This is a genomic window from Helicobacter sp. (assembly GCF_014799995.1).
Classification (GTDB): Bacteria; Campylobacterota; Campylobacteria; order Campylobacterales; family Helicobacteraceae; genus Helicobacter_D.
Genome location: NZ_JAAVGY010000062.1, coordinates 57,672 through 105,416, shown reverse-complemented (window position 1 = coordinate 105,416; position 47,745 = coordinate 57,672). Strand labels below are relative to the sequence as shown.

The window sequence follows — 47,745 nt, the reverse complement described above, 5'->3', positions numbered from 1 at the left end:
TTCTAGTTTAATATTTAAACTAGAATCTAAGAGAGAATAATTTAAAAGAGTAAGAGTAGAAGCATTTAAAAAGATAAGGAGTGTGCCTAGATTATTTTCTTCATCTTTAGGGGAGAAGTAATAGATAGGGAGAGATTCATCTAATCCTATGCTGGATTTAGAATCTAATTCTCCAAAGAAGTATGCAGAGAGAGGATTAGAAGATTCTGTGCCTCCTGTGAGTTCTATGCCCATAAAATATAATTTAGAGTTTAGAGTGTCTATGTTTTTGGATGCTAATTCCTCTATATCAATTATTTGATTATCATAAGCAAAGATTGTTTCTTTTGTTTTGGTTGTGTTATTTGTTTCAGACATTTTCTATCTCCTCATATACTACTTGAGACTTTCTTAATTTATGTAAAGCTTTGCTCCAATATGCCAAGTTATCATTATCACTCAAGATTCCTAAATAGCTCTGATTAATAGCCTCTATATAAGAATCGCTAATTTTTCCATAATCGTATTTATGATATAGAATCCTTGAAATTGTTTTGTCTTTGGGGATAAGAATATAAGGCGAGAGCTGATTAAGACTCCAATTATTAGCAGGAATATTTGGGTCTAATTCGTTTTCATCATAAGGTTCATAGTTGCTTTGTTTATTGCTTAGTTGTATTTTCTTTGTTTCCTTGTTGTAGCTTATAAAAGTAAAGCTTCCTTGCAAATCATTTGCCTTTTTTATTTGAGAGCTAAGAATCCTATCAAGCATTGTATAGACATATCTTAATTGCTTTCTTTTGTGTTGTAAGTTTTCTTTCCATTTTTTCAATATAGCGATGAAATCCTCTTCTTGGCTAGAACACTTGATGTCATATTTAGATAAACGATTATAATTTGGCTCTAAGACACACACAAAGCGATTATTTATCATTCCTCTAGCCCACTCCCTAAAAGCTTTTGCCCCTTTAATGGATTCTAAATCCTCATCAACACTTTGGAATTTATTAAGGACAAGATGATAATACGCTAAATCTTGCAAGGAATCTTTAAGGGTATCAATAAGATTAAATTCTATATCAAATGCTTGTTTTAAAAAGTATTTGCTTATTTGATAGGCGGGATTTGAATTAGGCACTATATCGGGTATCCATTCTTTTAAGTCTATTACTTCTATGCCAATAGAATCTAGTTTGTGCAAAACCCAAGTGGTGCAGTTGTTGCTTGTAAGGTCATATTTTAATTCTTGAGTAACTGGAACATCGGAATTTTTATTAATATACAAAGTGCTTAAGACATCTTGCTTAATTAGCTCTAATAATGTTTCATACTGCTCTTTTGAGATTTCAAATACGCAACGATTATTACTTTGAAAGGTAGATGAACTGCGTATGTCTGTCTTTTTGTATGAATTATCGTTAAGCTGCTCAATATTTTCGTATGGTTCGTGATTATATTGATTATTCTCAAAAACTTTACCTGACTTCCATACCTTAGATTCTGGTCCAAATCCCCAAAAGCCCTCCCCCTGAAAGTCATCACTTAAGATACTAGGATAGATATTTTCATACCATTCTCCTTTAGTTTTAACCAAAAATTGTCCCCCAATTAAATAGTCGTCTTTATATTTTTGTATTTCTATTTCTTGCTTACCTAACTTATTAGGATTCTCTTTTGTTAATCCCAAAAAAGTATGTGGAACTAATGATGGTACTTGCATAGTTTTGATATAAATCGTTGCGTAGTATTTCATTTATGCCAACTCCCATAAGTCAATATATTAACACCAAATGTAATAAAATTAATCAAAATTGCATTCCAAACAAAGATATTTAAGGGAATTTTTTCAAAAACCAACAAAATACTAGGAAGTATTATTAAAACCCAACCAAACCATACTAAAAACCAACCCCACTCAAAACCAAAATCCAAAAATGGAGAAAGATAGCCATAAATTAAAATGAAAATGAGCCATAAAAATAAGGATAAACTAGCTCTCAAAAAATTTACACCTAAAAATAAAACACAGACAAAAATACATAAGGCAGTTAAACATATGCTTGTAGAAACTTCAAAGAAATTGCTACACAAAGGAAATAAATTTACAACAATATGATTTTTAATCATAAAAAACAACCAAATAATACCAACACTAAACGCAATGCTTACGAAATTCATTATAATGATATAAGAAATTTTATCAGATGTTTGAGTGAGTAAATTATAATTGAATATTTCTTTTTTCCTCATCATATTTCCTCTAGCACATATTGATTATTTTCAAACACTTTACCCCAATGGCTAACATCAGATTCCACAGGAGCAAAGCCATAAAAGCCATCATTAAATTCATTGGTTTCTAAACTTTCATACCACTTTTTATCAAAATCTTTCCAATCTTTATTTTTAAGTTTTTCGTCTCTTAATTCTTTATCTATCTCATCTAATTTATCGGGAGTTTTTTCTTTAGTAAGTCCTAAAAAGGCGTGAGGGATTGAAACAGGTATTTTATCTAATTTTGGTTTCATAGGTTCTATGTATAGGGTTATGAAGTATGGCATAAAAACTCCTATCTTCCGTGACTAAAAAAATAACACGCAAATATACCATAGTATATCACAAAAACCAACGATAACAATAAACTCAACTTGTGTATTTTATAAAAGTAATTAATTATAGAAAGTGCAATTGCACTTTCTAAAGCAAACCAAAAAATAATCTGCGGTTCAATCCAATATATATCAAAAAACCATTGTATAGGATATAAGCCAAAAAACCATTGTATAGGATATGAATTAACAATCCATTGTATAGGATATAAGCCAAAAAACCATTGTATAGGATAAAAAAACACAAATGGAGATATTATTAAAATTACAAAACACAACAAACAATCTAAAATAAACTTACCCCATTTGAATTTTTCTTGCAATTCATTCTCCGTGTTCTTATGATATAAAATGCGCAAAGGTTCGCTAAATCCTAACCGCGATTCCTTGTGCCTTTAAATAATGCTTCAAATCCATAATGTTAATTTCTTGATAATGAAAAATTGAGGCGGCAAGTGCGGCGTCTGCCCCATTTAAAAAAGCCTCTAAAATGTGCTGCATATTTCCCGCTCCCCCGCTTGCGATGAGTGGAATCCCTACACTATGCGCAATCAAGTTGAGCTGTTTTAAGTCATAGCCTGCCTTTGTGCCATCGCAATCCATACTTGTAAGTAGAATCTCGCCCGCTCCGCGATTGTAGGCTTCTTTAGCCCATTGTAACAAGTCTATATTCGTGTTATGACGTCCGCCGTGTGTATAAACTTCCCAGCCCTCACGATTAGGGCGTTCTTTGGCGTCTATGGCGACAACGATACATTGTGAGCCAAAACGTTTGGCACTCTGTGTAATCAAATCAGGATTCTTGATTGCGGAGGAATTGAGGCTGACTTTATCACAACCTGCGTTGAGTAAATCATAAATGTGTTCTAGGCTATTAATCCCTCCTCCGACGGTGAGGGGGATAAAGACTTCTTTCGCCACAGCGCGTACCATTTCAATCGTGGTATTGCGCGCCTCAATCGTAGCGGTAATATCCAAAAAGGTAATTTCATCTGCGCCCTCATCGTTGTAACGTCTTGCGACTTCTATGGGATTCCCTGCATCTTGAAGCCCTACGAAATTCACTCCCTTAACCACGCGTCCGTTTTTAATATCCAAACACGGAATGATTCTCTTTGCCAATGTGTCTTTGCTCATTTTGTTTCCTTTTGTTTGCAAAATCTTAGCAAATTTTATTTTAAGTCTAAGTTTTGGCTATAATTGCGGCTTGATTTAAACTTGTTAAGGATTCTTATGCAAAAGTCGCGCGTGTTTTCTGGCATTCAACCCACAGGCAATATTCATTTGGGCAATTATTTGGGTGCGGTGAAAAATTGGGTAGAAAATCAAGAAAAATATGAAAATATCTTTTGTGTCGTCAATTCTCACGCTATTACGATTCCGCAAGAACCAAGTGTTTTGCGTCAAAAAACCTATGATTTGTGTGCAATGCTACTTGCTTGTGGGATTAATCCTAGCCAATCTATACTCTTTATCCAATCGCAAATCCAAGAACACACTTCTTTGGCTTGGTTGCTCACTTGTATTACGCCAATGGGTGATTTAAGTCGTATGACGCAATTTAAAGACAAGAGTCAAAAGAATCCCAAAAATATTTTTGCCGGGCTTTTTAATTATCCCAATCTAATGAGTGCGGATATTTTACTCTACAAAAGCAACTTTGTCCCCGTAGGAGAAGACCAAAAGCAGCATATTGAGTTAGCAAGGGATACGGCGATACGATTCAATCGTGATTTTGGCGAAACATTTGTCGTGCCCGAACCTCTGATTCTTAAAAGTGGCGCACGCATTATGGGCTTAGATGACCCGACAAAGAAAATGAGCAAAAGCTCGGGCGACAAGCCTAATCATTTGATTGCCTTGATTGACACGCCAGAGGCGATTGTCAAAAAATTCAAAAAGGCAACGACAGATAGCGAGGGAATCATCGCATTTGATAAGAATCGCGCAGGAGTTTATAATTTGCTCACGATTTATCAATGTTTTACGAAGCAAACACAAGCCCAAATTGAAGCAGAGTTTGCGGGGCAAGGCTATGGAGTGTTAAAGACAAGGGTGGCTGAAGTCGTGATTGAATCCTTGCGCCCGATTCGTGAATCCTACGAAAAGCTTATCAATGAAAAGGATTATTTGCATTCTATTTTGCAAGAGGGAGAATCCCGAGCGCGCCAAATTGCAACCGCAACTTATAAAGAAGCCAAAGAAAAAATGGGGCTCGTGTGATTCTTAGCTATTGCGAAAATCTTTGTATTCCATTGGAATCAGGCAATCCTCAACCTCTAAGATTTGTGAGTAAATCTTAGAATCATAGCCGATTTTAAAGAGCGCGTTAATCGCCTCTAGTTGTTTTAGGCTAAGGCTTACAGAATCCTCATTAGCATAGAGATTGAGATAAGTTTCTAATTGTTGCGCATTGACACGAATGAGATTCCTCTCTTGAAGCATTTGCGAAAGTAATGGCTTGTTTTGCAATGCGACTTTGACGGCTTTTGTCAGCATTTCCTCACAAGTAATTGCAACACTTAAAGGCAAGGAGCGGCGCAAACACATTCCGCCTAGCGGCAGGGGAAGATTGGCTTGATTTAATTCGCACCAAATGTCCCAAATCTCGCGTTCTACTTCTAGTTTTTCATCAAATTGCAAAATGGATTCGTGGATTAGCACTCCCGCATCTACTTCCCCGCTAAGCACGGCATTTTCAATTTCAAGGAAGTTTTTATAAACGATTCTCGCTTCTGGATAGGAGATTCTAAAGAGCATTGCATTAGTCGTGTGTGCCCCACTCAAGGCGACTTTGAAATTTTTTCTAAGCTTCTTAGCTTTGGGTTTGATGAGTTTAGGTCCATAACCCGCGCCAAAGCTCACGCCTGTTCTTAGCAAACATTGCTCAAGGGCTAGAAGCGGATAAACGCCAAAAGAAATTGCAGAAATATCCAACTCGCCCTTTAAGGCTTTGACATTGAGTGTTTCAATATCTAGCGCGCAGGATTCAAAGCAAATTTCAGGATTGCTAACCCAACCAAAGTGGATAGCATAATACATAAACAAATCGTCCGCATCTGGCGAATGCCCTAGGGTTAAAGTTCTCATTGTGGCTCACTTATGAATTTTGGGGTGGATTTTATTTCAACTTCGCTTATAATGGATTGAATCTTGGAGAGGACGAGGTTGGGCGTGAGATGACGCATACAAGCGTGAAAGGTTGCAGAATCCTTAGGAAGCGGGCAAGTGCGTTGCATACAAGGCGCACACGCAAGAGGTTTCCCCAAAGTCTCAAGCGAAATGATATGCGAATTTTTGGCATTAAAGGGGCAAGTTTCTTTAGCATTAGTAGGACCAAAGAGGGCGAGAGTTGGAATCTCAAATGCACTTGCAATGTGCATAGGACCGCTGTCATTGGTGAGCAGAAAATGCAGTTTAGCAAAATACGCCATTAGGCTTTCAATCGTGGTTTTTCCGCTCAAATTGAGGACATTTTCTCGCAAATCTTTCCAATGGGGCATTGCGTGCAAATGCTCTAAAATCTTGTTGTTAATTGCGTTCTCACTCGCAACGCCAAAGAGGATAATCTTGTAATTTTGTTGTAGTAAGGATTCTATCACTTGCGCAAAATAGGATTCCTCCCAACGTTTAGCCGCTCCAAATGCTGCGCCCGCATTGATTCCGATAATCTTAGAATCTTTGAAGTGTTGAGGTAAAGCCACTTCTAAGGCGGGTTGCTTAAGGTAGAGCTTGGGGGCTGGCGGGGGATTTTGATTAGGATTTTGTACTTGTAGGTCCTGAAGTTGTGGCAAATGAAGCGCAGATTCTACAAGGGTAGAGAAACGCAAAGCCTCGTGAATGTTTTTGGGCTTTTTAGGGCGGAATGTGAGCAAAAGAGCGCGCATTTCCGTGTTAAATCCTGCACGAAATTTTGCGCCATTAAGAAATAGCAAAAGCGCAGAGAGGAGGTTGTTTTGAAAGGTAAAGCCCAAATCGCAAGGCGGGATAGATTTCGCAAGATAGTAGAGATTTAAGATTCTAAATTTTGCCTTTTTGCTTTTATCCTCTATAATGCTCACTTGAGGATAATGTGCAAAAAGTGCTATACTTGCGGCACTTCCAATCAAATAAAAATGTGCCTTAGGGAAACGTGAAAACAGAATCTCTAGTGCGTAAGTCGCCATTACAGCGTCTCCTAGCCAATTTGGGATTCTAATAAGAATGTTCATCGAATCTCATTTAGGATTTGTAGGGTTTGTTGTAGATTATTCTCCACATTCAAAGAACTAACGGCTGCTGCACAATTTTTTTGCGTTTCTCTTAGAAATTCGGGACTTTCTAATAGCTTCATTAGAATTTCACTACCTTGTGTAATAGCCTGTGGAGTATCCAATAAAAACATTGGATTGAATAATTCTCCCGCACCATTTTGTTTGGTTGTAATGATTGCATTTTCAAAGCTTGCAGCTTCTAGTGTGGCATTAGAGCAGGGTTCATAAATCGTTGGGAATAAGAAAATATCACTTGCAGCATAAAAATGCGAAACTTCGGTTTGAGCTCCTAAAAAGAGTGTATTGTCAAGAATATTGAATCTTTTTGCAAGTTGTTCATAATGTTTTTGTTTTTTTTCCTTTCCAATAATCAAAAAATGCCAATTTTTATGTGGAATCTTGGAGAGCATAAGAAGTGCTTCTTGTAGTCCCTTGCGCGCATAGCCACTACCAACAAAAAGTAGAAGTATTTTATCTTTAAGAAATGAAAAATCTTTGTAAAGCCTGTTTTTAGCAGAGGTTTTGTCAAAAGATTCGGGTAGAGGAATGCCATTATAGACAACACGAATTTTTTCAGGAGGGACTTTAAATTTTTCTATTAAAGAGGTTTGGATCATTTTTGAGTTAGCAATGATAATTTTGGCGTTCAAAAATAAATGCGATTCTATAAAAGTATAAATCCAATTCATAGGGTTAAAATAACTCTTGATTTTAAGCCAAAGGTTGTTTCTAGTTTTTATCGCAAGCCATTCTTTGTGGATTCCATCACCTGCGCGATAAATATCGCAATCAAAAACACGTTCTAGGCTGAAATAAATCGCGTTGCGGTGTTGCTTGTGGTATTTATCATAAGCAAAAAGAAAATAAAGAAATTTTAAAAACGAGGGTAATAATGTTGGCAAAGCAATGTGCATTTCCGCAGATTGCCCATAGTCTCCACTAGAAAATACTTCAATTTTGGAGTAGATTTGTCCTGAATCTTGAGTTGTGTTTCGTGATATTAAAGATTCTTTTAACCGCCTAAGGTATTTTTCTGCTCCACCAACTTGAGAACTTTTAAATCGGACAAAAATTAGATTCATAATCTATCTAAAACCTCACGTGTAATCGTCTCAATGCTCTGATTGGCATTAATCACATAATGCGCGCAAGAGCGGTAGGATTGAAGCCGCTCTTGATAGAGTTTGAAAGCAGAATCGCGATTCTCAAACAAAGGGCGTTTGCTCCGTTCCTCTGCATCAAGACGCGCTAAAATGGCTTCAAATTCTAAATGCAAGAAAAAAACCTTTCCCATAGATTGGACATCGCAAAACAAAGGCATTCCGCCCCCTGTGGAAATAATGGCATTCTGGACATTATGCGCGACAAATTGGCAGAATTTACGTTCTAAATCTCGGAAATATGCTTCGCCATAGGTTGCGAAGATTGCTTTGATACTCAAACCTTCATTGGCTTCAATGAGAGAATCGCTATCCAAAATCCAAGCTTGCTTGGCTTTATGTAGAGCCTTAGCGATTGTGCTTTTACCACTACCCATAAAGCCAATAAGGACGCAATTAGTGGAGTTCAATTTCATAATTTCCTGTTGTTTTTTGCACAAGAGTGTATTTGTATTGCCCATCAAGAGTGAAAGTAATGCGATAAAAGTCTAGGTGGGTGCTCAAAGAAACTTTTGGAATCGTAGGAATCTGTGTGTCAAAGATTTCTTGAAGTGGTGTTTTATTGGGCACTTTGAAGTCCAAAATTAAACGCGTAGGAGAGGCAAGCGTAAAATCACGCAATAGCCGAAGCGGGGCTTTGAGTTGAATCTTTTGTCTTGAGATTTCAAAATCAAATAAATTACCCAAAACGAAATTTTGTTTGTCCAATACATTGGGGGCTTTGGGCTGCACTTCTTGGCTTAAAATAAGCGGAAAGTGCCAATCAATGTCGCCCTCAAGATTCTGTTCAAGGCTAGTAATAGAACCATTAAGGTTTTGATATTCTAAAATAATTTTTTTGATTTTTCTAGCAGTGGAGGGCAAAATCAGCTCTGTTTTGGTGAATAAATCTAGTTGTGGAGCATTGGTGATTTGCCCACTTTCTTTGGGTGTAATGATGGGCGTAAAAGGGTCTCGGCTTCTCTTAGTGGAATTATTGTCCTCTTGATTTTCGCTTAAAAAGGGCTTGTTGGATTCCTCTGTATTTTGTGTAGGCATTTGGCTTGCTGGGGTATTTTGGGTGGAATCTAGCAGTGCGCTTTGGGGTGTTAGTGTATTTTGTGCTTCTGCATTGGGGAGATTTGCGGGCGGGGTTTCTGGATTCTTTTGTTTTTGCGCATCAATGCTTAGAGTTGGGATTTCGGGTAAAGCCTCTGGCTCATTGTTCTGTGCAAATACCGCACTAGAGAGGATTATAGCACTACAAAATAATTTAAAACTTCTCATTTGGGTTCAAGTCCTTTCAATTCAAAAAGTTCTTTTTGCAGATTTGCATTTTCGTGCATTAGGCGATTGACTTCTTCGCGCATTTGGGATTCTTTGTCTTTAATGTCCAAAAGCACGCTTAAAGAGTTATTGCCAAAGAGTAGATTCCCAAAATAAACTCCTAAGAGGCAAACCAACAAAACAAGGCTTAAAAAGGGCAGGAGTTTATAGAATCCACCCTTTTTAAATGTCGTAGATTCCATTACTTAGCAAAAAGTTTTTTGCCTAAATAAATAGGGAATCCCAATTCGCTTTCAATGGCTAATAAGCGATTGTATTTTGCCATACGCTCACTTCTGGCGGTTGAACCTGTTTTGATTTCACCTGTGTTTAATGCCACAGCAAAATCGGCGATGAAGCTATCCTCACTCTCTCCGCTGCGATGACTCATAATGCAACGATAGTTGTTGCGTTGGGCTAGACGAACGGTTTGCATTGTTTGGCTTACTGTGCCGATTTGATTAGGCTTGATAAGCACGGCATTTGCGATTTTTTTCGTGATTCCTTCTTCTAGGATTTTTGCATTGGTTACAAACAAATCATCTCCCACAAGTTGCACCTTATTGCCGAGTTTTTGGGTGAGCTTGCTCCAACCCTCCCAATCGTCCTCACTCAAGCCGTCTTCAATAGAGACAATAGGATATTTTGCGATGAGTTTTTCGTAATATTCAATGAGTTCTTCACTGCTTAGGTTTTTGCCCTCGCCTTTGAGGCAGTAAATCCCCTCATCATTGACAAACTCACTGCTTGCGACATCAAGCGCAATGGCGATTTGTTCTCCCTCTTCGTAGCCTGCTTTTTTGACGGCTTCTAAGATAATTTGGATTGGTTCTTCATTGGTTTTGAGATTGGGAGCAAACCCGCCCTCATCGCCAATGCTTGTAATGTGTTTAGAATCTTTGAGGAGTTTTTTAAGGTGTTGGTAAATTTCTGCACTTGCGCGCAAAGATTCACTAAAGCATTCAAAGCCCACCGGCATAATCATATATTCTTGAAAATCCACCGTGTTATCCGCGTGGCTTCCACCATTGATGATATTGAGCATTGGAATAGGTAAAGTCAGAGCATTTGCGCCACCCAAGTAGCGATAAAGTGGGAGATTTAGGCTTTTTGCTGCCGCACGCGCAACCGCCATAGAGACGCCTAAAGTCGCATTTGCTCCCAAGTTTGAAAAATTTTCTGTGCCATCAAGTTCTATTAGGAGATTGTCAATCGCACTTTGGTCAAATGGGCTTAATCCTGTGATGGAATCGCAAATTGTTGTGTTAATGTTTTCGCACGCCTTTAAAACGCCTTTACCCAAGAATCGTTCCGTATTATCACGCAATTCTAAAGCCTCTCTTTTGCCTGTGCTTGCGCCACTTGGGACGATTGCGCTTGCCACACTGCCATCACTTAAGAGAATCGTGGCTTTCACCGTTGGATTCCCTCGACTATCTAAGACTTCTTGCGCACTCACTTCATCAATGTAAATCATTATTTCTCCTTTGATTGGTCTGTTTCTTTGGAAGTTTTAGAATCTTTAGATTCTTTTTCTTCTTGCAAGGAAGCTTTATCCTCTTCGCTTAAAGTAAATTTTTCTGCGCCTACCACCATACAGCAAGATTTATCTTCTGCCAAGATTGGATTGCCTAAACCAAAAAGAATCGCAATAAAGCTTAATTTTAAAATCATCTTTTGCATTTGCTCGCACCTCGCCTTTATTCAATTTCGCTTGTATCATCGCCACTAGACAAATCATCAGAGATAGAAATAGAGGCTTTGATTTTCTCTCCAATCTCTTGGGCGATTTCTGGATTTTCTTTCAAAAAAGCCTTTGCATTTTCTTTGCCTTGCCCGAGTTTCTTGTCTTTATAACTTAGCCACGCACCGCTTTTATCCACAATATCTAACTTGACGCCATAGTCAATGAGCTCGCCCTCTTGGCTGATTCCCTCGCCAAACATAATGTCAAATTCCGCTCCTCTAAAGGGCGGCGCAACTTTGTTTTTGACTACTTTTGCCTTGACGCGATTGCCGATGTTTTGTTCGCCTTGTTTTAAAGTCGCAATTCTGCGCACATCAATTCTAACACTCGCATAGAATTTAAGCGCATTTCCCCCTGTGGTGGTTTCTGGACTACCATAGCCCATCATACCGATTTTCATACGAATCTGATTGATGAAAATCACCGTGGTATTCATCTTGTGAATCACGCCTGTTACTTTTCGTAATGCTTGGCTCATCAAACGCGCTTGTAAGCCTACGTGCTGGTCTCCCATATCCCCGTCAATCTCGCTTTTGGGCGTGAGGGCTGCGACAGAGTCAATCACGATTAAATCCACGCCACCGCTTCTTGTAAGCGTTTCTAGGATTTCCAGTGCCTGCTCCCCAAAATCCGGCTGGGAAACAAGTAGATTCTCTACATCTACACCCAATCGCTTAGCATAAGTAACATCTAATGCGTGTTCTGCGTCGATAAAAGCACAGATTCCACCCTTTTTCTGACATTCTGCGACAATTTGTAATGCCAAAGTCGTCTTACCCGAACTCTCCGGTCCATAGACTTCAATAATGCGTCCCTTAGGCACTCCCCCAATGCCAAGCGCAATATCAAGCCCAAGAGAACCCGTGCTAATGGCGTCAATTTTTTCTACCGGTTTGTCGCCAAGCCTGATTAATGCGCCCTTTCCAAAGGCTTTATCAATTTGCTTAATGGCAAGCTCAATTGCTTTTCGTTTGTTTTCGTCCAAAGCCATTTTTTCTCCTAAAAAATTAAAATTTTATTGTAGCCAAAACATATAAAAATTTCAAAATAAAAACACTTTCAGTTTTTTTGCAGGGCTTAAGATTATAATTACAAAAGTTTGATTGTAAAAGAGGCAGAATGTATCCTTTAAATATTTTAGAAGAAGACTTGAAAAACAAAGTGGCGCACGACTTTTTTGGCAGTTTTGATAGCACGCGGATTCTGGGCAAAATTGATTTTTGCGTCTCCTATCACGCAAAAACCTTGTTCCAAACCATTAACTTCCTTTGGGCGGAGGCGAAAAAGGGCAACAAAAACGATATTATAGAATCCTTTGTGCAGCTTATCTTAACCATTGGTAAGGAACGCACCTTTGAAAACGAACTCCCGCCGCTTTTCTTGGGTGCGCTAGATTGTGAGAAAATCGCTTTTATTCCCTATTATGAGATTATGGATATATTTGCCCAAAATGATTTTAATTGGAATGTCGCGCCAAGCAATCACAACTCAAAGGAATTTAAACAACTCTACCAAATGAGTGGGGGGCTTTTAGAATCTAAGAAATTACTTTTTTACTTCAAGAGTGATTCTAAGGAATTGCAAGGCTTTATCAAAGACAATTTCACGCTTGCCAATAAGCAGCTACACAAAATCCAAATCACAAAGAATAATTTCACAAATGTCTATCAAAAATGGCTTACAAAAGTCAAAGATTCTATCAGCATTGATTGGAATCTTGCCAAAAATGCGGGGATTTTGGACGCTGACTTTTATCTAGCAGATTTGCTAAGTAGTGAGAATCAAAGCCTGCTAGACAAGCTTTTTGTCGTGCTTAAAAAAACGCAGTATGAGTTTAACAAAACTATTACTTTTATGGGTTCAGAGCAAAAGGACACAGCGACTTTTAGAGACAATCAAAAAGCCCATAATGAGTTTTGGAATCTCTATGAGCGTCCGCCAAGACAAGAATATTGGGATTATATTATAGACAGACGCGATTTGCTTGTGCCTAGCGACATACGAGAGCGTAAGGGAGCGTTTTTCACTCCGCAAATTTGGGTGCAAAAGGCACAAGTTTATCTTGCCAAAGCCTTAGGGGAGGATTGGCAGAGCGAATCTTATGTGTGGGATTGTGCCGCAGGGACAGGGAATCTCTTCGCAAACCTTACCGAGTCGCACAATTTCTATGCCTCCACACTTGATAAGGCAGATGTTAAGATTATGAAAGAACTTGCAAAAAATCAGCATTTGCCGCTTTTGCAAAACCATATATTCCAATTTGATTTTTTAAACGATAGTTTGCTTGATAAGCCTTGTGAGAGACATAAAGACAAGTTAGATTCTACTTGTAAAGACTGCCAAGCCTCCAAACTCCCAAAATCCCTGCAAGAAATTTTAAAAGAGGAGACAAGGCGCAGAAAACTAATTATTTTTATTAACCCGCCGTATGCGGAGGCTACTTCAGGCACGACACCGGCAGGCACAGGGGCAAATAAGCCCAAAGTTGCCACAGACAATGCGATTTATCAAATCCTTACAGGCAAAGGAAAGGTAGAGGGCATTAATATAGAATCTAAAGACTATCTAGGCAAGGCAAGCAATGAAATCTTTGCGCAGTTTTTTATGCGTATTTTCCTAGAGATTCCACACTGCAAGCTTGCCGCGTTCTCTACACTTAAATACATCAATTCTAGCAATTTTGTAAAATTTCGAGAGACTTTTAAGGCAAAATTTCTGCAAGGTTTTATGTGTCCAGCCGATACCTTTGATAATGTCAAGGGGCAGTTTCCCATTGGCTTTTTGGTATGGGATTTAGGCAAAAGCTGCAAGGAATAGGCTATAATACAAAAACACAAAGAAAAAGGAATCACAAATGAAAAGGCAAATCTCCTTAGACAGGGAAAGCTTTATGCGCTCTTTGAATCAAGAACAACAAGAATTAGTTAAGCAAGTAGATGCACTTTATAGTGATTTTGTAGATTTGCAAATTGCAAAGATGAGACTGCAAGAATGGGAAGCAAAGGGCAAACCCAGAGGCTATACACTTGATGAGGCTAGAAAAGAAATTTTAGGCATAGAATGCAGCTAGAGATTCAAGCTCCCGCACTTAAAGAAATCCAAAAAGATTTCGACAGAAAAACACAAGAACAAATCATTGAAAAACTTGCCTATTTTGCCGAAAACTATGAAAGCGTTATCCAAACAAAGAATGTAGAAAAGATTCAAAATTCTGATGTTTATAAATATCGCTTAAGCTTGGATATTCGGGCAATTTTCATTACTTATTATGAAGATGAAAATGGCATCATAGTAATTTTAAGTGTTACAAACAGACAAAATGCTTATAAGAGCACAAAAATGCAAAAATACGAAAATCTAGCAAACGATTTTTTCAAATCACATAAAAATATCTAAAGGAGCAAAAAATGACTTTAACGCTTAAAAATGTAGATTCTGCAACTTTGCGAGTGATTAAGTGTTTAAAAGCGTTTAGACCAGAACTTAAGATTAAAAAAATAAGCAAAAAACAAAAATCAAAAAAGGTAAAAGCAAAATTAAGCATAGAAAAAACAGATGATTTTCAGTATTTGCGTGAATCTATGCTACAAGACTTAAAGAAGCCAGAAAATAAAGCAGTTTTTGAGAGATTAAAAGACAAATGAAAGCCATAGAACTTGATGTTTTTGATAGAAATGGGGAATTTTTAGGGGTAAAGAGGTTTTATGCTAAAAATAGCAATACACGAAGCATCAATCAATGGATAAAACAATACGATGATAAGCAGATTGTAGAACTCGCATTTATGGGGAATCCAGCCCCAGACTTTCAACACAGCAGCCAACTTTATGTTTCTCAAAGACAAGGTATTGAACATTTTAATTTTTTTAAAATCTGTGCGAACAATCTCATCATTGCTTCTATCTATTTCGCAGTGCGGCATTGTATCCTTGCAACTTGGCTTAATGACCGCGACCAATTCCTTTATCCTAATGATAAATGGCAGGAAGATTCTATTTTTCAAAATGATTGTTTGGCTTTCACGCTCTTTCACGGACAGAATCGCATTACAAGCAAAGAGGGAGTGAATCACTTTATCCCCTTTAGCGAAAAGGAAGTGGGGAGCAAAGAAGCCTTTCAAAGTCATTTCATACACGAGTTTATCAGAGGTAGAATCAAGCAAGACTCTCAAATACAAGACAAAGCAGAGAAAAAAGGAAGACAGAAAGGCTTTACAGATGAGACTTTTTATATCCAATCCCTCATTCCCACAAAACCGCTAGAGTTTAGTGCGGAGGCACAAGCAGTCTTTGTCGCAGGATTAGAGCTTTGGAAATATTATCATTCTCAAGAGTTTAAAGACAAGGAGAAACCCTATAATCCAAATGCTTCACTTTATGACATTAAGGCGCATTTTCAAGGATTTAACGACAAGGGCAAGATGAATCCGCCCATAAAAGCGCAGGATTCTTATTATAAAAATTCTATTGGTGCTTTGAATGCCGCACTTTTGAATCTCGCAAAAAGAATCACACCCAAAGTCTATGAATATGGATTTTTAATGGAGTGAGAGGGCGCGCATTGGTTTCCCGTCATTGCGAGAAGCGAAGCGACGAAGCAATCTATAACTTTAATCTTGCTTTTGAGATTCTTGCTTTTATAAATTATGGATTGCCACAGCCTTTACCAAAGGCTTCGCAATGACGCAAGTGCAGAATCCACTTTATGAGACATTATAGATTGCCACGATTCCTTGCGGAATCTTGCAATGACGTAGCGGGGAATTAATGTTCTTGAGACTTCAAAACAATTTCGCGCGTATCTCTCGCAATCATTAGCTCTTCGTTGGTAGGAATCACGCAGACTTTGACTTTGGAATCAGGCGTAGAAATGACGCCCTCTTTGCCCACGGTTTCAAGATTAGCGGATTCATCAAGGTTGATTCCCAAGAAATGCAAATGTGAAACGATTTTGCCGCGAATGAATTTAGCGTTTTCTCCCACACCCGCACAAAACGCAATCGCATCTACACCCACGAGTGCCGCAGTGTAAGCACCGATGTATTTTGCCACACGATAAGCGAAAACTTCTCTAGCGAATCGCGCCTTGAGGTTGCCCTCTTCATCGGCTGCGAGCAAATCCCTAAAGTCGCTAGAAATCCCAGAGATTCCAAGCACACCGGATTTTTTGTTTAGGAGATTTAGGACTTCTTTGGTGCTTAGATTTTCTTTTTGGGCGATATAGTCAATAATTGCAGGGTCTAAATCCCCGCTACGCGTGCCCATTACCAAGCCTTCAAGCGGAGTTAAGCCCATACTTGTATCAATGCTTTTACCATTTTTGATTGCGCAAATGCTAGAACCATTGCCCAAGTGGCAAGTGATAATGCGGGAATTTTCTAGTGGAATCCCTAGAAATTCTGCGGTGCGCTTGGAAACATAACTATGGCTTGTGCCGTGGAATCCGTAGCGGCGAATCTTGTATTTCTCATAATATTCATAGGGCAAACCATAAATATAGGCGTGCGGTGGCATACTTTGGTGGAATGCAGTATCAAATACCGCTACCATAGGCACTTTTGGCATTAAATGCTTGCAGGCGCGGATTCCTAGTAGGTGTGCGGGATTGTGCAAAGGAGCTAAATCGGAACATTCTTCAATATGCGTGATGACTTCTTCATTGATGAGTGCAGAATGGGTGAAATGCTCGCCCCCATGCACGATTCTATGCCCAATGGCTTTGATTTCATTTAAGGATTTGATAATGCCGTTTTGTGGATTGATTAGTGCTTCAAGCACAAGCCCAATCGCAACTTCGTGGTCTTTCATTTCTACATTTTGCGTAATTTTTTCTGCCCCTTTGGGTTTATAGCTAAACTGCCCATTGGCAATGCCGATTCTATCGCATAGCCCTGACGCCAAAACCTCCTCTGTGTTGGTGTTAATCAACTGATATTTGAGGGAGGAGCTCCCGCAATTAATAACCAAAATATCCATATTTACTCCTTGTTTTGTTGTGCTTGGAGAGCGGTAATCGCAATCACGCCGACAATATCTTCGCTGCTGCAACCTCTTGAAAGGTCATTGACTGCACCGCCGATTCCTTGTGTGATTGGTCCATAAGCTTCCGCCTTTGCCAATCTTTGCACTAATTTATAGCCAATATTGCCCGCGTCTAAATCAGGGAAAACAAGCACATTTGCTTGTCCTGCAATCGGGCTATTGGGGGCTTTGGATTTTCCAATACTTGGAACAATCGCCGCGTCAAGTTGGAACTCACCATCTAGGGCAATCTCTGGTGCTTCTGCTTGCGCAATTTTTGTCGCTTCTACTACTTTATCCACATCGGAGTGCTTCGCACTGCCCTTTGTAGAGTGCGAGAGCATAGCCACTACGGCTTTTTTGCCCACTAAGGCTTCAAAGCTTTTAGCGGAATCTATCGCGATAGAGGCGAGCTCTTGCGCATTTGGGTTTTGTACTAAGCCACTATCTGCAAAAATAAAGATTCCATTCTCACCATAAGTGCAATTAGGGACAACCATTAAGAAAAATGCGGAAACGAGTTTGGAATCTGGCTTCGTACCTAGAATTTGCAATGAAGCACGCAATACATCAGCCGTAGCGTGAATTGCGCCTGCAACCATACCATCGGCTTTTTTGGATTTGACGAGTGCCACGCCAAAATAGAGCGGATTCTCAAGCAAAAGGGCGCGTGCGGACTTTTCGCTTAAGCCTTTATGCCCGCGCAACTTGACAAATAATTCTACATAGGACTCTAGCGCATCGCAGCTTGAGGGATTGATAAATTCTGCGTTTTCTAAATTCAAATTATGTTCTTTTGCACGTTGTTTGATTTCTGTTTCTTCACCAATTAAAATAATCTTTGCAAGTTTTTCTTGTAACGCGGTATGAGCGGCTTTTAAAGTGCGCATATCACTTGTTTCTGGCAAGACGATTGTTTGTAAGTTGGCTTTAGCCTTTTCTTTAACTATTTGAATGAAATCCATATTCACCCTTTCAATATAAGATTTCAGCTATTTTAAGATTTTTTAGGCTAAGTAGTGTATAAACTTGATAAAAAAGTGTAAAAAATTTTATGAGTGTGTAAATTTTTCCCTTAATATCTTTTTACCAAATTCTACACCGGGTTGGTTATAGGTATCAATTTGTAAGAGAATCCCTACACAAGAAGTCAGCAATTCATAATAAAGCACGAGTGCGCCTACGCTTTGCTCATTAAGAGAGTCTAGCACGATAGAATCTACCGGCACATTTTGCGAAATAATGCTTTCTTTTGTTGAGATACATTGTAGCTTCAAGAGTTGATTGAAAGAAGTTTGATTGACGAAGTTGGTAGATTCTAATCCTTGTAGGCTAATATTTGGAATGTAAAGAGGCTTTTGCGAGAGGTTTTTAACACTTAGGAATGTTACGGTTTTGTTTGCTGGTCCTTGCATAATGAGTTGTAAAAAGGAATGCTGGTCAATGCTGCCAATAAGCGCGATAGGTGTCAATCCGCGTCTTTGCTCATACATATCAAGCTTGCCCAAGGATTCTCCCCATAGTTGCACATACCAAGCATTAAAATGACGAAAGACGCTAGAGTAAGAAAACAGCACATTGATTGGGAAGTTATTTTCGTTTCTTGCGAGGAATAATGCTTTTTTTAGGACATTGTCTTTGCGTTCTTTAAAGAATCTGTTACTTACAATGCTCGCGCCTTTTAAAATGGCTTCTATATCATAACCCAAAATCGCAAGGGGTAATAAGCCTACCGCGCTTAATACCGAGAATCTCCCGCCAATGTTTGGTTTAATTGTTACGGATTCTATCCCCTCACTTTTACTCCAATGGAAAAGTGGCGAATCCTCGTCCGTGATAGTGAGGAGGTGTTTTTTGTGTTTGAGTAGAGAGAATCGCGCCAAGATATATTTGAAAAGTGAAGTGGTTTCAATCGTGAGTCCGGATTTTGAAATGATGATAAAGAGAGTATCTTCGCATTTGACGCGTTGTAAGTCTTTTCTAATGATAATGGGGTCGGTGTGTTCTAGGAATCGTAATTTGATTTTTTTGCGATTGTTTTGGTGCGAAAGAAGTGCGTCAATCGCTTTTGTCCCAAGAGAGCTACCCCCAATCCCTACAATGATGACATTGGAGATGGAGTTTAAAAAATGCTTATTGCGTGCAACATAATCAAAGATTGCTTCGTTTTTGGCAAATGGGAGGTCATAATATCCGCTAAGCTGACTATTGCGTTCCACAAGCACTTTTTGGAAAAACAAATCCAAATTTTCTTTGGCAAAAAGATTGGGATAATCCTGCAAAAAGCGCACATAGGTATTGGTTAGATTTAACATAGGAATCCAAAGGTGCTAAATGCTAGAGCCGACAAAGCTTGCCATATCTACTAAACGCGTAGAATAGCCCCATTCATTATCATACCACGCGACAACTTTGAGTTGATTTTCACCTACAACTACCGTGCAATCGGGGATAAAAATACTGCTATAAGTGCTTCCGATGAAGTCGCCCGAAACGCGTTTTTCATTATCCACCAAAATAAAATTCTTAAAGTCCCCTTGCGCAGCTTTTTCAAAGGTGGCGTTAATGGATTCTTTGCTAACGGGCTGCTTGGTAACACAAGTCAAATCTACGACACTCACATCTGGAGTTGGCACGCGAATGGCAAAGCCATTGAGTTTGCCCTTTAATTCTGGCATTACAAGCCCTATGGCTTTGGCTGCTCCAGTGGAAGTTGGAATCATATTTAAAGCTGCTGCGCGTGCGCGGCGCAAGTCTTTATGCTTGGAATCCAAAAGGTTTTGGTCGTTGGTGTAACTATGGATTGTCGTCATTAATCCGCTTAAAATCGTAAAGTTATCGTGCAAGACTTTTGCAATTGGCGCAAGTGCATTGGTGGTGCAACTCGCATTAGAAACGACTTGTTCTCCTTGATAGCTCGTGTGATTGACGCCATAAACAAAAGTAGGCGCATCGGTAGCAGGTGCAGAGATTACCACGCGTTCAATCCCTCCATAAAGATGCGCACTTGCTTTGTTCAAGTCATTAAAAGCCCCTGTGCATTCTATCACAAGCTTTGCACCAAATTTTCCGAAATTCAATTCTTTAATCTCCCGCGTGCTGACAATTTGGATATTTTTTTGTTTGCCGATTCTGATACTCGTTTCGCTTAGTTTTTCAACCTCGCTATTTTTTTGCACAGAATCGTATTTGAGCAAATGAATCAGCGTGTCAATGGGCATTGTAGTATTGAGCGCGACAAGCTCTAAATCCTCACGCTCACTTAGGATTTTGCATACACACAAACCGATTCTACCTGTTCCATTGACTGCAACTTTTAAAGCCATTGATTCTCCTTGTTTTTCAAGCGATGATAAATTAAAATCTCCATATTATTTAAAACTTCCTTAATAGTAAATATTATGGTTGGATTTATGCTTTTAGCGGATAGAAAATAGGATAAAATGATTATTTTTCTTACAAAAAGCTTGAAATTCGCAAATTCTGTGCTACAATAACGCGTTTTAAACTTTTTATGGAGGTTTCCAAAATGAACAAATCAGAATTTGTTGACTTGGTAAAACAAGTCGGAGAGTATGAGACTAAAAAAGAAGCTGAAAGAGCAATCAGCACTTTCACAGCAGCAGTTAGCAAAGCACTTGCTAAAAAAGAAAGCATTGAGCTTGTAGGCTTTGGTAAATTTGAAACTGTGCTTCAAAAAGGTAAAGAAGGTGTTGTCCCCGGAACAACTAAAAAATACAAAACAAGCGATAAATTCGTGCCTAAATTTAAAGCTGGAAAAGGTCTTAAAGACGCGGTAGCCGCTGCTAAAAAAGGCAAAAAATAACCCTTTCTTAAAGCCCAACTCTTCGTTGGGCGATTTTCTCAAAACTACTTCGCTATTGTCCCCGTAGCTCAGTAGGATAGAGCACACGATTCCTAATCGTGAGGTCATGCGTTCGAATCGCATCGAGGACACCACAATCTTATTTGGCTTTTGGATAAAGCATTCATAATTTAGACTACTTTTTCTTCACAATTTGCTAGAAAATTTCTCTAAATTCATTTCATTTTTAAGGACAAAATATGTTTCAAGACTTTAAACAAAGGTTCTTGGTCAAATTTTGGTCTCCTATGCCTGCAATTATTGCTTTGGGTGTAATGGCGGCTTATTATTTTGGTTTGACTGGGACTTATTGGGCGGTAACAGGTGAATTTACGCGTTGGGGAGGGCATATAATGAATCTCTTAGGCGTAGATACGAGCACTTGGGGGTATTTCAAGATTATAGGGCTTGCGGGCACTCCGCTAGACAGAATTGATGGCGTGATGATTATTGGAATGTTTGCCGGGGCATTTGCAGCTGCTGCGATGGCAAATAATGTAAAATTCCGTTTGCCTCAAAGCAAGATTCGGATAGCTCAAGCTCTCATTGGTGGAATCATTGCGGGCTTTGGAGCAAGAATCGGAATGGGTTGTAACTTGGCAAGCTTTTTTACAGGGATTCCGCAGTTTAGTTTGCACGCGTGGTTCTTTACCATTATGACTTTGGTTGGCGTATGGTTAGGGACAAAAGTCGTCTTTTTGCCAATTTTTCGTTCGCATACAAAATTAATCAAAGTCAATGCGCAAAAACAAATTGCTCACGATGAGGGCAAGGCAAAAATGCTTTTTATATTGGGTGTTTTGGTTTTGGTTGCTGTGGGGATTTGGGTTGCCTATTTAATGGCTTATGGAGTGATTCCAGAGGGCAAGAGGATTCCTGTTTTGGCAATCGCGGTAGTCTTTGGCGTGGGCTTTGGATTCACAATTTCACGCGCTCAAATCTGCTTTACTTCAGCCTTTAGGGATTTGTTTATCACAGGACGCGGATATATGGCACAAGCGGTAATTGTGGGAATGATGGTTTCAACCATTGGCGTATTTAGCTATATTATGTTGGGATTGCCTCCTAAAATTATGTGGGCTGCGCCCAATGCTGTGATTGGTGGGCTGCTCTTTGGCTTTGGAATCGTGATTGCAGGAGGTTGTGAATGCGGTTGGATGTATCGCGCGGTGGAGGGACAAGTGCATTATTGGATTGTAGGGCTTGGTAATGTCATCGGCTCTACGCTTCTTGCGGCAACTTGGGATTATTATGCCGAGCCACTCGCGACAAGCTTCCCTAGAATAAACCTTTTGGAGACTTTCGGAAATTATGGTGGTTTGGTTGTGAGTTATATTCTACTCTTTGCCTTTTTGGCTTTTGTGCTATGGATTGAAAGACGATATTTCGCCAAAAGCAAACGATTTGAACGCGCATAAAAGGAGTGAAAATGCAACAAGAAATTATTCCGAATTTTAGACTAGATTTGCAGGGTGAACCTTGCCCTTATCCTGCGATTCGGACATTAGAGGTTTTGCCAGAATTACAAAAAGGGGATATTTTGGAAGTATTGAGTGATTGTCCCCAAAGCATTAATAATATTCCTATTGATGCGAAAAATCACGGATATGAGGTTTTGGCAGTAGAGCAAATGGGAGCTACGATTCGTTATCTCATCAAGAAACCTTAGCGCAGAATCCCAAATGGGATTCTGTTTTCTTCGTAAGGACAAAGGCTTAAAGTTTTGCTACTGCATCCTTACGAGCATTTTACAAAGTAGCTTAGAATCGGATTCACAAGAGATTTGAGAATGGCTAATGTAGTAATCTTTGCATTGTGCAATGAAAGAGTGAGCGGATATTTGAGTAATGGAGAAAGTGTAAATTTGTCCGAGATTCTGCAAAGCATTCAAGTTTAAAGAATCACACGATTCCACTTAGAAGCAGAATCGCATTTGGTTATTTCTTTTCTTTCTTTTTCTCTTTTTCTTTATCTTTCTTTTTCTTGGAGATTTCACTCTCTTGAGAGAATGCTCTGACGCTAGAATAAGTGGTTACGATACCCGGGTCAGCTAGCAAGCAGACATTTTCAGCGTCTTTATCCTCATAGTCAATTTTAGAAAGCATAATTCTAGCAACATTGATACGCGCGCGTTTTTTGTCATTAGAATCTACGATAAGCCAAGGGGCAAAAGGTGTATGCGTGCGTGAAAACATTTTTTCAAACGCTTCTGTGTATTCGTCCCAAAGATTCAAGGATAGCTCATCAATCGGACTTAGTTTCCAACGTTTAAGTGGTTCGTCTTTACGGCTTTCAATGCGCTTTTTTTGCTCCTCTCGTCCAACATCTAGGAAGAATTTAAAGAGAATGTAGCCACTTTCAATCAGCATTTGTTCTAAGTGTGAGACTTGAATAATAAACTCTTTGTATTGCTCGTTGGTGCAGAAATTCATTACTCTTTCAACCCCTGCGCGATTATACCAGCTGCGGTCAAAAAATACGATTTCACCGCCATTAGGCAATTCATCAATATAACGTTGAAAATACCATTGTGTTGCTTCTACATCACTTGGTTTTGCCAATGCTACACTACGACAACCGCGCGGGTTCAAATGCTCGCGTAAGGCTTTGATTGTGCCTCCTTTGCCTGCTGCATCGCGTCCTTCCAAGATAATAATGATTTTTTTGTTATGTTTTTTTACCCAGTTTTGTAATTTGATGAGCTCAATTTGCAATTTCACGATTTCTTTTTCGTAGAATTTGTTATTTAGCTTGCCTTTGCTATTATAGACTTCTCCCGGTTTTTCGTCCTCTGGGCGCACGACTAAAACTTTACCCATATTTACCTCCAAAATAAGCTTTAAAATAGATAAAATATTTTACCATTAAAGTATTAAAAATTGCAACAAAAAGGTAAGATTTTGAATATTTTGTTTTGTATCGGTAGAAATTATCGTGATTTTAACCCACTCAACCAATTTGCGCAAAGGTTCGCAAAAGAGTATCTTGGCGTCATTTATCAAATGGTTTTTTGTGATTCTTTGGAATCCGAAAGCAATAGGGATTCTACTTTGAAGTTTTGCTTGGATTGCGCCACAAATCTCCTTATCTTAGCTCCCAAAAGCGACTTTAATCAGTGCCTAGAGGTTATCCAAAAGACACAAAAGATAGAATCGCTTACCAAAACTCCTGTAATGATTGGTGAGGAACGAGTAAAGAGATTAGAATATGCAATCAATGGCGAAACCCGCAGAGTTTGGTTACTAGATTTGGAATGTATTTTCACCAATCAAACAGAATCCCAAGCCAATGCGCAATCCTTTATAAGCGCACAATTTGAAGGAAGTAAAAACGTACACAAGATGTTTTTGTATCTTTTGGGATTAGATGCCGCGAGTGCGAAAATGCTTCTTTGTGGAATCGCAAAGGATTTTGAGATAGATTTGGAGATTTTAAATACAGATTCTAACTTGGAGATTCTAAGTGCAACAGGCAATGAAGCCTCTTTAAAGGAATTTGCAAAGATTATCCAATTGACTTTTACTCATAAGATTTTCCCTAGCTTTAATCTTGCTCAAAACGTGATTTCTTTGCTTACAGAGCGTGGGCTTAAGCTAACTACGGCGGAGAGTTGCACAGGTGGGCTGATTGCCTATTGGCTGACAAAAGAAAGCGGCGCAAGTGCGGTGTTTGATGGAGGCGTGATTAGTTATGCAAATGCGATTAAAGAATCTTGGCTTGAGGTTTCAAGTGAGCATTTAGAGAGCTTTGGAGCAGTGAGCGAGGCAGTCGTGCGTGAGATGCTAGAGGGTGCGTTGAAGTTATCTGGAGCAGATTTTGCCCTTGCGACAAGTGGAATCGCAGGACCGAGTGGCGGAAGTATCAATAAGCCCATTGGCACGGTGTTTATTGGCGCAAAGAGTAGAAAAGGTGTAGAAATCATTGAACGTTTGCATTTTAAAGGTGATAGAAATTATATTCAAGAGCAGGCTACATTGTATGCCTATTTGCTTTTTTTAAGGATTTTTTTCTCTGACTATTGACTTTTATATGAAATCTCTGTATGATTCCATTTCCTAATTTTTTATTTGACCCGCTAGCTCAGTTGGTAGAGCAATTCCCTTTTAAGGAATGGGCCGTTGGTTCGAATCCAACGCGGGTCACCACTCTTTTATTATTGTGGTATAAATAAAAGTGGCTCCTTCATCTAACGGTTAGGATACCACCCTTTCACGGTGGCTACAGGGGTTCGAATCCCCTAGGAGTCACCACTTTTATTTAACTTCTTTCCCTAATGGTCGCTTAGCTCAGTTGGTAGAGCGCCACCCTTACAAGGTGGATGTCATAAGTTCGAGTCTTATAGCGACCACCATTTATACTATGGAGCGGTAGTTCAGCTGGTTAGAATACCTGCCTGTCACGCAGGGGGTCGCGGGTTCGAGCCCCGTCCGCTCCGCCACTTCTTGTTTTTTTGGCTATCTTAAGAATCTCAACTAAAACAGATTAGAAATCAATACAATCTTAGTTTTAACAAATTCTTTATTGTTTGTTTGCAAAATATTTTATAATTTTTTAGAAATAAATTTAAGAGTTTTTATTTTTGGCAGCCATTCTAAAATCTTAAGATTCCAATGATTGACAGATTAGCCTTTGCCATTTTTCTAGCACAATTTCACGCGCAAAACATTCCCGAATCTCTGAAGTGTTTTTGGCATAATCCTCCCTGTTTTGCGACATTGTAACAAACGCAGCCGCAAGCGATTCTATTCTTTTTTCATTCATTTCTACTAAGATTCCGTTCTGTTTGGCAGAATCGCTAAGGATAATTTCTTTTGGTCCATAGGGGCAATCATAGCTCACAACGGGCGTGCCGCACAAAAGGGATTCTATTAAAACATTGCTCAAGGCTTCTCTATGGCTTGCAAGAGCGAAAAATTCCGCAGAAGCATAATAGGGGGCGAGGGATTTTACCTTGCCTAAAAACTTGCATTTCAATCCCGCTGCTTGCATTTCTAATGCCTCTCTTTGGATTCCATCGCCTGCGAGCAATAGAGTATATTGCGGAAACTTGGCACTAAAGATTCTAAATGCCTCAAGGAGTTCCCCAAATCCTTTGGAAGCAATCATTCTTCCTGCGCTTAAAATATAGGGCTTGCAGGATTCTATGAATTTTTGCTGGGAGGGTGTGCCTAAGTCCTTGTTTATTTCCACAGGATTGGGCAAAACACAGATGTTTTTGACAAAATGATAATGCTTTAAGTCTTGTTGTGTCAGCGTGGTAACGCAGTTTGCTAGGGGATAAGTGAGGGTGCGCCCAAGTCGCCAAAATTTGGATTCTAGCGCGTCAAAAACGCTATGTTCTGTCGCGATACACGGAATCCTAGCCATTTTGGAAGCAAGAATAGTTAGAATGTTGGTTTGGTGAATGAATCCAATGCTTAAATCTACCCGCTCGGATTTAAAGGCTCTCCAAAGCAAGAGAATGCGCATAAGATTGCCAAGTATTCCACATTTTTTAGTCGTGATGACTTTGACTTTGATTTGAAAATCCAATGGGTAAAACTTTTCTTCCTCACTCCATACAAATAGCAAGATTCTATATCGGTGCGCTAATTCGTTTGCTAAAATACTTGCCACGCGTTCTGCTCCCCCCATTTTAAGAGAGGAAATGACGATTGCTAGAGTTTTGCGCTTGGAAGTATTCATTTTAGATTATCTGTCTTTTAGGCGTTGTGGTTAAACTCTACCACAATCTCCTTGAGTTTTGCAATCCGTTCTTGCGCGTCTTTACATTCTAAGAGTTCCGAAATATCCGCATTGAGTTTGTTAATATCGTATTTTGTCGGACGCGCAACTTGTATGGAGGGATATTTTGTTTTTTCTTCGCTCTCATCAAGCAATAGTTCTTCATAGAGTTTTTCACCCGGACGCAATCCGCTAAATTCAATAGAAATTTCGTTCTCTTTGCCATAAAGCCTTAGCATATTTTTGGCTAAATCTACGATTTTAACAGGCTCTCCCATATCCAAAATAAAAATTTCTCCCCCTTTGGCAATCGCGCCTGCTTGCAGCACAAGCCGACACGCTTCGGGAATGAGCATAAAATAACGCGTAATTTCTGGGTGCGTAACCGTGATGGGACCGCCCATTTCTATTTGCGCCTTGAATTTTGGCACGACCGAGCCGCTACTGCCTAGCACATTGCCAAACCTCACGGCGACAATCTCACTCGTCCTAGATTCTACATTCTGTGCGTATAATTCTACAACGCGTTTGGTTGCGCCCATTACATTAGTAGGGCGCACGGCTTTGTCTGTGGAGATGACAACGACCTTTGGCACATTTGCGCTAATCGCGCTGTCTAGTACATTTTTGCTTCCGATGATATTGTTTTCAATCGCGCTTTTTTGATTGTATTCACAAAGAGGCACGTGCTTGTAAGCTGCAGCATGTACGATAATGTCGGGTTGTTCTTCTTGGATTAATGCGCTTAGGCGATTCTTTTCTAAAATACTTAATAGGCAAGGGCGGAATAATGCGCAATTATCCATTGTTTGTTGTGGATAGTTTTGGTTTAATTCTTCCAAGATTGCATAGAGATTAAATTCGCTATGCTCCACTAACACAATGCGTTTTGCTCCAAATTCTACACATTGCCGCACAATCTCGCTTCCGATACTCCCTCCAGCCCCTGTGATGAGGATTTTTTTGTCTTTTAAGAATGCACCAATGACTTCTTTGTCCAAATCTTTGCTTGGACGCGAAAGCAAGTCTTCAATGGAGATGTTTTTCAGTGGTTCTACGAGTTTTTGCGTGTCGTCTTTTAAGAGGTTGGCGATTTTAATTTCCTCTATGCCTAATTGCATAAGCTCGTTGAAGATTCCCTCTAGTGGCGGCTTGGCAAAGGAGCGCGTGAGGATTGCGGATTGGATTTTGTGCTTTTGTATGAGTTCTTTGAGTGCGGATTTTGGATAGATTTTGAGATTAGAAATATAATTGCCAATCGTTTTTTCATCGTTTTCAATAATGGCAAGAGGATAAAAGGGAATCTCGCTATTGAGTGCAGCTTTAATCAGTGTGGCACTCTGTGTGTTTGCACCAAAGATAATTGCGGGTTTGGGGGAGTTTTTCGGAGAGTTCTCTAAGTAAATGCGTTTAGAGATTCTAATTGCCCCGATGAAAATACTAGAAATAACGAAGTCAATGCCAATCACGCTTAAAGGAAAATTGCCAAATACCCCTCCCCAAAGCGCAAGGACGCAAAAGATTCCATACGCAAGAATGTGCGCGTAAAAGATTTTGAGTGCCTCTAGCAAGCCAAAGAATCGCCACGGCACAAGGTAGATTTTAAAGAGGCTTAGAAGCAGAATCTTTAAAGAAAGCAAGACGACAAAGACAAGCACTACTGCGAAATTAAATTCTAAGGGTACTTGAAAGCTAAAGCGCAAATTATAAGAGAGGGCTAATGTGAAATAGGAAAGAAGTAAGTCTATGCAGACAAAAAAGATAATGCGTTTGGCATTGCTTGGGCGAAATAAGGCAGATTGTAGCACTAGCGATTCTTTAAAAACTTTTGAATCAGACTTGCAATCTCATCAATGTCGCGTTTTTCTAACGCACCGCCGCTTGGCAAACAGATTCCACTTTCAAAAAGTCTTTGACTTGTGCCATCTACAAAGGCAAGTGAGTCTTTAAAGAGTGGCTGCAAGTGCATAGGCTTCCATAAAGGACGCGATTCTATGCCCTCTTTGGCGAGTAAATCCACGAGTGTTAGGGGGTTTGCGGGCTCTAAAAAGCGCAAGGTTGTTAGCCAGCGATTCCCTCTTGAGTTTGGAATCTCGGGCATAAATTCTATACTTTGAGATTCCACTTCGTCTTTTAAGGCTTCACAATACCAAGCAAAAATTTCGCGCCGTTTGGCGACTTTGGCTTCAATTTGTTCTAATTGCCCCACGCCAATGGCGGCGCAAATATTACTTAAGCGGTAATTGTATCCATAGTCTAAATGCTCATAAAAAGGTAAATTTTCACGCGCTTGAGTGGAATAGTAACGCGCCTTTTCTATTTTTTCTTTGTCTTGGCCAAGCAGCAACCCTCCGCCACTTGTCGTGATAATTTTGTTTCCATTAAAAGACAAAACGCCATATTCACCGAAGCTTCCGCTATGTTTTCCTGCATAAAATGCCCCGAGTGATTCTGCCGCATCTTCAATGAGCAGGATTTTGTATTGCGCGCAAATCTCCGCAATCTCCGCAATCTTGGCGCATTGTCCATACAAATGGGTAACAATCAGGGCTTTTGGTTTTTTGGGTGAGGATTCTATGGCGCAAATTAAGAGTTTTGGATTTAGATTCCAAGATTCTAAATCACTATCAATAAAGATTGGAATTGCGCCTTGATAAAGAATCGCATCAATGGAACCGATGAAAGTAAAACTGCTCGCAAGCACATAATCGCCTTGCGTGATTCCGCTGACGCGCAGAGCCAAATGCAATGCCGCTGTGCCGGAATTGAGTGCGAGTGCGTAAGGCGATTTTGTATAAAGTTTCATTTCTTCTTCTAGGCGATTGACAAATGCACCAAGTGGAGCGATATAATTGCTCGCAAAAGCCTCATTGACATAGTCTTGTTCTTTGCCGCTCATCTGTGGAGGGGATAAAAAAATCCTAAATCCCATAATCTTTCCTTAGTTTAGATTCTTTTTAGCTGGATTGCCAACGACTTTTTGGTGTGATTTTATATCGCAAATCACGACACTTCCCGCACCGATTAAACAATCCTCCCCGATAGTTTTTCCCTCAATGATAACGCTTTTTGCTCCGATATGTGAGAAGTCGCCGATATGCACATTGCCACAGAGTGTTGCACTCGGAGCGATATGCGAGAAATTGCCAATTTTGCAATCGTGCTCTACAATGCTTCCGCTATTGAGAATCGCACCTGTGCCAATTTGCGCGCGCGCATTGATGATTGCACTAGGCATAATCACGGTTCCGCTAGCAATTTGAGCCGATTTTGAAATGATAGCACTAGAGTGAGCGACAAAAGGCAAATCAAATCCATTTTGAGAAAAGAAATGATAAAGATTCTGCCGCACTAGATTGTTGCCAATCGCTAAAACAATGCCAAATTCCTTTGCATTGCTTAGATTAAGAAATTCTGCCCTCGTGATAGCAGAAATTCCATTGAGTGCTTTACCGTGCGGGTTGTCATCAATGAGAATCGTAAAGGATAAGTTTTGGGATTCTAAAATATCCGCAACCACCGCACCGTGCCCACCAGCACCAAAGATTGCTAGTTTTTTCATCTCTGCCCTTCTGTCAAAATCATACCAAGATTTTACCGAAATTTTGAATCCTAATATCTAGGCTTTCAAAATAATCTTTCCTTTTTGTGTGCTTAAAACCCTTTGCGCTTTGAGTTCTCTTAAAATGCGCGAGAGGGATTCCGCACTCGTGTTGAGTCTTTGGGCGATTTGTCGTTGGGTGAGATTGGGGAGTTCTGCTTCATTTTCTTGCAAAAACTTGATTAATCGTTCCTTTAAGCCCATAGAGTTTTGGGTGATATGCGATTCTAGCATTCTAATTTTATTGCAGAGTGAGGCGATAAAGTTACGACAAAAAGAGGGATTTTCCATACATTGTTTTTGGAATGTTGTTAGGGCAATTTCTAAAATCTCGCATTCCTCTTCACAAACCGCGCTTGCGGGAAATGGCTGGTCAAGGAAGCTTGGCATTTCAGCGATGAAATCTGGGGCACAGATTTGGTGTAGGGTTTGTTCTTTGCTCGTTTGCTTTGTCGTTTTTCTCTTGGTTTTTGGAGTTTCTTCTATAGTTTTGTAAATCCTTACTTTGCCACTTAAAAGCACGAAGAGTTGTTTGGGAATCTCTCCCTCAAAAAACAAAATTTCGTCTTTACGATAAAAACGTTTATAGCCCAATGACGATAACATTTTGAAGCAGTCTTGCATTTGGATTCCTTTAACTTGAATTAAAGTGTGAATGTATTTTAACAAAAGCATTAACAATTATCAACTTTTTTGTGAAAAATTTTAGATAGTATTCGTGAAAAATCAATCTACTAAGATAAAATGAAAGGAAAATATGAATCTAATGTATCCTTATTTTTTGTTAATTCATTTGTTTTGCGCCATTATATTTTTGGGCTATCTCTTTTGTGATGTCTTTCTGTTTAGCCAAGTGCGCAAGTTTCTGGGTGATGAATTTGCAGATAAAATGTCTTGCGCAATAGGCAAGAGAACGCAGTGGATGCCCTTGTGCTTTTTGTTACTTATTGTAACAGGTATGGCGATGATTTCTCAATATATTGGAACAGAATTAGGCTATTTTGGCACGACTTTACAGAAATTTTTGGTTTTTAAGAGCATTTTGGCATTGGGAATTGCATTGATGATTGTCATTTCTCTTGGTTTTTATTATCTGCTCAAAAAGCCAAGCCCTCTAAGAAAAATAATCCACCCGCTTGCTTTGACTTTAGGGGTTATCATCGTCATTTTAGCCAAACTTGCATTTTATCAATAAGGAGTTAGAATGGAAAAATACAACACGATTTGCACGGAGGGAATCCAAAAACTAATGGATATTTTTTATGCCAAGATTCGCGTAGATAAAAGCGGTGTGGGAAAGATTTTTAATGATAAAATCGGCACAAGTGATGCAGAGTGGGAACAACATAAGTTAAAGATTGCTAATTTTTGGCAAGGAATGCTTCTTAACATTGGAGATTATAGCGGGCAGCCCTTAAAGGCTCATTTAGATTTACCACCCTTTCCGCGCGAATTTTTTGATATTTGGTTAAGATTATTTGAGGAGAGTTTGAAGCAAGTTTTTTGTGATGTAGTGGCGGAGGAAATTTTGCAAAGAGCGCAGATGATTGCCCAAAGATTCCAATTTATGCTCTATGAGAACGGACATTAACATAAGTTATTTTTAAATTGTCGTTTGATGTTTTATGATGAGAAACCCTGAATGGATTGTTTGGAGAAAGCAATGTTTTAGAGTATAATTTCATCTTAAATTTATTATTTGGGAAATGATTGAAGTGTTAAGAATTTTTAAATTAAGTCTTTTGTTGTGTGGAGTTGTGCTTTATAGTGGCTGTTATCAAAATGCTTGTGGAATCTCCTCGTCTTATTGGGACGAGAAGAGCTATTATTACGATGCGCAAGGAAATTATCACGAGAAATGTCCTGATAATTTGATTTATACTGAAAAAGCCTTGCAGCAGCAAGAGCAAGATGCGCTAGATTTTTAAGCAAAGAATCTTAATTTAGCGAGTTTTTAAGATTGCAAGACGAAGGCTTAGAACAAAAAAGAGCAGAACATCATCGCGCTTTAGGCTTTAAAAATATTCTCCCACTCTCTGCACAGATAGAGAGTCTCCATACGATTCCTAAATCTGAACTTGAGGGGGCAAAAATTTCCTATGGGGACTTAATTGAGATTTGGCTTCCCAATCTTAGCACAGAATCTTTCGCGCTTATTTGCGAGATAGCAAGAGCTCTAATCCCTTGGCGCAAAGGTCCTTTTAGAATCAATGCTTTAGAAATACAAAGCGAATGGAATAGCGCAATCAAATATAACTTGCTTGCACCTCATTTGCATTTGCAAGACAAAATCGTAGGCGACATTGGGTGCAATAATGGTTATTATATGTTTCGAGGCTCAACGCAGAATCCCGCGCAAATCATAGGGTTTGATCCTGCGCCTTTGTGTTTTTTACAATATCAGTTTTTGCAATTTTTCGCACAACAAAATCACTTACGATTTGAGCTGCTCGGCATTGAGGAATTGTCCTACTTTGAGACACAATTTGATGTCTTATTGTGCCTTGGGGTTTTGTATCATCGCAAAAGCCCACTTGAGGCAATCAAATTAATTTATAATGCTTTAAAAAATGGCGGAGAAGCGGTGTTTGATAGTCTAATCCTTGAGGGAGAAGAGGAAATCGCACTTTGTCCCAAAGGACGTTATGCTAAAATGCCAAATGTGTATTTTATCCCGACACTCCGCACTTTTTGCAATTGGTTAGAGAAATGCGGATTTAAAGAGATTGTGCATATTGCGACACTGAAAACCGCCTTTGAGGAGCAGCGTAAGACGCAATGGAGCAGTGGAGAATCGTTAGAAGATTTTTTAACTCCCAATGGAGAGCAGACGATTGAGGGCTATCCTGCCCCTAGACGCGCGTATTTGAAAGCAAAGAAAATTTAGAATCGCATTGTGTCTTTACGAAGTAATCTAAATAAAAGAATTTTGCCATTGGACTTTAAGATTCCATTGTCAAGATTGCTTGATGTGATTTATGGATTGCCGCGCAAGTTTTACGACTTACTCGCAATGACTAGAATCCATTTCTTGGTTTTGTTGAAGTTCAATCTTATTGCCACAAATGCCCCCACATTCTCAAGGATAAAAAACAGAATGGGAGAAAGTAAAATATTTTTTATTTTTCAGGATTTTTGCCATATAATTAAACCCTAAATTTCAAAAATAAAGGAACAAAATGAAAAGACGCACTCTTTTTAAATTGGCAGGAATTGGTGCTTTGGGGCTTGCAATGCCACTAGTGGCGAAAGAATCCCAAAATACTAAAGCGGGTCAAGCACATTCTAAAAAAAGAGAATTTTCTGTGAGCTTGAAACACAATATTTTAGAATCTGGGAAATGCAGACTCTGGATTCCTCTCCCGTCCTCTACGCCTTATCAGTTTTTGACAAGCAATCTCGCTTTGAGCGGGAATTATTCTAATGCGTATATTAGCAATACGCAGATTCCGACACTCTTTGCGGAATTTGACAAGGTTAAGAATCCTAGTTTGGAAATCCAATTTGACATTACGACTTATGAGCGCACGACAGATTTTAAAGAAGTGCAAGCGAAATTTAATAAAAATGCCAAGATTCCACAGGAAGTCAAGCCTTATCTAGCGGCAACGGAACATATTCAAACCGATGGAATCGTCAAAACAACTGCAAAAGAAATCCTCAAAAATGCCAATGTGCAAAATGCCAATGATTGCCAAAAAGCAAAGGCGATTTTTGAATGGGTTGCAAGGAATATGCAACGTGATGAAAGCATTTTAGGCTGTGGAACAGGAGACGCCAAAGCGATTTTGGAATCTAAAAAGCTTTATGGCAAATGTACCGATATTAGCTCGGTTTTTGTCGCACTTTGTAGAAGTGTAGGGATTCCAGCAAGGGAGATTTTTGGGATTCGGCTTGGGCAATCTCGCTTCTCAAATGCAATGGGGAGCGCGAAAGACAAAGTTGCAAATATTACAGGAGGGCAACATTGCCGCGCGGAATTTTATGTCCGAGGCTATGGATGGATTCCTTGCGACCCGGGCGATGTGGCAAAAGTTAAATTGAGCGAAAAACTAGGCGATGACGATACAAAAATCAGGAGTTTGCGCGAGTATCTTTTTGGAAGTTGGGAAATGTGTTGGCTTGGGTATAACACTGCAAGAGACTTTATCCTTACGCCTACACCAGCAGAGACGCCCTTAAACAACTTTGGCTATCCTTATGGAGAAGTGGAAGATAATGTGTTAGATTATTATGATGCAAAAGGGTTTTCTTACTCCTATACCTCTGTTGAAAAATAATGAAAGCTAAATTGGGCTTAATTCTTTCGTTTTGCGTGGGAGTAGCGGCGAGCCTTTGCTGCTTGCCCGCACTTCTCTTTTTGCTTTTTGGGTTTTCTTTTGGAATCGCAGGAGTAGAGATTCTTGCTCCTTATCGTTTGATTTTAAGTCTGTTATCTTTACTCTGTTTTATCTTGTATTTTTACTTTGGAATCTTGCGATGTGATTGCACAAAGTCTTGCAAGAGAAAGAGAGGCATTAGCGGATTTTTGTGGTTGTTTGTCTTGCTTTGTATTTTGTTTTATCCAGAGATATTAGGTTGGTTTTATGCGTAAAATTTTGTTAATGTTTGTTTTGTGTAGTGGATTGTCATTTGGACAAGAATATAAAATCTATGTAGAGGGAATGCACTGCCCGCTTTGCACGGCAATGGTGCGAAAAGCACTTCTGAAAGTAGAGGGGGTCAAGAGTGCTAAGGCAAGCCTAAAGGATAAAATTGCTCGGGTAGAATGCGAAGAAAATGTCGCTAAAGAGAATCTTTTAGAAGCCGTTGCAACGACAGGTTATAGCGGAGAGTTTGTCCCTTAATAAATTATGGTATGGAATTTGCTTCTCTAATAATTAAGACAGGAAGTAAAACTTTGTAAGGAACAGACAAAAGGCAAAAGGTGCGAACTTTTGATTTCTTTACAAATGATAATTATTTGCAAAATCCTATCAAAGAACCCTTAGGAAATCCCAAAAAAACAGAAAAATCCCCTAGTGTTTTGGTGGATAAAAACGCAATGGATTGGCTTTTGCAAACAATGCTCTTCCAATCTAATCTTAAATGTGCAAATCCCGTACCCAAGTCAAGCCCTGCAATCAGGAATCCTCCTAGCAAAGAATCCAAGAATGAAAAAATTTTGAAAGAAATTTCACAATTTAGCCAATTTTGTCGGCATAAGCGGTGTATTAGAGATTTTAGGGCAATCCAACAAAATCCGCGATTTGTAGAACAAATAGAGGCGAAATTAAGACGCAATGCGTATTGCCACACTACGCAACAGGAGGCGCAAGAGGCACAAAAGTTTCTTTATTTGCAAATGGACAAGCGGGTATGGAATCTCTATCAAGGGCATTCAAAACAGATTAAAGAAATAATGGATAAAACCTATCAATTCTATGCAAAGAAAGAAAATTTGAGCAAGAATCTTGCCTTGAGCGACGAAGAGTTAAGAATCGTGGAGACTTTGCTAGAATATGGTGTGCAGACAGAATCACAAGATTTAGAAAATCTATTGCATCATTATTTGTTCGCTCTGCCAAAAACCCTTAAGGATTCCGTGAAAAATGGTGAAATAGAAGTCAAATGCTTAAAAGAAATAGAACAAAATATCAATACATACAGAAGCGACAAAATCAAGCTGATAGGATTTAATTTCTTTGCCACTGATACACTTCTCCCGCAAGAGCAAGAAGTAATAACGGATTCTATCGCTAAGGTGCTGTCGTTTTATTCCCAACCTAATGCAATGGAAGTGAATGGATATAAAATTTCTTGGCAGCCAAAACAACCCAAGCTACAAGATTATCATTCTTTTTACTCCATTGATCCAGCGATTAAAAATGCGCAGAATGCGGAGATAAAGATTGAATTTCAAGTTTTGATTGTTTTTCCAACAAGATTTCAAAACTTGAAATCTTGATAGTTTTTAAGTTCTCTTTTCAATGCGGCTTGCTTCACCGATGAGCTTGAGGTTTTGCCCTTGAAAAGTCTTTGGTTTTTGCGTTTTTTGGTTAAAGATATTGGAATCTGTATCGTCGTCAGTTGCCTTTTCGTAGATTTGTAAGATAACTTGTGTTGTGCCGTCTTTCAAGGTTTTTTCTGTGTAGGCATAAATCAAATTCTGTGTTGTGAGTGTGAAGCCAGACATTTCTAAATATTCTTGATAAACCATTCCATTTTCTAGTGTAATCTTGCCATCTTCTCCGCCTGTTTGGAGATGCCAATGGGTTTGGATAATCTTGGCGTGTTTGAAAATAAGGTCTTTTTCTCTTTGGCTCAAATCCGCTTCAAATTCAGAAAAAAACGCACGAATCCAAGCGACGCCCTCTTGAGCCGCTGCTTTGAAATTGCTTGCGCTCTTTTGCACTTCTTGTGCGCGGTCTAAAAACAAATCACTTTTTTGCTCTATGCTATAAGGGTGAAGGCAGGTGAGCAACTCTGCTTTATTGGTTAAAGTGTCTTTTAGCTCTTGCATTGTGGAATCAAGATGAATCAATTGTTCCTTATAGCTTAGCAGTAAGTGTAATTTGGGGTCGTTTGGGTCTTTTGTTGTCGCGTAAAATTCCTCTAGCTTCTCATTCATTAATTCGCCAATGACAGAAAGACTACGCGGATAAGAGAGGGGGTTTAGCTCCTCTTGCATTTCTTTGTCCAATGATTTAAGAAACTCGCTAGAGCGAAAGAAAGTAGAGAATCTCAAATCCTCTTTAGGATTTTGTGATTCTAAGCCCAAAGCCAAAGAAATATCCACCGCAATTTCATTTAGCGGTATATATGATTCTTGTTCTTGTGTGTTGGTTTGATGATGAAAGGATAAAAGCGTATCAAAGTCATCTTGGGATTCCGAAGCAGGAGTGCTTTGGATAGGATTTTGTGAGGCTTTATAAAGGGGGGTTGCAAAAGGGGAGTTTGGTAAGAAGTCTTGACTTAAGAGCATTGGAATCCTTTTTAGGTTTTTAAAAGGAAAGCAAAAAACATTCCAAGTAAAAGCCAAAGAATCTTGTATGCAAGAGGATAGTAAAGTCTAATTATGGATTGCCACACAAATCAAAAATCCCCCTTACGATTCTCATTGCTTGGTGTAAGATTGGAGAATCGTTTGACTCAAAACGCAAATGTGCAACTATTCTAGCGCGTAAGCTTTAAATTTCTCTCCCCTTTCTTTATAGGAGCTAAATTGGTCTAAACTCGCTGCGGCTGGAGAAAGTAGCGCGACACAATTTAGGTTCTTGTGTTGCGAATCGCTTAGGCTTTGCTTGAAGAAAGATTCTTTGATTTGGCGCACAGCAACTTCAAGCGTGTAGCAGGTATTGCAAGGCGTATTTACCGATTTTGCGAGGGCGCAGAGCTTATCGGTATTGCTCCCAATCGCAAAAATCTCTATTTTGCACTGCGCAATAAGATGAAAGAGTGGCGTCAAGTCTGCCCCCTTATCATCTCCCCCAAGAATAAGCAAAATCTGCGCGTCTTGATAACGTTTGATTGCCTCCATTGTCGCGTCAAGATTCGTTCCCTTGCTATCATCTACCCAAAGATTTCCCGCCTTATCATAAAATTCCTCTATTTTATGCGCACCAATTTTAAAGGCATTTAGGAGTTCGTAATTTTGCACCGAAAACAGAATCTCGCACGCACTCATTGCGAGCGTTGCGTCTAGCAAAAAAGGCTCTTTAAAAGCTATCTTATCTAATCTTAAGTGGAATTGGTTGGCTAAATCTTGGGCATTATCGTAAAAAATAAGATTGGCACGAGATTGCTTACAAAGGGGGTGCGATTCTAATGCGCAAGGCAGAATCGCGATTTCTTTATCACGTAAGGACAGAATTGGCTTCAGTTTATCCGCAATATAGTTTTCATAGTTTCCGTGCCAGCTAATATGGTCTTGCGTGATAGGCAAAAGCAAATAGAGAATCGGTTTGGCGATTTGTGTATAATGGAGTGTAAAGGAACTCGTTTCTAGTATCCAAAGGGGCGATTCTTGGTTGAGTTTAGCCAAAGGAGTGCCGATATTACCACCACTTTGCGCCCCATAGGGTTGCAGTAAATGCGTGAGCATTTGTGTAGTGGTTGTTTTGCCATTTGTGCCACTAATCCATACGGAGGGGGGCATTTTTTGGGGTTGAGTGGCAAAAAAATCATATTCGCTTAAGAGTTGCGATTCTTGATGTGTGGCAACAAAATCAAGCGCGGTTTGAATCATAGGATTATGGGGCGGAATCCCGGGACTTGTAACAATTGTCGCCTGTGGATAGTTTGCTAAAACCTCGTTTATAGCGGCACTTGGAAGTAAAGTGTTTCCTAAATCCCCTTGACTTTCTTGCTTAAAGCTATCGTCTAGCACAATGCAAGGCGCAAAGCGTTCGGCAATCGCACGATTCGTTCCTCCAAAACCTAAAAGTATCAACATAAAAAATCCTTAACGTATTTTGAGGCTTAAAAGCGCGATGAGGTTGCTCATAAGGGCGACAATCCAGAATCGCACGATGATTTTGCTTTCGCTTAAGCCTTTTTCTTCAAAGTGGTGGTGCAGGGGTGCCATTAAAAAAATCTTTTTGCCTCGTGTTTTGTAGCTACTAATTTGCAAAATGACTGAAAGTGCTTCTATCACGAAGATAAAGCCAATTAAAAAAAGCAGAATTTCGTTTTTTGAGACAATGGCAAGATAAGCAATCACTCCTCCCAAGCTCAAACTTCCGCTATCTCCCATAAAAACTTGTGCGGGGTGGCAATTATACCAAAGGAATCCAATCAATGCGCCAATGAGTGCGGAGGAGAGAATCGCAAGCTCTCCACTATCTAGCACTTTGGGATAAAGCAAATAGGCACTTAAGCCCGAATGTCCAGCAACATAGACAAAAGCCGTGAGCGAAGTCAGCGCATAAATAGACGGAATCGCAACGAGCCCATCCAAGCCATCGGTGAGATTGACCGCATTGCTTGTGGCGATAAAAACAAGCGTCCAAAACAAGATTCCAAAGAAACTCCAATCAAAGAGGGGGTTTTTGAAAAAGGGCAAATAAAACTCTGAATTTAAACCGACAAAGTATAATCCGCACGATAGGATAAGGCTAATGAGAATCTGTAACAGAAATTTTGTTTTTGCGCTCATTCCGGCATTTTTGTGTTGCATTATTTTAGAATAGTCATCGCTGATACCCAGCATTGCAAAGCTAAGTAAAGTCGCGATTCCAAGCAGCACATAGATATGATTGATTTTGGCACAAAGCAAGGTGGCAAGTAAAGTTGTACCCACAAAGACGATTCCGCCCATAGTCGGCGTATTGGCTTTTTGTTTGTGATTTTTAGGGGCAAACTCTGAAATAGGTTGATTGGCGTGCTTGTTTCTCGCCCATAAAATGTAATAAGGTAGCGCAAAAATCGTGAGAAGAAAGGCTACAAAGAAAGCAATCGCAGAACGCACAGTGATATATTGAAAAATATTAATATCTAGCAAAGAGTAAAGATAATATAACATAAGCCAATCTTACTAAATGAAATTTTAGGAAAAAATTGGGTAGGATTCTACCCAAAATAACTTTAAAGATTGGGAAAATTTGAATGAAAGTCGTTTTAGTCATTACAGATGGGATAGGATATAGCAAGAAGCAAGAGTATAATGCGTTTTTTGCGGCAAAAAAGCCAACTTATGACAAGTTATTCCAAGAAGTACCTTTTGGAATGATTCACACCTATGGATTGTCGGTTGGTTTGCCAGAAGGGCAAATGGGAAATTCTGAAGTGGGGCATATGAGTTTAGGGAGTGGGAGGATTTTATATCAAGACCTTGTCAAGATTAATAAGGCAATTGCAGAGGGGACTTTGATGCGGAATCCCGCGTTAAATTGCCTTAAAGATTGTAAGCGCGTGCATTTGGTGGGATTATTGAGTGATGGGGGGGTGCATTCGCATTGGAATCATATTTTAGCCCTCGCGCTAGGATTGGAATCCCAATACGAAGTGTTATTGCATTTAATCACCGATGGACGTGATGTGTCTCCTAAGAGTGCGACAAGGTTTTTAAGAGAGGTAGAATCGCAAATTGCGGGCAAAAGGATTCGGATTGCAAGTCTTAGCGGACGCTATTATGCAATGGATAGGGACAATCGTTGGGAGCGTGTGGAAAAGGCTTACAACTCTATCGCATTGGGTGAAAATATGCAAACGATTACGCCGCAAGAATATTTAGAATCGCAGTTTAAGCAAGAGATTTTTGATGAATTTATCTTGCCGGCGAGTTTTTGTGCGGGTTTCACAGAGGATTCTCCTAATAGAATCCAAGCAGGAGATGGATTGATTTTTGTAAATTTTCGCAGTGATAGGGCAAGAGAAATTGTCAGTGCATTAGGAAAGGCAGATTTTAGCGGATTTGCACGCAAGAACTTTGTGGAGATTCCGCTCGTTACGATGACAACCTATGATAAATCATTCCCTTTTCCGATTCTTTTTCCCAAAGAAAATATCCAAAACACTCTAGCCGAAGTGATTTCAAATCATCACTTGCGGCAATTCCATACAGCAGAAACTGAAAAATACGCCCATGTAACTTTTTTCTTTAATGGCGGGATTGAAGAGCCTTATCCTAATGAAACGCGTCTCTTAGTGCCTTCGCCAAAGGTTGCTACTTATGATTTGCAGCCACAGATGAGTGCTAGGGAAGTCGGCGATGCGGTTTTAATGGCAATGGAGGAGGGTTATGAGTTTGTGGTAGTCAATTTTGCCAATGGTGATATGGTGGGGCATACAGGGAATTACGAAGCCGCGATTCAAGCGGTTGAGGCAGTAGATAGTGAGCTTGGGAGAATCTATGCAAAGGCAAAAGAAAAGAATTATGGATTGCTCATTACAAGCGACCACGGAAATTGTGAAGAAATGAAAGACGCACAAGGCGAGCCTTTAACAAACCATACTATTGGTGATGTGTGGTGCTTTGTAATGGCAGAGGGTGTCCAATCTGTGCAAAATGGAGGATTGAATAATATTGCACCAAGTATTTTAAAGCTTATGGGAATCGCGATTCCAAAGGAAATGGATAAGCCACTTTTTTAAGGAATTGCTTACGTTTAAACAAAATTATAAAAATTAATCGTATAATTACAAGTAAATTTTCAACTATTTCAAGGTTTAAGAATGACACAAGAGGAATTGGAATCGTTATTGGGTAGTGATATGGATGATGTAACACAAGAGAATCAAGAAGAGGGAGAAGAATCCGAAGATTCTAGTTTAGAAGACCCAACGATTAAGAGTGAAGCAAAAGCAGATGATTTTTCTATTGAGCAAGACATAAGCTGGCCTCCTCCACCGCCAACCGCAGAACACAAAGTTGTGCATCAACTAGACGATGTTACGCGTGATTCTGAAATCAAAGCCACAGAAATGTTTGATAAACTAGAAAAGATTAACAACCTAGACGCAGACATTGAAGACGCGTTTAGTGAGATTCAGCAGTTTATCACCTCCCAAGAAGAATTATTGCAAAAACTCCACACCAAATTCCCGGATTTTCATACTTTTAGTGAGCAATTAGAGACAGCAACAAAAGTAAAATCCAATGTGCAAAAAGTATCCGATTCGTTGCAAGAAATCGCCAATATTTCCTTAGAGGCTATGGAGGCTATGCAATACCAAGATATTCATCGTCAAAAAATTGAACGCGTCATTAACATTATGCGCGCACTCGCAAGATATATGAGCTCACTCTTTGAGGGCAAAATTGATGATAGCAAACGCGTAAGCTCTGCGGTGCATATTCAAGGAGATAAAACTGAAAATGTCGTCAATGAAAATGATATTGAAGCTTTGATTGCAAACTTTGGCAAATAATTTATGCAAGTGCATAACCCCAATTCCTCCAAGATTCCAGAACTCCTCTCCCCAGCGGGAAATCTTAAAAAACTAAAAATCGCCTTAGAGTATGGAGCGGACGCTGTTTATGGCGGTGTGAGCCATTTTTCCTTGCGCAATCGTTCAGGAAAGGAATTTGACTTTGAATCCTTTCAAGAGGGAGTGGAATACACGCACGCACGGGGCAAAAAGATTTATGTAACGATTAATGGCTTCCCCTTTAATTCGCAATTAAAATTATTAGAATCGCATATCCAAAAAATGGCGAGTTTAAAACCCGATGGCTTTATCGTTGCCACTCCGGGCGTGATTAAACTATCGCGCCAAATCGCCCCCGAGATTCCGATTCATCTTTCTACGCAAGCAAATGTTCTAAATGTGCTAGATGCCCAAGTTTTTTACGAGTTGGGCGTGAAGCGGATTATTGCCGCAAGAGAGTTGAGCCTCAAAGACGCAATAGAGATTAAAAAATCCCTGCCGGATTTGGAATTAGAAATTTTTGTGCATGGCTCTATGTGCTTTGCTTTTTCAGGACGTTGTTTGATTTCTGCCTTGCAAAATGGTCGCGTGCCCAATCGCGGAAGTTGCGCGAATGATTGTCGGTTTGATTATGAATATTATGTGCGCGATGAATCCAACGACGCATTAGTGCGTTTTAGCGGCAAAGAGATTTATGCGCGCAATCCAGACAATGGCGTTACAATGCGTTTAGAGGAAGAAGCGGGTGTAGGAACGCATATCTTTAATGCCAAAGATTTGAATCTTATTTCGCATATTCCAACGATTTTAGAAAGTGGTGTGATAGATTCGTTAAAGATTGAGGGGCGCACGAAATCTAGCTATTATGCGGGCATTACCGCATTGGCTTATCGGCGCGCTCTTGAGGATTATGCGCAAGGTGATTTTGTGGAATCGCGTTATAAAAATGAGCTAGAAACATTAAAAAATCGCGGATTTAGCGAGGGTTATTTGATTCATCGTCCTTTTGAAAAGCTTAATACGCAGAATCATTGGAGCGCAATTAGTGAGGGGAGCTACCAAGTTAATGCGGAAGTGAGTGAAGATGGCAAAACAGCATTTTGTCGGCATACGATTCGCCCCAATGAGCCTAAAGAAATCGTGAGTGCGCACTTGGATTCTATTCTCTTAGGAAAAAATGAGAGGGGTGAAATCTTTGAAAAAGACGGCAAAAAATACCTGCGCCTTTTTAAGATTCTACTCGTTAATGGCAAGGAATTAGAATCTATCCATAGTGGCAATGAAAACGCGTTTATCCTGCCTTTTCCACTCCCGCCTTTTAGCTTCTTGCGCCAGAGGGTTTAGAATCTCTCCTTAATAAATTACAAGAACATTTTGGCTTCCTGTTCTTTCTAAAGAAATAGCTGATGCAACAATCTAAAACGTGCATTCTTGCGATTCCTCTTGCGTTATTACGAGCGAAGCGAAGCAATCCATAATCCAAAATCTCGCCAATCGCTTTGCGATTCCATTGCTTGAATTAACTAAAGTTTGATATTATAGATTGCCACGCAAGTTTTGCAAACTTGCTTGCAAGAACAGATGCCAAATCTACTTTGTGCTACATTATTATGGAATCTCGCAAGGACAAGAAATGGGATTCCAAATTCGCTTGGATTGCCTTGTCTGTGCTTGCAAGGTTATTGCTTGCTCCACTCCAATACATATTCTTCAAATTTTACCAAAACTTCATTATATAGCTGGCTCTGACGCTTGAGAGAATAGAAATGATGTTCTAAGGGCAAATCTTTAATCTTAATGGGGAATAAAACTTTATTTTCTAATTCCTCTTTTATGGTAATTTCAGAAAAGATAGAAAGTGCGCCTTTGTGAATTACCAAATCCTTAATCGCCGCTATGGAACTCAATTCAAGCAAAATAGGAATCTCTACTCCTTGCTTGGCTAACGCATTTACAAATTGCTCCCGCTGTCCTGAACCATATTCGCACAAAATCCAAGTTTTATCAAGCAGGCTTTTTAGGCTTCTTGTGCGCGAAGCCAAAATGAAATCATTGCTTGCCACGATTAAAGAATCTGTATAGAGCATTTCGCTAATGAGCCTTTCAGTCTTTGCGTATTGTGCAGAGATTTCACCCTCTAATAATGCCAAATCCACCTTACCACTTTTAATGCAATTAAGGCACTCTTGGGCATTACAAGTTTGCAATTTTAACCGCACTTTTTTATGCGTTTTTGCAAACTCAAAAAGAATTCTAGGCAAAAAATATTCGCTTATCGTATGCGTTGCGGCAATGTTTAATTCCCCTGTAATCTCCTGCAAATCTGTTCTGTCCAAGCTTTCAAGGCTTGCATAATAGCCCTGCACCACTTCAAGCCACATTCCACCTAGAAACAACGCCCTAGAAGTAGGCAAAAGCTTCTTGCCAATGCGTTCAAAAAGTGGTGAGCCTGCGAGATTCTCTAATCGCTTCACCACCATTGAAACATTGGGTTGCGTGGTAGAAAACCGCTCGGCTGTTTGTGTTGGGCTTTTGCTTTTTAGCAAATCCAAAAATATTTCTAAATCCCTGATTCTCATTTGCACCCCTCATTCAAAATAACTTAAAGCACTCCTGCAAAATTTCCTGCTTTTTATCAAAGTAAAATCTCCAATTTCTCGTGGAATCTCCAAAGAGGAGATATGCTCTAGCACGATGAGGCGAAAGAGACTTTTATCCAAATGGCTTATCATCTGATAACATTTTTGATAAATATCTTGCATTCCTTTACGCAAACAAAAGGGCGGGTCAATGTAAGCAATACTAGGGGATTCCAATTCTTTTAAGGCAAGAGGATAATGACAAAAAGTATCCCCCAAGATGATGCGATACCTCTCGCCTTTTTGGCAAATGGTTTGCAAATTAAGCTTCAAAGTCTCATACGCCGCTTGATTGCATTCAAAAAACAATGCGGATTTCGCGCCACGACTTAATGCTTCAATCCCAATGCTACCACTCCCTGCGAAAAACTCCACAAAATTTACCCCCAAAATACCACAACTTAATGTATTGAAAAAGGATTCTTTCAAAATCGCCTTAGAAGAACGTGTGGTTTCTAAAGAAGCCATTTGCAGAGTGCGCCCCTTGTAGATTCCTCCTAATATCTTAAGGGTGGATTTCGCTAATTTATTGGGAGTTTTTGTAGGAATCTTAGCCTGTGGCTTAGAAGTTTGTTTGTTGGGCTTTTTGGGATTCTTTAAGCTTTTAGACATTTTTGTCTCTATAATGCTCTTGGATAATTGCTTCAATTTCGTTTGCATAACGTTGCAAAACTTCTTCTATTTTAGTGCGCAATGTAGAATCGCTCGCGCGAGAACCCAAAGCTTGCATATTGGGTTGCGATTCTGCATTCAAAAAAGGTGAATTTGTCGTCTCTAAAATCCCAAATTCTTGGCTTTTGGTTTCTTGCATTGCTTTGCTTCTTAGCTTTCTCTCAAAAGTTTCAAGCTCTTGGAATAAAATCTCCCGCGTGAAAGGAATCTTAAGGTTCGCTCCCTCAAAGTCTCCAATCAAGAACACAGGCTTTTGCGATTCTATCATCTGTGTCGCTACCACGAAATCACAAAGCTTATAACTTGTCAAATGCTCTTTTAAATACATTTCCAAACTGCGGTCTAGCAACAAAGAATCACAAATTAGTGCGATTTTCATCTAAGATTTCCTTGCAAAATAATTTATCAATTATAGCGGAATCTTTGCTAATTTTAAGATTTTTTATCTAAGCCAAGCGCAAAATTCTTGCATTTAGAATCTTTTTTGCTATAATTTAAAAATTTTAAAAGGAGCAAAAATGAAAGTAATGGTAATCCAAGGTCCCAACCTCAATATGTTAGGAATCCGAGAACCTCGCGTTTATGGAGCTGCAAAACTTGAAACAATCCACCAAAATATCAAACAACACGCGGAACAAGTCGGATTGGAAGTAGATTTTTTTCAAAGCAATTTTGAAGGTGAAATTGTGGATAAAATCCAAGAATGCTTAGGGCAGTATGACGGAATCATTATCAATCCTGCCGCCTATTCCCATACTTCCGTTGCGATTCGTGATGCGATTTCTGCTGTGAATCTCCCAACGATTGAAGTGCATATTAGCAATATTCACGCAAGGGAGGACTTCCGACATAAAAGCTTAACCGCCGCTGTTTGCGCAGGTGTGATTGCTGGATTTGGTCCTATGGGCTATCATCTCGCATTACAGGGCTTGGTTCAGATTCTAACAGAACTTAATGCGATTAAAGAAGCACGCAAACAACAAGCAGCAGCCAACGCGCAACAACAATAAATCATCTTAAAGGAGGGCAAATGGAAAACTTTATCATCAAAGACGAAAATGCCCTTTACTTTGAAGTGGGTTATAGTTGCGATAATGCCTTGTTTTTAGCCTTTGGGGAACAAGGCTATTTTATCACCGATGGACGTTATGAAACAGAGGCGAAAGAATTTATCCAACACGACAAATACGCAGTAGAAATTCTCATTTCACGCGAGCTTATCCAAACGGCACGTACGATTCTGAAAAAACACGAAAATTCTACCCTTGTTTATAATCCGCAAGAATTTTCGGTTTTTGCCTTTGAGAAACTCACAGAAAACCTCAAAATCAACTTCTTACCCAAGCCAAATTTTCATCAAGAAAAACGTATCATCAAAAGTGAAGCGGAGATTGCACTAATCCACGAATCCCAAAAACTCAATTTTAAAGCCTTTGCCAAATTTGCAAAATTCCTTAGCCAAAAGGGCGTAAATTGCGCGGAATCTTATTTGCATTTCAAATCACAAGGATTCTTGAGCGATAAAGGCGCATTGGACTTAAGCTTCAATCCCATTGTAGGAATCAATAAAAATGCAGCAAAGCCTCACGCTCTACCCTCTAAAGATAAATTGCAAAAGGGTGATTTATTGCTTTTTGACGCAGGGCTAAAGTACAAACGTTATTGTTCCGATATGACGCGCACAGGATATTTTGGCAAAAACGGAATCCGATTCTCCAAAGAGCAAAAATTCAAAAATACGCAACTGCAAAAAATTTATGATATTGTCCTAAAAGCTCAAGAATGTGCAATCAAAGGCGCAAAACCCGGTATGCTAGCCTGTGAAGTAGATGCGTTGGCACGCAATGTGATTGAAAAGGCGGGATTTGGCAAATATTTCGTGCATTCTACCGGACACGGAATCGGGCTAGACATTCACGAGCTGCCAATCATTGCGTCAAAATCACAGACAACCTTGCAAGAGGGTATGGTATTCTCTATCGAACCCGGAATTTATATCCCCAACCATTATGGCGTTCGCATTGAAGATTTAGTCGTGCTAGAAGCCAAAGGCGCACGCGTGCTTGGAATCTAAATGAAATCCCTTGCACACGACAAAACCAATCCGACAAAGTCCTATCAAAGATTCTATTGCACAAAAAACAAATCACAAAAAAGCTCGCATTACTTTGGAATCAAAACTTACCGACAAATCAACCTCAACGCCGAAATGACACGTTTTATTTATGCAATCCCTCCCATTAAAGCCAAGCCCTTAGCCGTGCAATCCAAGATTCCACGATTTTGCTCCGTGCGCCCAGAGAATCCCTATCGCCACTTTA

At 39.5% G+C, this 47,745-nt stretch carries 54 protein-coding genes, 5 tRNA genes and 1 pseudogene (1 of these 60 cut by a window edge); 30 read left to right on the top strand and 30 right to left on the bottom strand.

Annotated features, from left to right (window positions below; translation table 11 throughout):
- The 5 genes and pseudogenes from HDT10_RS10190 to hisF all read right to left on the bottom strand — a co-directional run.
- Nucleotides 1-357, bottom strand: a pseudogene (locus HDT10_RS10190) (hypothetical protein); the annotation flags it as partial.
- The gene (locus HDT10_RS10185) at nucleotides 350-1,732 is read right to left on the bottom strand and encodes a hypothetical protein (RefSeq protein ID WP_290883073.1); all 1,383 of its coding nucleotides are present in this window, start codon (nucleotides 1,730-1,732) and stop codon (nucleotides 350-352) included. The gene HDT10_RS10185 and the pseudogene HDT10_RS10190, both read right to left, overlap by 8 nt.
- Entirely contained in the window at nucleotides 1,729-2,229 is a 501-nt protein-coding gene (locus HDT10_RS10180) for a hypothetical protein (RefSeq protein WP_290883070.1), read from the bottom strand. Before HDT10_RS10180 ends, HDT10_RS10185 begins: the two co-directional genes overlap by 4 nt.
- The gene (locus HDT10_RS10175; protein WP_290883068.1) at nucleotides 2,229-2,540 is read right to left on the bottom strand and encodes a hypothetical protein; all 312 of its coding nucleotides are present in this window, start codon (nucleotides 2,538-2,540) and stop codon (nucleotides 2,229-2,231) included. Before HDT10_RS10175 ends, HDT10_RS10180 begins: the two co-directional genes overlap by 1 nt.
- A 414-nt stretch (nucleotides 2,541-2,954) precedes the next feature.
- A complete protein-coding gene (gene hisF / locus HDT10_RS10170) occupies nucleotides 2,955-3,725 on the bottom strand; it encodes an imidazole glycerol phosphate synthase subunit HisF (protein ID WP_290883066.1) in 771 nt (256 codons plus the stop codon).
- Between the two features lie 96 nt (nucleotides 3,726-3,821).
- Between hisF and trpS the strand changes: the two genes are divergently transcribed.
- Entirely contained in the window at nucleotides 3,822-4,811 is a 990-nt protein-coding gene (gene trpS / locus HDT10_RS10165; RefSeq protein ID WP_290883064.1) for a tryptophan--tRNA ligase, read from the top strand.
- Nucleotides 4,812-4,814: 3 nt separating this feature from the next.
- Here the strand turns inward: trpS and HDT10_RS10160 are convergent, their stop codons facing one another.
- Genes HDT10_RS10160 through recA form a run of 9 tightly spaced genes read right to left on the bottom strand, consistent with a single transcriptional unit; the run spans nucleotide 4,815 to nucleotide 12,044 of the window.
- Nucleotides 4,815-5,678 carry an MqnA/MqnD/SBP family protein gene (locus HDT10_RS10160; protein WP_290883063.1) on the bottom strand — a complete coding sequence of 288 codons (864 nt, stop codon included), beginning with the start codon at nucleotides 5,676-5,678 and terminating at the stop codon, nucleotides 4,815-4,817.
- Nucleotides 5,675-6,799: a lipopolysaccharide heptosyltransferase II gene (gene waaF / locus HDT10_RS10155; RefSeq protein ID WP_290883062.1), complete on the bottom strand. Its 1,125-nt coding sequence runs from the start codon at nucleotides 6,797-6,799 to the stop codon at nucleotides 5,675-5,677. The genes HDT10_RS10160 and waaF overlap by 4 nt, the downstream gene beginning before the upstream one ends.
- Entirely contained in the window at nucleotides 6,796-7,923 is a 1,128-nt protein-coding gene (locus HDT10_RS10150) for a glycosyltransferase family 4 protein (RefSeq protein ID WP_290883060.1), read from the bottom strand. The genes waaF and HDT10_RS10150 overlap by 4 nt, the downstream gene beginning before the upstream one ends.
- Nucleotides 7,920-8,417: a shikimate kinase gene (locus HDT10_RS10145; RefSeq protein WP_290883058.1), complete on the bottom strand. Its 498-nt coding sequence runs from the start codon at nucleotides 8,415-8,417 to the stop codon at nucleotides 7,920-7,922. Before HDT10_RS10145 ends, HDT10_RS10150 begins: the two co-directional genes overlap by 4 nt.
- On the bottom strand, nucleotides 8,398-9,267 hold the full coding sequence (locus tag HDT10_RS10140) for an AMIN domain-containing protein (protein WP_290883056.1): 870 nt from the start codon (nucleotides 9,265-9,267) through the stop codon (nucleotides 8,398-8,400). Before HDT10_RS10140 ends, HDT10_RS10145 begins: the two co-directional genes overlap by 20 nt.
- Nucleotides 9,264-9,509 (bottom strand): hypothetical protein, encoded by a 246-nt coding sequence (locus HDT10_RS10135; RefSeq protein ID WP_290883055.1) that lies wholly within the window; start codon nucleotides 9,507-9,509, stop codon nucleotides 9,264-9,266. The genes HDT10_RS10140 and HDT10_RS10135 overlap by 4 nt, the downstream gene beginning before the upstream one ends.
- Nucleotides 9,509-10,783: a phosphopyruvate hydratase gene (eno, locus tag HDT10_RS10130; protein ID WP_290883053.1), complete on the bottom strand. Its 1,275-nt coding sequence runs from the start codon at nucleotides 10,781-10,783 to the stop codon at nucleotides 9,509-9,511. The genes HDT10_RS10135 and eno overlap by 1 nt, the downstream gene beginning before the upstream one ends.
- Complete coding sequence (locus HDT10_RS10125; protein ID WP_290883051.1) at nucleotides 10,783-10,989, bottom strand: hypothetical protein; 207 nt, start codon at nucleotides 10,987-10,989, stop codon at nucleotides 10,783-10,785. Before HDT10_RS10125 ends, eno begins: the two co-directional genes overlap by 1 nt.
- Before the next feature lie 17 nt (nucleotides 10,990-11,006).
- Nucleotides 11,007-12,044: a recombinase RecA gene (gene recA, locus HDT10_RS10120; protein WP_290883049.1), complete on the bottom strand. Its 1,038-nt coding sequence runs from the start codon at nucleotides 12,042-12,044 to the stop codon at nucleotides 11,007-11,009.
- 128 nt (nucleotides 12,045-12,172) lie between these two features.
- On the opposite strand from recA, the gene HDT10_RS10115 reads away from it, so the two are divergent.
- From HDT10_RS10115 to HDT10_RS10090, 6 genes are read left to right on the top strand one after another with little or no spacing between them, the layout of a single operon-like run.
- Nucleotides 12,173-13,870, top strand: coding sequence for a hypothetical protein (locus tag HDT10_RS10115; RefSeq protein ID WP_290883047.1), 1,698 nt, complete (start codon nucleotides 12,173-12,175; stop codon nucleotides 13,868-13,870).
- Between the two features lie 37 nt (nucleotides 13,871-13,907).
- Nucleotides 13,908-14,123, top strand: a complete 216-nt coding sequence (locus tag HDT10_RS10110) for a hypothetical protein (protein WP_290883045.1) — start codon at nucleotides 13,908-13,910, stop codon at nucleotides 14,121-14,123.
- On the top strand, nucleotides 14,114-14,449 hold the full coding sequence (locus HDT10_RS10105; RefSeq protein ID WP_290883043.1) for a hypothetical protein: 336 nt from the start codon (nucleotides 14,114-14,116) through the stop codon (nucleotides 14,447-14,449). The genes HDT10_RS10110 and HDT10_RS10105 overlap by 10 nt, the downstream gene beginning before the upstream one ends.
- 11 nt (nucleotides 14,450-14,460) lie before the next feature.
- The gene (locus HDT10_RS10100; RefSeq protein ID WP_290883040.1) at nucleotides 14,461-14,697 is read left to right on the top strand and encodes a hypothetical protein; all 237 of its coding nucleotides are present in this window, start codon (nucleotides 14,461-14,463) and stop codon (nucleotides 14,695-14,697) included.
- Nucleotides 14,694-15,602: a hypothetical protein gene (locus HDT10_RS10095; RefSeq protein WP_290883038.1), complete on the top strand. Its 909-nt coding sequence runs from the start codon at nucleotides 14,694-14,696 to the stop codon at nucleotides 15,600-15,602. The genes HDT10_RS10100 and HDT10_RS10095 overlap by 4 nt, the downstream gene beginning before the upstream one ends.
- Nucleotides 15,603-15,613: 11 nt before the next feature.
- The gene (locus HDT10_RS10090) at nucleotides 15,614-15,736 is read left to right on the top strand and encodes a hypothetical protein (RefSeq protein ID WP_290883036.1); all 123 of its coding nucleotides are present in this window, start codon (nucleotides 15,614-15,616) and stop codon (nucleotides 15,734-15,736) included.
- A gap of 80 nt (nucleotides 15,737-15,816) precedes the next feature.
- Here the strand turns inward: HDT10_RS10090 and HDT10_RS10085 are convergent, their stop codons facing one another.
- From HDT10_RS10085 to gap, 4 genes are all read right to left on the bottom strand, one after another.
- Nucleotides 15,817-17,028: an acetate/propionate family kinase gene (locus tag HDT10_RS10085; protein WP_290883034.1), complete on the bottom strand. Its 1,212-nt coding sequence runs from the start codon at nucleotides 17,026-17,028 to the stop codon at nucleotides 15,817-15,819.
- Between the two features lie 2 nt (nucleotides 17,029-17,030).
- Nucleotides 17,031-18,038: a phosphate acetyltransferase gene (pta, locus tag HDT10_RS10080; protein ID WP_290883032.1), complete on the bottom strand. Its 1,008-nt coding sequence runs from the start codon at nucleotides 18,036-18,038 to the stop codon at nucleotides 17,031-17,033.
- Nucleotides 18,039-18,125: 87 nt separating this feature from the next.
- Nucleotides 18,126-19,388 carry a glucose-6-phosphate isomerase gene (locus HDT10_RS10075; protein WP_290883030.1) on the bottom strand — a complete coding sequence of 421 codons (1,263 nt, stop codon included), beginning with the start codon at nucleotides 19,386-19,388 and terminating at the stop codon, nucleotides 18,126-18,128.
- Nucleotides 19,389-19,403: 15 nt separating this feature from the next.
- A complete protein-coding gene (gene gap, locus HDT10_RS10070) occupies nucleotides 19,404-20,399 on the bottom strand; it encodes a type I glyceraldehyde-3-phosphate dehydrogenase (protein WP_290883028.1) in 996 nt (331 codons plus the stop codon).
- Between the two features lie 203 nt (nucleotides 20,400-20,602).
- Here gap and HDT10_RS10065 point away from each other — a divergent pair, with 203 nt between their 5' ends.
- The 4 genes from HDT10_RS10065 to yedF all read left to right on the top strand — a co-directional run bounded on the left by HDT10_RS10065 (nucleotide 20,603) and on the right by yedF (nucleotide 22,607).
- Nucleotides 20,603-20,899: an HU family DNA-binding protein gene (locus HDT10_RS10065; RefSeq protein ID WP_290883026.1), complete on the top strand. Its 297-nt coding sequence runs from the start codon at nucleotides 20,603-20,605 to the stop codon at nucleotides 20,897-20,899.
- Nucleotides 20,900-20,956: 57 nt separating this feature from the next.
- A tRNA-Arg gene (locus HDT10_RS10060) sits at nucleotides 20,957-21,033 on the top strand.
- A 105-nt stretch (nucleotides 21,034-21,138) separates the two neighbouring features.
- Nucleotides 21,139-22,356, top strand: coding sequence for a selenium metabolism membrane protein YedE/FdhT (gene yedE, locus HDT10_RS10055; RefSeq protein ID WP_290883024.1), 1,218 nt, complete (start codon nucleotides 21,139-21,141; stop codon nucleotides 22,354-22,356).
- Nucleotides 22,357-22,379: 23 nt separating this feature from the next.
- Entirely contained in the window at nucleotides 22,380-22,607 is a 228-nt protein-coding gene (gene yedF / locus HDT10_RS10050; RefSeq protein WP_290883083.1) for a sulfurtransferase-like selenium metabolism protein YedF, read from the top strand.
- A gap of 268 nt (nucleotides 22,608-22,875) precedes the next feature.
- Here the strand turns inward: yedF and ppk2 are convergent, their stop codons facing one another.
- A complete protein-coding gene (gene ppk2 / locus HDT10_RS10045; RefSeq protein WP_290883022.1) occupies nucleotides 22,876-23,757 on the bottom strand; it encodes a polyphosphate kinase 2 in 882 nt (293 codons plus the stop codon).
- Between the two features lie 81 nt (nucleotides 23,758-23,838).
- Between ppk2 and HDT10_RS10040 the strand changes: the two genes are divergently transcribed.
- The 5 genes from HDT10_RS10040 (at nucleotide 23,839) to HDT10_RS10020 (ending at nucleotide 25,376) form a co-directional block, all read left to right on the top strand.
- On the top strand, nucleotides 23,839-24,960 hold the full coding sequence (locus HDT10_RS10040) for a CinA family protein (RefSeq protein WP_290883021.1): 1,122 nt from the start codon (nucleotides 23,839-23,841) through the stop codon (nucleotides 24,958-24,960).
- Nucleotides 24,961-25,007: 47 nt separating this feature from the next.
- Nucleotides 25,008-25,083 (top strand) — tRNA-Lys (locus HDT10_RS10035).
- A gap of 30 nt (nucleotides 25,084-25,113) precedes the next feature.
- Nucleotides 25,114-25,188, top strand: a tRNA-Glu gene (locus tag HDT10_RS10030).
- Between the two features lie 25 nt (nucleotides 25,189-25,213).
- Nucleotides 25,214-25,289 (top strand) — tRNA-Val (locus HDT10_RS10025).
- A gap of 10 nt (nucleotides 25,290-25,299) precedes the next feature.
- Nucleotides 25,300-25,376, top strand: a tRNA-Asp gene (locus HDT10_RS10020).
- Nucleotides 25,377-25,537: 161 nt separating this feature from the next.
- Here the strand turns inward: HDT10_RS10020 and HDT10_RS10015 are convergent.
- From HDT10_RS10015 to HDT10_RS09995, 5 genes are read right to left on the bottom strand one after another with little or no spacing between them, the layout of a single operon-like run.
- The gene (locus tag HDT10_RS10015; protein WP_290883018.1) at nucleotides 25,538-26,623 is read right to left on the bottom strand and encodes a glycosyltransferase; all 1,086 of its coding nucleotides are present in this window, start codon (nucleotides 26,621-26,623) and stop codon (nucleotides 25,538-25,540) included.
- A gap of 17 nt (nucleotides 26,624-26,640) precedes the next feature.
- A complete protein-coding gene (pglF, locus tag HDT10_RS10010; RefSeq protein ID WP_290883016.1) occupies nucleotides 26,641-28,470 on the bottom strand; it encodes a UDP-N-acetylglucosamine 4,6-dehydratase (configuration-retaining) in 1,830 nt (609 codons plus the stop codon).
- Nucleotides 28,470-29,594 (bottom strand): UDP-N-acetylbacillosamine transaminase, encoded by a 1,125-nt coding sequence (gene pglE, locus HDT10_RS10005; RefSeq protein ID WP_290883014.1) that lies wholly within the window; start codon nucleotides 29,592-29,594, stop codon nucleotides 28,470-28,472. Before pglE ends, pglF begins: the two co-directional genes overlap by 1 nt.
- A gap of 9 nt (nucleotides 29,595-29,603) precedes the next feature.
- Nucleotides 29,604-30,224: an acetyltransferase gene (locus tag HDT10_RS10000; protein WP_290883011.1), complete on the bottom strand. Its 621-nt coding sequence runs from the start codon at nucleotides 30,222-30,224 to the stop codon at nucleotides 29,604-29,606.
- Nucleotides 30,225-30,281: 57 nt separating this feature from the next.
- Nucleotides 30,282-30,887 (bottom strand): Crp/Fnr family transcriptional regulator, encoded by a 606-nt coding sequence (locus tag HDT10_RS09995; RefSeq protein ID WP_290883007.1) that lies wholly within the window; start codon nucleotides 30,885-30,887, stop codon nucleotides 30,282-30,284.
- A 133-nt stretch (nucleotides 30,888-31,020) separates the two neighbouring features.
- Between HDT10_RS09995 and HDT10_RS09990 the strand changes: the two genes are divergently transcribed.
- The 8 genes from HDT10_RS09990 (at nucleotide 31,021) to HDT10_RS09955 (ending at nucleotide 36,210) form a co-directional block, all read left to right on the top strand.
- Nucleotides 31,021-31,458: a copper resistance protein CopD gene (locus HDT10_RS09990; RefSeq protein ID WP_290883004.1), complete on the top strand. Its 438-nt coding sequence runs from the start codon at nucleotides 31,021-31,023 to the stop codon at nucleotides 31,456-31,458.
- A 9-nt stretch (nucleotides 31,459-31,467) separates the two neighbouring features.
- Nucleotides 31,468-31,854 carry a group III truncated hemoglobin gene (locus HDT10_RS09985; protein ID WP_290883001.1) on the top strand — a complete coding sequence of 129 codons (387 nt, stop codon included), beginning with the start codon at nucleotides 31,468-31,470 and terminating at the stop codon, nucleotides 31,852-31,854.
- Nucleotides 31,855-31,978: 124 nt separating this feature from the next.
- The gene (locus HDT10_RS09980; protein ID WP_290882997.1) at nucleotides 31,979-32,191 is read left to right on the top strand and encodes a hypothetical protein; all 213 of its coding nucleotides are present in this window, start codon (nucleotides 31,979-31,981) and stop codon (nucleotides 32,189-32,191) included.
- A 32-nt stretch (nucleotides 32,192-32,223) separates the two neighbouring features.
- Nucleotides 32,224-33,150, top strand: a complete 927-nt coding sequence (gene cmoB / locus HDT10_RS09975; protein ID WP_290882995.1) for a tRNA 5-methoxyuridine(34)/uridine 5-oxyacetic acid(34) synthase CmoB — start codon at nucleotides 32,224-32,226, stop codon at nucleotides 33,148-33,150.
- 292 nt (nucleotides 33,151-33,442) lie between these two features.
- Nucleotides 33,443-34,543 carry a transglutaminase-like domain-containing protein gene (locus HDT10_RS09970; RefSeq protein ID WP_290882993.1) on the top strand — a complete coding sequence of 367 codons (1,101 nt, stop codon included), beginning with the start codon at nucleotides 33,443-33,445 and terminating at the stop codon, nucleotides 34,541-34,543.
- Nucleotides 34,543-34,857 (top strand): aryl sulfotransferase, encoded by a 315-nt coding sequence (locus HDT10_RS09965; RefSeq protein ID WP_290882991.1) that lies wholly within the window; start codon nucleotides 34,543-34,545, stop codon nucleotides 34,855-34,857. Before HDT10_RS09970 ends, HDT10_RS09965 begins: the two co-directional genes overlap by 1 nt.
- Nucleotides 34,850-35,110: a heavy-metal-associated domain-containing protein gene (locus tag HDT10_RS09960; RefSeq protein WP_290882988.1), complete on the top strand. Its 261-nt coding sequence runs from the start codon at nucleotides 34,850-34,852 to the stop codon at nucleotides 35,108-35,110. The genes HDT10_RS09965 and HDT10_RS09960 overlap by 8 nt, the downstream gene beginning before the upstream one ends.
- An 80-nt stretch (nucleotides 35,111-35,190) precedes the next feature.
- On the top strand, nucleotides 35,191-36,210 hold the full coding sequence (locus HDT10_RS09955) for a hypothetical protein (protein WP_290882985.1): 1,020 nt from the start codon (nucleotides 35,191-35,193) through the stop codon (nucleotides 36,208-36,210).
- A 6-nt stretch (nucleotides 36,211-36,216) separates the two neighbouring features.
- On the opposite strand, the gene HDT10_RS09950 is transcribed toward HDT10_RS09955, so the two are convergent.
- The 3 genes from HDT10_RS09950 to mraY all read right to left on the bottom strand — a co-directional run bounded on the left by HDT10_RS09950 (nucleotide 36,217) and on the right by mraY (nucleotide 39,765).
- Complete coding sequence (locus HDT10_RS09950; RefSeq protein ID WP_290882983.1) at nucleotides 36,217-37,227, bottom strand: hypothetical protein; 1,011 nt, start codon at nucleotides 37,225-37,227, stop codon at nucleotides 36,217-36,219.
- 186 nt (nucleotides 37,228-37,413) lie between these two features.
- Nucleotides 37,414-38,697, bottom strand: coding sequence for a UDP-N-acetylmuramoyl-L-alanine--D-glutamate ligase (gene murD, locus HDT10_RS09945; RefSeq protein ID WP_290882980.1), 1,284 nt, complete (start codon nucleotides 38,695-38,697; stop codon nucleotides 37,414-37,416).
- A 9-nt stretch (nucleotides 38,698-38,706) separates the two neighbouring features.
- Nucleotides 38,707-39,765, bottom strand: coding sequence for a phospho-N-acetylmuramoyl-pentapeptide-transferase (mraY, locus tag HDT10_RS09940; RefSeq protein WP_290882978.1), 1,059 nt, complete (start codon nucleotides 39,763-39,765; stop codon nucleotides 38,707-38,709).
- Between the two features lie 83 nt (nucleotides 39,766-39,848).
- Here mraY and gpmI point away from each other — a divergent pair, with 83 nt between their 5' ends.
- The 3 genes from gpmI (at nucleotide 39,849) to HDT10_RS09925 (ending at nucleotide 43,457) form a co-directional block, all read left to right on the top strand.
- Nucleotides 39,849-41,336, top strand: a complete 1,488-nt coding sequence (gpmI, locus tag HDT10_RS09935; protein WP_290882976.1) for a 2,3-bisphosphoglycerate-independent phosphoglycerate mutase — start codon at nucleotides 39,849-39,851, stop codon at nucleotides 41,334-41,336.
- A gap of 81 nt (nucleotides 41,337-41,417) precedes the next feature.
- Nucleotides 41,418-42,113, top strand: coding sequence for a chemotaxis protein (locus tag HDT10_RS09930; RefSeq protein WP_290882973.1), 696 nt, complete (start codon nucleotides 41,418-41,420; stop codon nucleotides 42,111-42,113).
- Between the two features lie 3 nt (nucleotides 42,114-42,116).
- Nucleotides 42,117-43,457 carry a peptidase U32 family protein gene (locus tag HDT10_RS09925; protein ID WP_290882971.1) on the top strand — a complete coding sequence of 447 codons (1,341 nt, stop codon included), beginning with the start codon at nucleotides 42,117-42,119 and terminating at the stop codon, nucleotides 43,455-43,457.
- A 335-nt stretch (nucleotides 43,458-43,792) separates the two neighbouring features.
- Here the strand turns inward: HDT10_RS09925 and HDT10_RS09920 are convergent, their stop codons facing one another.
- From HDT10_RS09920 to HDT10_RS09910, 3 genes are read right to left on the bottom strand one after another with little or no spacing between them, the layout of a single operon-like run.
- Nucleotides 43,793-44,692: a LysR substrate-binding domain-containing protein gene (locus tag HDT10_RS09920; protein WP_290882970.1), complete on the bottom strand. Its 900-nt coding sequence runs from the start codon at nucleotides 44,690-44,692 to the stop codon at nucleotides 43,793-43,795.
- Between the two features lie 9 nt (nucleotides 44,693-44,701).
- On the bottom strand, nucleotides 44,702-45,364 hold the full coding sequence (gene rsmD / locus HDT10_RS09915) for a 16S rRNA (guanine(966)-N(2))-methyltransferase RsmD (RefSeq protein ID WP_290882968.1): 663 nt from the start codon (nucleotides 45,362-45,364) through the stop codon (nucleotides 44,702-44,704).
- Nucleotides 45,357-45,803, bottom strand: coding sequence for a hypothetical protein (locus HDT10_RS09910; protein ID WP_290882966.1), 447 nt, complete (start codon nucleotides 45,801-45,803; stop codon nucleotides 45,357-45,359). The genes rsmD and HDT10_RS09910 overlap by 8 nt, the downstream gene beginning before the upstream one ends.
- Nucleotides 45,804-45,942: 139 nt before the next feature.
- Between HDT10_RS09910 and aroQ the strand changes: the two genes are divergently transcribed.
- The 3 genes in view from aroQ to folK are tightly spaced (at most 20 nt apart) and all read left to right on the top strand, a layout consistent with a single transcriptional unit that may run on beyond the window.
- Nucleotides 45,943-46,434, top strand: a complete 492-nt coding sequence (gene aroQ, locus HDT10_RS09905) for a type II 3-dehydroquinate dehydratase (protein ID WP_290882964.1) — start codon at nucleotides 45,943-45,945, stop codon at nucleotides 46,432-46,434.
- A 20-nt stretch (nucleotides 46,435-46,454) separates the two neighbouring features.
- Nucleotides 46,455-47,498 carry a M24 family metallopeptidase gene (locus HDT10_RS09900; protein ID WP_290882961.1) on the top strand — a complete coding sequence of 348 codons (1,044 nt, stop codon included), beginning with the start codon at nucleotides 46,455-46,457 and terminating at the stop codon, nucleotides 47,496-47,498.
- Nucleotides 47,499-47,745, top strand: partial view of a 2-amino-4-hydroxy-6-hydroxymethyldihydropteridine diphosphokinase gene (gene folK, locus HDT10_RS09895; RefSeq protein WP_290882959.1) — the start only. It continues 419 nt past the right edge of the window; only the first 247 of its 666 coding nucleotides appear in the window; its start codon is at nucleotides 47,499-47,501; the stop codon falls past the right edge of the window.

Coding starts and splice junctions, on each gene's coding strand:
- HDT10_RS10185 (WP_290883073.1), bottom strand. CDS start 1,732: ATGAAATACTACGCAACGATTTATATCAAAACTATGCAAGTACCATCA.
- HDT10_RS10180 (WP_290883070.1), bottom strand. CDS start 2,229: ATGAGGAAAAAAGAAATATTCAATTATAATTTACTCACTCAAACATCT.
- HDT10_RS10175 (WP_290883068.1), bottom strand. CDS start 2,540: ATGCCATACTTCATAACCCTATACATAGAACCTATGAAACCAAAATTA.
- hisF (WP_290883066.1), bottom strand. CDS start 3,725: ATGAGCAAAGACACATTGGCAAAGAGAATCATTCCGTGTTTGGATATT.
- trpS (WP_290883064.1), top strand. CDS start 3,822: ATGCAAAAGTCGCGCGTGTTTTCTGGCATTCAACCCACAGGCAATATT.
- HDT10_RS10160 (WP_290883063.1), bottom strand. CDS start 5,678: ATGAGAACTTTAACCCTAGGGCATTCGCCAGATGCGGACGATTTGTTT.
- waaF (WP_290883062.1), bottom strand. CDS start 6,799: ATGAACATTCTTATTAGAATCCCAAATTGGCTAGGAGACGCTGTAATG.
- HDT10_RS10150 (WP_290883060.1), bottom strand. CDS start 7,923: ATGAATCTAATTTTTGTCCGATTTAAAAGTTCTCAAGTTGGTGGAGCA.
- HDT10_RS10145 (WP_290883058.1), bottom strand. CDS start 8,417: ATGAAATTGAACTCCACTAATTGCGTCCTTATTGGCTTTATGGGTAGT.
- HDT10_RS10140 (WP_290883056.1), bottom strand. CDS start 9,267: ATGAGAAGTTTTAAATTATTTTGTAGTGCTATAATCCTCTCTAGTGCG.
- HDT10_RS10135 (WP_290883055.1), bottom strand. CDS start 9,509: ATGGAATCTACGACATTTAAAAAGGGTGGATTCTATAAACTCCTGCCC.
- eno (WP_290883053.1), bottom strand. CDS start 10,783: ATGATTTACATTGATGAAGTGAGTGCGCAAGAAGTCTTAGATAGTCGA.
- HDT10_RS10125 (WP_290883051.1), bottom strand. CDS start 10,989: ATGCAAAAGATGATTTTAAAATTAAGCTTTATTGCGATTCTTTTTGGT.
- recA (WP_290883049.1), bottom strand. CDS start 12,044: ATGGCTTTGGACGAAAACAAACGAAAAGCAATTGAGCTTGCCATTAAG.
- HDT10_RS10115 (WP_290883047.1), top strand. CDS start 12,173: ATGTATCCTTTAAATATTTTAGAAGAAGACTTGAAAAACAAAGTGGCG.
- HDT10_RS10110 (WP_290883045.1), top strand. CDS start 13,908: ATGAAAAGGCAAATCTCCTTAGACAGGGAAAGCTTTATGCGCTCTTTG.
- HDT10_RS10105 (WP_290883043.1), top strand. CDS start 14,114: ATGCAGCTAGAGATTCAAGCTCCCGCACTTAAAGAAATCCAAAAAGAT.
- HDT10_RS10100 (WP_290883040.1), top strand. CDS start 14,461: ATGACTTTAACGCTTAAAAATGTAGATTCTGCAACTTTGCGAGTGATT.
- HDT10_RS10095 (WP_290883038.1), top strand. CDS start 14,694: ATGAAAGCCATAGAACTTGATGTTTTTGATAGAAATGGGGAATTTTTA.
- HDT10_RS10085 (WP_290883034.1), bottom strand. CDS start 17,028: ATGGATATTTTGGTTATTAATTGCGGGAGCTCCTCCCTCAAATATCAG.
- pta (WP_290883032.1), bottom strand. CDS start 18,038: ATGGATTTCATTCAAATAGTTAAAGAAAAGGCTAAAGCCAACTTACAA.
- HDT10_RS10075 (WP_290883030.1), bottom strand. CDS start 19,388: ATGTTAAATCTAACCAATACCTATGTGCGCTTTTTGCAGGATTATCCC.
- gap (WP_290883028.1), bottom strand. CDS start 20,399: ATGGCTTTAAAAGTTGCAGTCAATGGAACAGGTAGAATCGGTTTGTGT.
- HDT10_RS10065 (WP_290883026.1), top strand. CDS start 20,603: ATGAACAAATCAGAATTTGTTGACTTGGTAAAACAAGTCGGAGAGTAT.
- yedE (WP_290883024.1), top strand. CDS start 21,139: ATGTTTCAAGACTTTAAACAAAGGTTCTTGGTCAAATTTTGGTCTCCT.
- ppk2 (WP_290883022.1), bottom strand. CDS start 23,757: ATGGGTAAAGTTTTAGTCGTGCGCCCAGAGGACGAAAAACCGGGAGAA.
- HDT10_RS10015 (WP_290883018.1), bottom strand. CDS start 26,623: ATGAATACTTCCAAGCGCAAAACTCTAGCAATCGTCATTTCCTCTCTT.
- pglE (WP_290883014.1), bottom strand. CDS start 29,594: ATGGGATTTAGGATTTTTTTATCCCCTCCACAGATGAGCGGCAAAGAA.
- HDT10_RS10000 (WP_290883011.1), bottom strand. CDS start 30,224: ATGAAAAAACTAGCAATCTTTGGTGCTGGTGGGCACGGTGCGGTGGTT.
- HDT10_RS09995 (WP_290883007.1), bottom strand. CDS start 30,887: ATGCAAGACTGCTTCAAAATGTTATCGTCATTGGGCTATAAACGTTTT.
- HDT10_RS09990 (WP_290883004.1), top strand. CDS start 31,021: ATGAATCTAATGTATCCTTATTTTTTGTTAATTCATTTGTTTTGCGCC.
- HDT10_RS09985 (WP_290883001.1), top strand. CDS start 31,468: ATGGAAAAATACAACACGATTTGCACGGAGGGAATCCAAAAACTAATG.
- HDT10_RS09970 (WP_290882993.1), top strand. CDS start 33,443: ATGAAAAGACGCACTCTTTTTAAATTGGCAGGAATTGGTGCTTTGGGG.
- HDT10_RS09965 (WP_290882991.1), top strand. CDS start 34,543: ATGAAAGCTAAATTGGGCTTAATTCTTTCGTTTTGCGTGGGAGTAGCG.
- HDT10_RS09960 (WP_290882988.1), top strand. CDS start 34,850: ATGCGTAAAATTTTGTTAATGTTTGTTTTGTGTAGTGGATTGTCATTT.
- HDT10_RS09950 (WP_290882983.1), bottom strand. CDS start 37,227: ATGCTCTTAAGTCAAGACTTCTTACCAAACTCCCCTTTTGCAACCCCC.
- murD (WP_290882980.1), bottom strand. CDS start 38,697: ATGTTGATACTTTTAGGTTTTGGAGGAACGAATCGTGCGATTGCCGAA.
- mraY (WP_290882978.1), bottom strand. CDS start 39,765: ATGTTATATTATCTTTACTCTTTGCTAGATATTAATATTTTTCAATAT.
- gpmI (WP_290882976.1), top strand. CDS start 39,849: ATGAAAGTCGTTTTAGTCATTACAGATGGGATAGGATATAGCAAGAAG.
- HDT10_RS09930 (WP_290882973.1), top strand. CDS start 41,418: ATGACACAAGAGGAATTGGAATCGTTATTGGGTAGTGATATGGATGAT.
- HDT10_RS09925 (WP_290882971.1), top strand. CDS start 42,117: ATGCAAGTGCATAACCCCAATTCCTCCAAGATTCCAGAACTCCTCTCC.
- HDT10_RS09920 (WP_290882970.1), bottom strand. CDS start 44,692: ATGAGAATCAGGGATTTAGAAATATTTTTGGATTTGCTAAAAAGCAAA.
- rsmD (WP_290882968.1), bottom strand. CDS start 45,364: ATGTCTAAAAGCTTAAAGAATCCCAAAAAGCCCAACAAACAAACTTCT.
- HDT10_RS09910 (WP_290882966.1), bottom strand. CDS start 45,803: ATGAAAATCGCACTAATTTGTGATTCTTTGTTGCTAGACCGCAGTTTG.
- aroQ (WP_290882964.1), top strand. CDS start 45,943: ATGAAAGTAATGGTAATCCAAGGTCCCAACCTCAATATGTTAGGAATC.
- HDT10_RS09900 (WP_290882961.1), top strand. CDS start 46,455: ATGGAAAACTTTATCATCAAAGACGAAAATGCCCTTTACTTTGAAGTG.